58 protein-coding genes and 4 pseudogenes (1 of these 62 running past the window's edge) are annotated in these 57,671 nt (G+C 49.0%); 51 read left to right on the top strand and 11 right to left on the bottom strand.

Features of this window, described 5'->3' with window-relative positions; genetic code table 11:
- Nucleotides 1-28: 28 nt before the first annotated feature.
- The 10 genes from H7C19_RS01605 to sigJ all read left to right on the top strand — a co-directional run bounded on the left by H7C19_RS01605 (nt 29) and on the right by sigJ (nt 10,302).
- The gene (locus H7C19_RS01605) at nt 29-322 is read left to right on the top strand and encodes a hypothetical protein (protein WP_185140786.1); all 294 of its coding nucleotides are present in this window, start codon (nt 29-31) and stop codon (nt 320-322) included.
- A gap of 247 nt (nt 323-569) precedes the next feature.
- Nucleotides 570-992: a VOC family protein gene (locus tag H7C19_RS01600; protein ID WP_185140785.1), complete on the top strand. Its 423-nt coding sequence runs from the start codon at nt 570-572 to the stop codon at nt 990-992.
- A gap of 274 nt (nt 993-1,266) precedes the next feature.
- Nucleotides 1,267-3,876, top strand: coding sequence for a phosphoenolpyruvate synthase (gene ppsA / locus H7C19_RS01595; protein ID WP_185140784.1), 2,610 nt, complete (start codon nt 1,267-1,269; stop codon nt 3,874-3,876).
- 510 nt (nt 3,877-4,386) lie between these two features.
- Nucleotides 4,387-4,734: an ArsR/SmtB family transcription factor gene (locus H7C19_RS01590; protein ID WP_185140783.1), complete on the top strand. Its 348-nt coding sequence runs from the start codon at nt 4,387-4,389 to the stop codon at nt 4,732-4,734.
- A gap of 76 nt (nt 4,735-4,810) precedes the next feature.
- A complete protein-coding gene (locus H7C19_RS01585) occupies nt 4,811-5,161 on the top strand; it encodes an arsenic metallochaperone ArsD family protein (protein WP_185140782.1) in 351 nt (116 codons plus the stop codon).
- Between the two features lie 14 nt (nt 5,162-5,175).
- Complete coding sequence (arsA, locus tag H7C19_RS01580) at nt 5,176-6,939, top strand: arsenical pump-driving ATPase (protein ID WP_185140997.1); 1,764 nt, start codon at nt 5,176-5,178, stop codon at nt 6,937-6,939.
- A gap of 15 nt (nt 6,940-6,954) precedes the next feature.
- Nucleotides 6,955-7,230, top strand: coding sequence for a hypothetical protein (locus tag H7C19_RS01575; RefSeq protein ID WP_185140781.1), 276 nt, complete (start codon nt 6,955-6,957; stop codon nt 7,228-7,230).
- A gap of 225 nt (nt 7,231-7,455) precedes the next feature.
- Complete coding sequence (locus H7C19_RS01570; RefSeq protein ID WP_185140780.1) at nt 7,456-7,992, top strand: GNAT family N-acetyltransferase; 537 nt, start codon at nt 7,456-7,458, stop codon at nt 7,990-7,992.
- A 205-nt stretch (nt 7,993-8,197) separates the two neighbouring features.
- A complete protein-coding gene (locus tag H7C19_RS01565) occupies nt 8,198-9,394 on the top strand; it encodes an NAD(P)/FAD-dependent oxidoreductase (protein ID WP_185140779.1) in 1,197 nt (398 codons plus the stop codon).
- Nucleotides 9,395-9,438: 44 nt separating this feature from the next.
- On the top strand, nt 9,439-10,302 hold the full coding sequence (sigJ, locus tag H7C19_RS01560; protein WP_185140778.1) for an RNA polymerase sigma factor SigJ: 864 nt from the start codon (nt 9,439-9,441) through the stop codon (nt 10,300-10,302).
- A 160-nt stretch (nt 10,303-10,462) separates the two neighbouring features.
- Here sigJ and H7C19_RS01555 read toward each other — a convergent pair whose 3' ends face one another.
- Both H7C19_RS01555 and H7C19_RS01550 read right to left on the bottom strand, forming a co-directional pair.
- Entirely contained in the window at nt 10,463-11,443 is a 981-nt protein-coding gene (locus tag H7C19_RS01555) for a BtrH N-terminal domain-containing protein (protein ID WP_185140777.1), read from the bottom strand.
- A 4-nt stretch (nt 11,444-11,447) separates the two neighbouring features.
- Nucleotides 11,448-11,999, bottom strand: coding sequence for a PadR family transcriptional regulator (locus H7C19_RS01550; RefSeq protein ID WP_185140776.1), 552 nt, complete (start codon nt 11,997-11,999; stop codon nt 11,448-11,450).
- A 114-nt stretch (nt 12,000-12,113) separates the two neighbouring features.
- Here H7C19_RS01550 and H7C19_RS34565 point away from each other — a divergent pair.
- The 6 genes and pseudogenes from H7C19_RS34565 to H7C19_RS34115 form a co-directional block, all read left to right on the top strand.
- Nucleotides 12,114-12,200 (top strand): annotated as a pseudogene (locus H7C19_RS34565) (ABC transporter permease); the annotation flags it as partial.
- A gap of 237 nt (nt 12,201-12,437) precedes the next feature.
- Complete coding sequence (locus H7C19_RS01545; protein ID WP_185140775.1) at nt 12,438-12,803, top strand: YciI family protein; 366 nt, start codon at nt 12,438-12,440, stop codon at nt 12,801-12,803.
- Nucleotides 12,804-13,064: 261 nt separating this feature from the next.
- Nucleotides 13,065-13,181, top strand: a complete 117-nt coding sequence (gene yjcZ / locus H7C19_RS01540) for a sporulation protein YjcZ (RefSeq protein ID WP_185140774.1) — start codon at nt 13,065-13,067, stop codon at nt 13,179-13,181.
- A gap of 279 nt (nt 13,182-13,460) precedes the next feature.
- Entirely contained in the window at nt 13,461-14,312 is an 852-nt protein-coding gene (locus H7C19_RS01535) for a cation diffusion facilitator family transporter (RefSeq protein WP_185140773.1), read from the top strand.
- Nucleotides 14,313-15,005: 693 nt separating this feature from the next.
- A pseudogene (locus tag H7C19_RS01530) lies at nt 15,006-15,256 on the top strand (ISNCY family transposase); the annotation flags it as partial.
- A 159-nt stretch (nt 15,257-15,415) separates the two neighbouring features.
- On the top strand, nt 15,416-15,679 hold the full coding sequence (locus H7C19_RS34115) for a hypothetical protein (RefSeq protein WP_221468982.1): 264 nt from the start codon (nt 15,416-15,418) through the stop codon (nt 15,677-15,679).
- A 72-nt stretch (nt 15,680-15,751) separates the two neighbouring features.
- On the opposite strand, the gene H7C19_RS01525 is transcribed toward H7C19_RS34115, so the two are convergent.
- A complete protein-coding gene (locus H7C19_RS01525) occupies nt 15,752-16,384 on the bottom strand; it encodes an amidohydrolase family protein (protein ID WP_221468981.1) in 633 nt (210 codons plus the stop codon).
- A 191-nt stretch (nt 16,385-16,575) separates the two neighbouring features.
- On the bottom strand, nt 16,576-17,052 hold the full coding sequence (locus tag H7C19_RS01520) for a DeoR/GlpR family DNA-binding transcription regulator (RefSeq protein ID WP_221468980.1): 477 nt from the start codon (nt 17,050-17,052) through the stop codon (nt 16,576-16,578).
- Between the two features lie 91 nt (nt 17,053-17,143).
- Between H7C19_RS01520 and H7C19_RS01515 the strand changes: the two are divergent.
- The 19 genes and pseudogenes from H7C19_RS01515 to H7C19_RS01425 all read left to right on the top strand — a co-directional run.
- A pseudogene (locus tag H7C19_RS01515) lies at nt 17,144-17,362 on the top strand (sugar ABC transporter permease); the annotation flags it as partial.
- A 12-nt stretch (nt 17,363-17,374) separates the two neighbouring features.
- Complete coding sequence (locus tag H7C19_RS01510; RefSeq protein ID WP_185140770.1) at nt 17,375-18,256, top strand: carbohydrate ABC transporter permease; 882 nt, start codon at nt 17,375-17,377, stop codon at nt 18,254-18,256.
- A gap of 119 nt (nt 18,257-18,375) precedes the next feature.
- The gene (locus tag H7C19_RS01505; RefSeq protein ID WP_185140769.1) at nt 18,376-19,416 is read left to right on the top strand and encodes an extracellular solute-binding protein; all 1,041 of its coding nucleotides are present in this window, start codon (nt 18,376-18,378) and stop codon (nt 19,414-19,416) included.
- 14 nt (nt 19,417-19,430) lie between these two features.
- Nucleotides 19,431-19,781 carry a hypothetical protein gene (locus tag H7C19_RS01500; protein ID WP_221468978.1) on the top strand — a complete coding sequence of 117 codons (351 nt, stop codon included), beginning with the start codon at nt 19,431-19,433 and terminating at the stop codon, nt 19,779-19,781.
- A gap of 237 nt (nt 19,782-20,018) precedes the next feature.
- Nucleotides 20,019-20,615: a class I SAM-dependent methyltransferase gene (locus tag H7C19_RS01495; RefSeq protein ID WP_185140767.1), complete on the top strand. Its 597-nt coding sequence runs from the start codon at nt 20,019-20,021 to the stop codon at nt 20,613-20,615.
- Between the two features lie 278 nt (nt 20,616-20,893).
- A complete protein-coding gene (locus H7C19_RS01490) occupies nt 20,894-21,379 on the top strand; it encodes a DinB family protein (protein WP_185140766.1) in 486 nt (161 codons plus the stop codon).
- Nucleotides 21,380-22,286: 907 nt separating this feature from the next.
- Nucleotides 22,287-22,889 (top strand): TetR/AcrR family transcriptional regulator, encoded by a 603-nt coding sequence (locus H7C19_RS01485; RefSeq protein ID WP_185140765.1) that lies wholly within the window; start codon nt 22,287-22,289, stop codon nt 22,887-22,889.
- A gap of 5 nt (nt 22,890-22,894) precedes the next feature.
- Complete coding sequence (gene map, locus H7C19_RS01480; protein ID WP_185140764.1) at nt 22,895-23,641, top strand: type I methionyl aminopeptidase; 747 nt, start codon at nt 22,895-22,897, stop codon at nt 23,639-23,641.
- 289 nt (nt 23,642-23,930) lie between these two features.
- Nucleotides 23,931-24,665, top strand: coding sequence for a YheC/YheD family protein (locus H7C19_RS01475; protein ID WP_246469237.1), 735 nt, complete (start codon nt 23,931-23,933; stop codon nt 24,663-24,665).
- A gap of 274 nt (nt 24,666-24,939) precedes the next feature.
- Entirely contained in the window at nt 24,940-26,259 is a 1,320-nt protein-coding gene (locus tag H7C19_RS01470) for a phytoene desaturase family protein (protein WP_185140763.1), read from the top strand.
- Nucleotides 26,237-27,112, top strand: a complete 876-nt coding sequence (locus H7C19_RS01465) for an RNA polymerase sigma-70 factor (protein WP_246469236.1) — start codon at nt 26,237-26,239, stop codon at nt 27,110-27,112. Before H7C19_RS01470 ends, H7C19_RS01465 begins: the two co-directional genes overlap by 23 nt.
- 400 nt (nt 27,113-27,512) lie before the next feature.
- Nucleotides 27,513-29,774: a glycoside hydrolase family 3 N-terminal domain-containing protein gene (locus H7C19_RS01460; protein ID WP_185140762.1), complete on the top strand. Its 2,262-nt coding sequence runs from the start codon at nt 27,513-27,515 to the stop codon at nt 29,772-29,774.
- Between the two features lie 291 nt (nt 29,775-30,065).
- Entirely contained in the window at nt 30,066-30,662 is a 597-nt protein-coding gene (locus H7C19_RS01455; RefSeq protein ID WP_185140761.1) for a class I SAM-dependent methyltransferase, read from the top strand.
- A 108-nt stretch (nt 30,663-30,770) separates the two neighbouring features.
- The gene (locus H7C19_RS01450) at nt 30,771-30,929 is read left to right on the top strand and encodes a hypothetical protein (RefSeq protein WP_185140760.1); all 159 of its coding nucleotides are present in this window, start codon (nt 30,771-30,773) and stop codon (nt 30,927-30,929) included.
- Between the two features lie 96 nt (nt 30,930-31,025).
- The gene (locus tag H7C19_RS01445) at nt 31,026-31,820 is read left to right on the top strand and encodes an alpha/beta fold hydrolase (protein WP_185140759.1); all 795 of its coding nucleotides are present in this window, start codon (nt 31,026-31,028) and stop codon (nt 31,818-31,820) included.
- Between the two features lie 280 nt (nt 31,821-32,100).
- On the top strand, nt 32,101-32,763 hold the full coding sequence (locus H7C19_RS01440) for a GntR family transcriptional regulator (RefSeq protein WP_185140758.1): 663 nt from the start codon (nt 32,101-32,103) through the stop codon (nt 32,761-32,763).
- Nucleotides 32,764-32,870: 107 nt separating this feature from the next.
- Nucleotides 32,871-33,794 carry an ABC transporter permease gene (locus H7C19_RS01435; protein WP_185140757.1) on the top strand — a complete coding sequence of 308 codons (924 nt, stop codon included), beginning with the start codon at nt 32,871-32,873 and terminating at the stop codon, nt 33,792-33,794.
- A gap of 17 nt (nt 33,795-33,811) precedes the next feature.
- Complete coding sequence (locus H7C19_RS01430) at nt 33,812-34,714, top strand: carbohydrate ABC transporter permease (protein WP_185140756.1); 903 nt, start codon at nt 33,812-33,814, stop codon at nt 34,712-34,714.
- A gap of 83 nt (nt 34,715-34,797) precedes the next feature.
- Nucleotides 34,798-36,498, top strand: a complete 1,701-nt coding sequence (locus H7C19_RS01425; protein WP_185140755.1) for a type 2 periplasmic-binding domain-containing protein — start codon at nt 34,798-34,800, stop codon at nt 36,496-36,498.
- A gap of 288 nt (nt 36,499-36,786) precedes the next feature.
- On the opposite strand, the gene H7C19_RS01420 is transcribed toward H7C19_RS01425, so the two are convergent.
- On the bottom strand, nt 36,787-38,202 hold the full coding sequence (locus tag H7C19_RS01420) for an aminotransferase-like domain-containing protein (protein ID WP_185140754.1): 1,416 nt from the start codon (nt 38,200-38,202) through the stop codon (nt 36,787-36,789).
- Nucleotides 38,203-38,390: 188 nt separating this feature from the next.
- Here H7C19_RS01420 and H7C19_RS01415 point away from each other — a divergent pair, with 188 nt between their 5' ends.
- The 11 genes from H7C19_RS01415 to H7C19_RS01365 all read left to right on the top strand — a co-directional run bounded on the left by H7C19_RS01415 (nt 38,391) and on the right by H7C19_RS01365 (nt 47,313).
- Nucleotides 38,391-39,332: a DMT family transporter gene (locus tag H7C19_RS01415; protein WP_185140753.1), complete on the top strand. Its 942-nt coding sequence runs from the start codon at nt 38,391-38,393 to the stop codon at nt 39,330-39,332.
- Nucleotides 39,329-39,763: a PaaI family thioesterase gene (locus H7C19_RS01410; protein WP_185140752.1), complete on the top strand. Its 435-nt coding sequence runs from the start codon at nt 39,329-39,331 to the stop codon at nt 39,761-39,763. The genes H7C19_RS01415 and H7C19_RS01410 overlap by 4 nt, the downstream gene beginning before the upstream one ends.
- Nucleotides 39,764-39,904: 141 nt before the next feature.
- Nucleotides 39,905-40,402, top strand: coding sequence for a GNAT family N-acetyltransferase (locus tag H7C19_RS01405; protein ID WP_185140751.1), 498 nt, complete (start codon nt 39,905-39,907; stop codon nt 40,400-40,402).
- A 143-nt stretch (nt 40,403-40,545) separates the two neighbouring features.
- Nucleotides 40,546-40,626, top strand: coding sequence for a helix-turn-helix domain-containing protein (locus H7C19_RS35605; RefSeq protein WP_185140994.1), 81 nt, complete (start codon nt 40,546-40,548; stop codon nt 40,624-40,626).
- A 630-nt stretch (nt 40,627-41,256) separates the two neighbouring features.
- Complete coding sequence (locus H7C19_RS01395; protein ID WP_185140750.1) at nt 41,257-41,994, top strand: DedA family protein; 738 nt, start codon at nt 41,257-41,259, stop codon at nt 41,992-41,994.
- Between the two features lie 427 nt (nt 41,995-42,421).
- Nucleotides 42,422-42,871: a YybH family protein gene (locus H7C19_RS01390; RefSeq protein WP_221468977.1), complete on the top strand. Its 450-nt coding sequence runs from the start codon at nt 42,422-42,424 to the stop codon at nt 42,869-42,871.
- A gap of 549 nt (nt 42,872-43,420) precedes the next feature.
- The gene (locus H7C19_RS01385) at nt 43,421-43,990 is read left to right on the top strand and encodes a dihydrofolate reductase family protein (RefSeq protein ID WP_185140748.1); all 570 of its coding nucleotides are present in this window, start codon (nt 43,421-43,423) and stop codon (nt 43,988-43,990) included.
- A gap of 258 nt (nt 43,991-44,248) precedes the next feature.
- On the top strand, nt 44,249-44,701 hold the full coding sequence (locus tag H7C19_RS01380; RefSeq protein ID WP_185140747.1) for a VOC family protein: 453 nt from the start codon (nt 44,249-44,251) through the stop codon (nt 44,699-44,701).
- Between the two features lie 511 nt (nt 44,702-45,212).
- Entirely contained in the window at nt 45,213-46,013 is an 801-nt protein-coding gene (locus tag H7C19_RS01375) for a VOC family protein (RefSeq protein WP_185140746.1), read from the top strand.
- A gap of 18 nt (nt 46,014-46,031) precedes the next feature.
- Complete coding sequence (locus H7C19_RS01370) at nt 46,032-46,811, top strand: helix-turn-helix domain-containing protein (protein ID WP_185140745.1); 780 nt, start codon at nt 46,032-46,034, stop codon at nt 46,809-46,811.
- A 25-nt stretch (nt 46,812-46,836) separates the two neighbouring features.
- Nucleotides 46,837-47,313 carry a pentapeptide repeat-containing protein gene (locus H7C19_RS01365; RefSeq protein WP_221468976.1) on the top strand — a complete coding sequence of 159 codons (477 nt, stop codon included), beginning with the start codon at nt 46,837-46,839 and terminating at the stop codon, nt 47,311-47,313.
- Nucleotides 47,314-47,381: 68 nt separating this feature from the next.
- On the opposite strand, the gene H7C19_RS01360 is transcribed toward H7C19_RS01365, so the two are convergent.
- Nucleotides 47,382-48,392: an NADP-dependent oxidoreductase gene (locus tag H7C19_RS01360; protein WP_185140744.1), complete on the bottom strand. Its 1,011-nt coding sequence runs from the start codon at nt 48,390-48,392 to the stop codon at nt 47,382-47,384.
- A gap of 174 nt (nt 48,393-48,566) precedes the next feature.
- Between H7C19_RS01360 and H7C19_RS01355 the strand changes: the two genes are divergently transcribed.
- Nucleotides 48,567-49,145: a TetR/AcrR family transcriptional regulator gene (locus H7C19_RS01355; RefSeq protein WP_185140992.1), complete on the top strand. Its 579-nt coding sequence runs from the start codon at nt 48,567-48,569 to the stop codon at nt 49,143-49,145.
- A 538-nt stretch (nt 49,146-49,683) separates the two neighbouring features.
- Here H7C19_RS01355 and H7C19_RS01350 read toward each other — a convergent pair.
- From H7C19_RS01350 to H7C19_RS01340, 3 genes are all read right to left on the bottom strand, one after another.
- The gene (locus H7C19_RS01350) at nt 49,684-50,664 is read right to left on the bottom strand and encodes an NAD-dependent epimerase/dehydratase family protein (RefSeq protein ID WP_185140743.1); all 981 of its coding nucleotides are present in this window, start codon (nt 50,662-50,664) and stop codon (nt 49,684-49,686) included.
- Nucleotides 50,661-51,236 (bottom strand): TetR/AcrR family transcriptional regulator, encoded by a 576-nt coding sequence (locus H7C19_RS01345; protein ID WP_185140742.1) that lies wholly within the window; start codon nt 51,234-51,236, stop codon nt 50,661-50,663. Before H7C19_RS01345 ends, H7C19_RS01350 begins: the two co-directional genes overlap by 4 nt.
- A 273-nt stretch (nt 51,237-51,509) precedes the next feature.
- The gene (locus tag H7C19_RS01340) at nt 51,510-52,442 is read right to left on the bottom strand and encodes an alpha/beta hydrolase family protein (RefSeq protein WP_185140741.1); all 933 of its coding nucleotides are present in this window, start codon (nt 52,440-52,442) and stop codon (nt 51,510-51,512) included.
- A 303-nt stretch (nt 52,443-52,745) separates the two neighbouring features.
- On the opposite strand from H7C19_RS01340, the gene H7C19_RS01335 reads away from it, so the two are divergent.
- The gene (locus H7C19_RS01335; RefSeq protein ID WP_185140740.1) at nt 52,746-53,249 is read left to right on the top strand and encodes a MerR family transcriptional regulator; all 504 of its coding nucleotides are present in this window, start codon (nt 52,746-52,748) and stop codon (nt 53,247-53,249) included.
- Nucleotides 53,250-53,806: 557 nt separating this feature from the next.
- On the opposite strand, the gene H7C19_RS01330 is transcribed toward H7C19_RS01335, so the two are convergent.
- Nucleotides 53,807-54,214, bottom strand: coding sequence for an IS110 family transposase (locus tag H7C19_RS01330; RefSeq protein ID WP_376775292.1), 408 nt, complete (start codon nt 54,212-54,214; stop codon nt 53,807-53,809).
- Between the two features lie 27 nt (nt 54,215-54,241).
- On the opposite strand from H7C19_RS01330, the pseudogene H7C19_RS34110 reads away from it, so the two are divergent.
- A pseudogene (locus H7C19_RS34110) lies at nt 54,242-54,622 on the top strand (12-oxophytodienoate reductase); the annotation flags it as partial.
- A gap of 71 nt (nt 54,623-54,693) precedes the next feature.
- Here H7C19_RS34110 and H7C19_RS01325 read toward each other — a convergent pair.
- The gene (locus H7C19_RS01325; protein WP_185140739.1) at nt 54,694-55,935 is read right to left on the bottom strand and encodes a helix-turn-helix domain-containing protein; all 1,242 of its coding nucleotides are present in this window, start codon (nt 55,933-55,935) and stop codon (nt 54,694-54,696) included.
- Between the two features lie 114 nt (nt 55,936-56,049).
- On the opposite strand from H7C19_RS01325, the gene H7C19_RS01320 reads away from it, so the two are divergent.
- Nucleotides 56,050-57,474, top strand: coding sequence for an MFS transporter (locus H7C19_RS01320; protein ID WP_185140738.1), 1,425 nt, complete (start codon nt 56,050-56,052; stop codon nt 57,472-57,474).
- 1 nt (nt 57,475) lies between these two features.
- Nucleotides 57,476-57,671: the 5' portion of a PKD domain-containing protein gene (locus tag H7C19_RS01315; RefSeq protein ID WP_185140737.1), read on the top strand. Its footprint extends 1,859 nt past the window's final position; only the first 196 of its 2,055 coding nucleotides appear in the window; the start codon lies at nt 57,476-57,478; the stop codon falls past the right edge of the window.

Genomic DNA, 57,671 nt, shown 5'->3' with positions numbered 1-57,671 from the left:
TTCAAATCGTTTAAGGAGGTTTCTACGCATGAAACGAAAATATTCGATTTTACTTGCACTGGCGCTTAGCGTCGTACTGCTGCTCGCTGCCGGATGTTCCAGCAATAACGGAAATACGCCTGCAGGTGACGATACGAGCACGGATAACATACAAGGAGATGCGCCTGCGACGGGGACTTCGGCTGCGGACGGGAACGGTTCGGTCGATTCGGGCACATCGCAGGACGGCGCTGCGTCGGGAAGCGTGGACGAAGACGGAAGCGGCGCGGCCGACAGCCCGTCTCCGGAGGCCAGCGCGGAAGAGAGTCCTCAAAGCCCATAACGATATTTAAAAGTCTCTAATTTCGCCTGCTCCCGTTTCAAATTCGGCAATGGGTTTAAATGCCGATAAAGATTCAAAAGGAATCACAGAACAAAAGCTGATCCTGGTATTGGGGGTCAGCTTTTGTTCCGATTGCCGACGTCAAGAAATATCGTATTTTCTGCTCGAATCTATGACAGAATCTGTCACCATCAAAGGTTAGGATAGGAGGCGGGAACACAAAATAAAACTTATAGGAGGCATTTGTATGAGCGTGCAGTTAATTCCGTTCCTCATGTTTGACGGCAACGCCAAGGAAGCGATTTCGTTCTATGAGGAGGCTCTTGAAGCCAAGGTACTTTTTAAGGAAACGGTCGGGGAAGGCCCTTTAAATCCGGAAGCGTCATTAACGGAGGAGCAGAAGGCGCAAATTGCCCACTCCGTCCTCAAAATCGGGGCAACGGACATTTATGCGTCCGATCTTATCCCGGGCCAACGGCTGCAAAGAGGCAATCAGGTCACGATCTGTATCACGACCAACGATGCCGAGAAAGCTCGCCAATATTACGAAGCCCTGTTGCCGGGCGGGCGGGTGCTGCAGGAGCTCGGGGAAGTTTATTTCAGCCCGGCTTTCGGCATGCTGACGGATCGGTTCGGCGTAACCTTTCAAATCTTCACATCGAAACATTAAAATCGAACATATAGACCTCAATTGAAGTCGTGGAACCGATGGGATGGAGGTCTTTATTTGCGCGAGTACAAATCAGTGACAAAACAAAAAAAGAACCTGAGTAGTGTTCTCAGGTTCTTTTGTATTGCATACCAAGAGACGTGATGATATAATCAGACCACGACTCATTTGCTTATTTAGACATAAGTGTTCTACCTTACAATTTAAGTGTACCATGTCGGCAAAATCTTGTCAAATGTTTTTTCTCAATTTAAATGGCGAGGAGAGAGATGGCATGCGCGCTTTGGTTCTCGGTTTTCAGGAAATGGAACAAACGCAGATTTCGCTCGTTGGCGGAAAAGGGTTAAATCTAGGGAAATTATCAAAAATGGAAGGCGTACAAGTGCCCGAAGGATTTTGCGTTACCACCGTAGGGTTTCAAAAAGCCATCGAAAATAACGAAACGTATCATGCTTTGCTGGATCGGCTAACCATGCTCAAAGCAGACGAACGAGATCAAATTGGCGAAATCAGCAGGAAGATTCGACAAGTGCTTATGGAAACGGAAATCCCTTCCGATGTTGCGAAAGCAGTTACTCGCTATCTTTCCCAGTTTGGCGAGGAACATCCTTATGCAGTGCGTTCTAGCGCGACTGCCGAAGATTTGCCGCATGCCTCTTTTGCCGGACAACAAGACACCTATTTAAATATCATCGGCGTCGATGCCATCATGCAGCATATCCGCAGATGTTGGGCTTCTCTATTTACGGATCGCGCGGTAATTTACCGTATGCAAAACGGATTCGACCACAGTCAAGTTTATTTATCCGTCATCGTTCAAAAGATGGTTTTCCCGCAGGCTTCCGGGATTTTATTTACCGCCGATCCGATCACTTCCAACCGAAAGCTGTTATCCATCGATGCCGGTTTTGGACTTGGCGAAGCGCTGGTCTCCGGCTTGGCATCTGCCGATGGTTATCAAGTACAGGAAGGGAAAATCGTCGAGAAGAGGATCGCAACCAAGAAAATGGCTATCTATGGAAAGAAAAAAGGCGGAACAGAGACAAAGCAGATCGATCCTGATCGGCAGATGTCTCAAACCCTCACTGAGCAACAAATTTTACGGCTGGCACACATCGGAAGACAGATCGAAGCTTATTTTGGTTGCCCGCAAGATATCGAATGGTGTTTGGTCGATGACACATTCTATATTGTCCAGAGCCGGCCAATTACGACTTTATACCCGATCCCTGAGGCGAATGATCTAGAAAATCACGTTTACGTATCTGTCGGTCATCAACAAATGATGACTGACCCCATAAAACCATTGGGATTGTCTTTTTACCTGTTAATAACTCCTGCACCCATGCGTAAAGCCGGTGGGAGGTTGTTTGTTGATGTTTCACCTAGGCTGGCTACACCTGTCGGCCGGGAAATTTTATTAAATACCTTGGGATCCGATCCGCTCATAAAAGGCGCACTCATGACCATAATAGAGCGAGATTTTATAAAATTGTTACCAGATGATAGAAAAGAACTGAGTCCCGGTAATAGCAGTAAAGGTAGGTCGTCTGCAGGTTTTCAAGCACAAATCGAAAACGATCCGGTAATCGTTTCTGATTTGATTAAGAACAGTCAAACATCGATAGAAGAATTAAAACAAAACATCCAAACGAAATCAGGAGCAGATTTATTTGATTTTATTCTGGAAGATCTCCAGGAATTAAAGAAGATCTTATTTGACCCACAAAGTACAAAGGTTTTTATGACTGCTATGAATGCTTCGTCATGGATCAATGAAAAAATGTACGAGTGGTTAGGTGAAAAAAACGCAGCAGATACGCTTTCTCAATCTGTACCAAACAACATTACTTCGGAAATGGGTCTGGCGCTATTGGATGTCGCGGATGTGATTCGTCCTTATCCGGAAGTCATTGATTATTTACAACATGTAAATGATGATCATTTTTTGGATGAACTGGTTAAGTTTGATGGCGGACAGGAAACTCAAGACGCAATCTATGCTTATCTCAACAAATACGGAATGCGATGTGCCGGTGAAATCGATATTTCGAGAACGCGTTGGAGTGAAAAACCAATTACACTTGTCCCCATGATTCTCAGTAATATCAAAAACTTTGAGCCTAATGCTGGCAATCGGAAATTTGAGCAAGGGCGACAGGAAGCTTTAGAAAAAGAACAAGAGTTATTAGATCGATTGAAGCAATTACCGGATGGCGAACAAAAAGCTGAAGAGACAAAACGAGTGATCAGCTTAATCCGGAATTTCATCGGTTATCGTGAATATCCAAAATACGGCATGATTAATCGCTACTTCGTTTATAAGCAGGCTTTACTGAAAGAAGCCGAACAACTCGTACAAGCTAGCGTTATTCATGAAAAAGAAGATATATTCTATCTCACTTTTGAAGAACTTCACGAAGTCGTACGCACAAATAAACTGGATTATCAGATCATCAGTAAACGAAAAGACGATTACAATTTTTTTGAAGAACTAACTCCCCCACGTGTAATCACGTCTGATGGTGAAATCATTGCTGGTGAGTACAAACGAGAAAATCTGCCAGACAAAGCGATTGTAGGTCTACCTGTTTCTACCGGAGTTATAGAGGGACGAGCACGTGTCATCTTAAACATGGAAGATGCTGATCTGGAAGATGGAGATATATTAGTCACCGCCTTTACTGACCCTGGCTGGACATCATTGTTTGTATCCATTAAAGGCCTGGTCACCGAAGTTGGCGGACTGATGACCCATGGAGCCGTTATCGCTCGTGAATATGGCTTGCCAGCAGTTGTCGGAGTGGAAAATGCTACCAAGCTGATTAAAGACGGGCAACGAATTCGCGTGAATGGAACAGAAGGGTACATTGAAATATTGTAATGGTTGAAAACGTCAAAAAAGCTTCTGTCATCATGGACGGCATTAAAAAAGCAATCCTGACGCAAATCCCCCCAACTCAAATGATTTTGATTTGGGGGTGACTTTTGCGGGCAAATCCATCCATAAGAACAATCCCGCGAGCGTGCGGCGATCGAGCAGAAGTTTTCGATTCTGTTGTAATTGGGGAGAGCAGGCTTTGGATAGTCAATTAATCAAAATAATTTGATTTAACCTTGTGTTCCTTCATTCTCCATGGTAAGATCGATCCATAAAATCAAAATCATTTGATGAATGGAGCGTGCTGAATGAACCTATTCGCCTTGGAACAGCTTATGATGCATCGAAAGACCGAAGTGGAGAAGCAAGCCCGCCATGCCTGGAAATGGGCCAGCTTGAAAGGCACCGCTACTGCAGCTATCCAAAAACCGGTTCGCGTATATCAGCCAGTTGTCATCCAAATCAAACCAGCGGCTACCTGCTGCGCAGTTTGCTGCTAAAGGACGGATTGAAATGGTCAAAGAACTTCCAGTATTCGTACCCGCTTCCGGTTCTGTCGACTTCTCCAAGTATGAAGCCAAGTTCAAAGCCCTTGCCGATCAAAAAAGGCTGCAGATCATGTACGAACTCACGCAAAGAGGCAGCGTTTGCGTTTGCGATTTGACAGAAGTAGTCATGATGCCTCAGTCGAAGCTCTCCTATCACTTGAAGATCTTGCTTGAAGCAGGCTTGATCACTCGTGAAACACGCGGCACCTGGAGCTATTATGAACTAAACCACGAAGAAGTGAACGGTTTGCTGTCTCCAGAACTATGCTGCATTTTCCGCAAAGTTGATGAACGTCCAACAGATTGTTGCTAAGAACGAACCTTTCCCATTTCAAATGGGTAAAGGACTGAGCGATTAATCAAAAATAATTGATTAATGAGGTGGGGAAATGATCAAAATCGAGGTTTTTGAAGCCGGCTCCTGTTGTTCTGCAGGCGTAACCAATCCCGCGCAAAAAAGGGATTCCATTCGATTTGCCGCGGCGATCAATCAGCTTACCCTTCGGGGAATCGATATTTATCGTTACAACATTTTGAGCGATACCGCGAAGTTCGAGGCGGCGGATGCGGTGATGGCAGTCTTGACCAAGGATCCAAACAGCATGCCGATCACCGTTGTCGACGGAATCGTCGCCAAAACGCACCAATTACCCGGAAATGACGAGCTTTCGAAATGGACGAATCAACCGCTGGAACAAGGGGAAGGGAAACAAAAAATTCAGTTGCAAATCAAAAAATGAAAGGCGTGTTAGAGATGCTTGCCAAATTTGACGTCAATCGGATTCAGCTAACGCCTAACTTATTCTTTACGGGCAAAGGAGGGGTTGGCAAAACTTCAACCGCATGCGCCACTGCGATCGCGCTCGCTGATCAAGGAAAAAAGGTGTTGCTCGTCAGTACGGATCCTGCCTCCAATCTGCAAGATGTATTTGAAACCGAATTGGATATGAATTACAAACCGATTCCCGAAGTGCCCAACTTATTCGTTGCCAACTTAGATCCGGAGGAGGCGGCGGCGCGTTACCGCGAGGATGTTGTTGGACCTTATCGGGGGAAGCTGCCGCCCGTCGTCATTAACCAGATGGAAGAGCAATTATCCGGCTCCTGCACGGTTGAAATCGCCTCTTTCAACGAGTTCTCCCGTCTGTTAACCGATGAGAAGTTGACCCAAGCGTTTGATCACATCATCTTCGATACCGCACCTACGGGTCATACGTTACGCCTCCTGCAGCTCCCGAATGCCTGGAACGAATTTTTGCACAATAGCACGGAAGGAACGACGAGCGGAGGCCTGCTGGCCGGTTTGGACCGGCGCAAGGAGATCTACAAGCACACGGTTGAAGTCCTAAGCGATGCCGCACAAACATCATTAGTGCTTGTAACAAGACCCGACAAAGCGCCCATAAAGGAAGCGGCTCGAGCATCGAAGGAGTTGAGAGAAACCGGCATCCACAACCAGATGCTGGTGATCAATGGATGGTTGGAGAATCCCATGCCGGGAGATCCCGTGGCCGAAGCTTTTTCGCAACGTCAACAAGCGGCCCTAAAAAACAGCCCATTCGATCTGCAATCGCTACCGACCTTCACTGTGCCTTTAGCGCCATTCAATGTGACGGGAGTAGCTAATGTGCGTCGATTGTTTGCAGAGCGGCAAGCGGCAACTCCGACGCCACGGAAAGCCACCGTTCGGGCTTATGCCAAACTGAACAAGGTTCTCGACGACTTGGAAAGCCAAGGTCAACGCGTGATCTTCACCATGGGGAAAGGAGGTGTCGGCAAGACGACCATTGCAAGCGCGATTGCCGTAGGACTGGCTCAACGCGGTCACAAAGTACATCTCTCGACCACGGACCCCGCAGCGCACGTGGAACAGGTTCTGAATGATGGAAAGGACATCACGGTCAGTAAAATTGATCAGAAGGTGGAAGTAGAGAAATACCGTCATGAAATCCTGTCCAAGGCAAGGGAATCCATGGATAAAGATGGGGTGGCCTATGCAGAAGAGGAATTAAATTCGCCATGTACGGAAGAAATCGCTGTATTTAGAGCCTTTGCCGACATTGTCGAGCACGCCAACGAGGAGATTATCGTCATCGATACCGCTCCTTCAGGCCATACCCTTTTGCTGCTTGATGCTACCGAGTCATACCATAAAGAAATGGCGAACGCGTCCGGTGAAGTTCCCGAATCGGTTAAGAACCTGCTCCCGCGTTTGAGGAACCCTGAAGAAACTGCAGTCGTTATTGTGACCACGGCGGAAACAACCCCCGTATTCGAAGCTGAACGGCTAGCCGCGGATCTGAAACGGGCCAAAATCTCGCCGAATTGGTGGGTGATTAATCAATGCATCTCGATGACCTCCACCCAAGACCCCATCCTGCAAGTACGCGCAGCAGCCGAACAACCGTGGATCGAGCGGGTCGGAGAGATATCGGACCATCGGTATGCTGTAATGCCTTGGGTGCCGCAAGAAATATCCGGTTCCAAACAACTCCATCAATTCATAAATCATTCATAAGGAGCAAAGAATCAAATGAAAATTTCCGATGAAGCAAAAGTGATTCTTACAAGCGCGTTGGCTGAAAATGATTGCGACTGCCTTAGAGTGATTTCTGAAGCGTATTGCTGTGGCCCGGAATTGAGCTTCGAGCTCAACAAACGACAAGCCCATGATACGGCTACGACGATCAACGGCATCGTTGTCGTTATGGACGCTCAAACGACATCCAAGGCAGAGAACATCACGATCACCACGAATGACGTCGGCGAATTGGTTATGGAAGACGCCGGTCCGTCATGCTGTTCATAAAAACATGCAAGTTTGCTTAAATGCCGACTGAGGAACGAAGACAATACAAGACAAACAATGCCATCTCGCCTTGGAGCGGGATGGTCATTCTCGAGTCTCGATGCTCTGTCCAGCTCTCTTGCTTGATCCTCTTTATTTTACAAAACTACGAAACTCCCTCCACGTGCCATTTATAATTCTATGATAGATTGAGTCGTAGACTTATGCAGCTTGGGGGAGCGCTCAATGGAAATCAAAATCGAATCAGCCGACCGGGAAGATTTTCTTGAAATGATCGAGCTGGCGGATCTCACGATGCCCGACCGCATGAACTTGCATGAATTGAAGAAATATTTCGAGCTGTTTCCTGACCTCATCTTTAAAGCAACGCATAACAATCGACTAGTAGGCTTCAGCTGCGCGGGAATCGACATGTATCAAACGACGGGCTGGCTGCTGTTCAGCAATGTGATCGAGGAATACAGAGGTCGGGGGATTGGTAAAAAGCTGATCCAAGTCCGCTTGCAAGTCCTTCAGCAATTCCAAGCCCTAGAGCAGGTACTCGTTACGGTCAATGCAAGTAATACGGCATCCATTTGCGCCTTACAGTCGGCTGGATTCGAAATGAATCGAATGGAAAACGATTATTATGGTCCGGGCAAACACCGAAATATAATGCGCTTGGCCGTAGCGACTAGCGCTTCTCGAAATATAACGGAGCCTCCCGTTATAACGGCAGTCGGATTTCATTATTTCAGAATAATTCGAAAGGACCGTCCATGAAGAGGAGGGTCTAGGACCCGCGCTGTGCGCGGGTTTTTTGTTTAATTAGAGTAAGATTCCAAATGCCCAGACAAGAACTTACATCGTTACCCGGGTGAAAATAAGAAATTGAATCCATAACCGTCGTCTCATTCGTACGTTTCCGATGTCACAAATCAGAGCCTTACGTTGTTATATGTGCAAAACGTAGAGGAGCTGAGGAAAGATGAACGACTTGACATGCGTAATCATCGGAGGCGGCCACGTAGGGCTTCATTCACTCAAATCAATAAAGGAAGAAACCCAAGGCATGGCGAACGGACGACGGATTCGGTTTGTTCTGATCGACAAACAACCCGGTCATATGCGCAAAATGCTGTTGTTCCGGCCGGCCGTGGGCCAGGAAGAGATTATGATTCCCTGGACGCATTATTCGTTCTCGGAAGGTGTCGAATTCGTGCAAGGCAAGGTTACGTCCGTGGATAGCGGGGGAAAACAGGTTCGATATGAGGATGCGCAAGGTAATCATGCCCGCATGCAGTATGACCTTTTGGTCGTGGCGGTCGGCAGCATCGTTCGGCAACCGGAACCCGATCGGGGCGGCATCGCCTTGACCGACCCGCAAGCCGCAGCGGACATCCGGGAGCGCTGGCGCGCCAACCTGCGGAAAGCTGCCGGTGAGATAAACCCTGAGGAACGAAAGCGACTGATGTCGACCGCTGTTGCGGGAGCGGGTATCAGCGGCGTCGAGACATCCGCCGAGCTGGCGCTTGAGATGCGGAAGGAAGCATCGGCGCTAGGATTGAATCCGGCCGATGTCGCTGTCTATTTACTGAGCGGACAGAAACGTTTGTTCATGGAGGGGCCCGAAAAGGTCGGCAAAAAATTGGATCAAGTTCTCAACGAATGCGGCGTAAACGTACTTTACAACCGTAGGGTGATGCAGGCGGAAGCAGGAGCGGTGAAGCTCAGCAATGGCGATCGTCTGCCGGTTGGCCTATGTATCTGGACCATTGGTCTGATCCCGAATCCGGCCCTTCGAAGCATGGATTTGCCGCTTACTCCGGATGGTCAAGTGCTGGTGGATGAATGCTATCGCGTCAAAGGAGCGCCGGGCGTTTACAGCATCGGCGACTGTGCTAGAATCGTCGATCCGAGAAACGGCAAGGCGGATCTGATGAGGGCCGGAGAAGGTGCGCTGCAGGCAGACAAACTGGGGAAAATCGTGATGGCCGATCTGGAGGGCCGCCCCGCGCCGGTTCACAAATCCCCCAGCACGATGCTGGATTTCTTCTGCATCGGCTTGGGGGAGAATCGCGGATTCGTATGGGGACGCAAATGGGGACTTAATATGATCATAACGGGAAAGCTAGGGTGGAAAATCAGGAAACTGGCATGGGATAAAGGCAGTATGCTACGATAGCAACTAAATACCAATATCAACAGCCGGAAAAGGTGAGACGGCTAATGGAGGAACTGTACGGTCAATATCGAGCGCTGCTGTTCACGCTGGCCTATCAATTGACAGGCTCCGCTGCAGACGCGGAAGATGCGGTGCAGGACGTGTTTGTTAAAGCGTGCGACGTACATCCCGAACGTCTAGAGGAGCCGAAGGCGTATTTGTGCAAAATGGTAACCAATCACTGCCTCAATCTGCAGAAGTCGGCGCGGAAGAAGAGGGAGATGTACGTCGGTCCGTGGCTCCCCGAACCGGTTCGGACGCCGGAAACGGATCCGCTCGAGACGACGGTCGTCCGCCGCGATCTGCTGTCTTACGCCATGCTCGTGCTGCTCGAGCGGCTGACGCCGACAGAGCGGACGGTTTTCGTCCTACGTGAGGCGCTGGGCTTCGACTATCCCGAAATCGCGGAGCTGCTCGGCAAGCAAGAGGCGAACTGCCGCAAGCTGTTGAGCCGGGCAAGAAACAAAATGGGCATATCCGAGGATGAGCCGGTTGCGGCCGAAGCGGTCGAATTGGAATGGGTGAGCCGGTTCCTCACCTCCCTCGAGCAAGGAAACGTCGATCATGTGATGTCGTTGTTGACCGAAGACGTCATGTTCGTCGCCGACGGAGGCGGGAAAGCAAAAGCGTTCAGGCATCCGGTGCAAACGAGCGAGCACGTGGCCCGAGTCCTGCTCGACAGGCTCCAGAGCTTAAGGTCCTATTTCCAGGGGGATTTTCACTTCGAGTTTGCCCCTCTGAACGGGGAGACCAGTATCGTAATCCGTTCGGGGAACGAAACCGTGGCTGCTTTATTGATACAACTCCGACGCGGAAAGCTTACGAGAATGTATGCCATACGTAACCCGGATAAGCTTGCCCGGGTTTAGGTAGTCGAATGCAAATTTTCCATCATGATAAGGAACCGGGAAACGAAGTTAAAAGCGTTCCAAGATCATAGAAGGAAAAAAGTTAACAGGTCACTAATGGTATTTCACACCATTGAGTGACCTGTTTTTTTCTATAGTGGAAGGGTTTTATCATAGTTAACTACATTAATAATTCCATGGCTGCACGTTCTTTATCTGCGATCTCGAGCAACAGCTTGGAAACCTGGTTAAGCTCCTGGTGGTTTCCCGTTCTTCCCGCATGGTCGATCAAAGAAGAAACGCTGACCCACATCGGAGCGATTTCCGTAAACCGTAAGTAGGCCTGTTCTACGTTTGGATCTCCAAACAGCTCCACGCATTCTTTTAGAAAATCTCGATATAGATTTCGAAACAAAGCGCCGCCGGTTCCCGCTCTTTCCATTAGCAACGCAGTCAAGCATAGATCTTGCTCAAAATTTTTGCTGCGGGAAGGCCACTTCAGGACTTCGCTGCTCATCTTAATAATGCCTTTATTCCCTATATTTCGAATGGGCGGATTCAAGTAGTCATGTGCATTCTTGATTAAGGACGATCGTATAGCGGGCACAAGCGGCGGAAGGGTACCGATCGACTCGATCGTAAATGAACGGTTCCTGGAGCTCATGGGTCCTTTCGCGTTTCTAGCCATGGCCAAAGCAGGTAAACGCGTCGTTACAAGTCCACCCTGTTGTCTTGTATCCGCCATGTATGCGTATTCGTCATCCATGCCATAGATCACCGCATAGTGGGCGGCAAAGTGCACTTTGTTCGTGAAATAATCCAAATAATACGAGTCCAATTTAAGCCCAACCGGAACTCCGCGTTCTAGAAAGCTCCGTACGTTCTGCCACGCTTTTTCAACGGAAGAGGTTTCTTGCGCCTTGATGGTTAAGTTGAGCCGGAATGCTACGCAAGCAGCCAATTCATCGGGTTTCGCCCTCCCCCCGATAATAGGAAAGTCCATCGCCTTTGAATCCCAATAAATGAATCCCAACCCTTGCCCGAGTCCGAATAACATCGGCTCCGATAGTCGGACTCCCGCAAATTGAAGCAAGTTGCCCATCGTTGTCGTCTCGCAATGTTCTCCTTGAAAGGGAACGAAACCTTCAATGATTTTAGACATGTTTCTACATCTCCTCCAACATTTCGTTGATTAGATTGGCGACGTACGCTTGCTCGCTTTCGATAAGAGTCATCGGATGTAGGAAAAGCGCTCTTACGTACAGCGGCAATCGAATACCGCCCTGCGAGTCGTACTTCCGTCTTATATTCTTCAAAGCCTCCCCAAGAAAATCCAACCGTAGTCGCAAAGCTTCAATGGCTTCGCCCTTCTCGACAAAAGGCAATGCGGCAAGCCCGAGATCGAATCGGTAATTGCGCTCTCGCGAAGAAGATAGGTTGGCGATGATTTCATTTCTCAGCGTTGTCATACCGACTTCCGTCATGGTAAATCGGATCGGCATAGGTCCCTTGCCGGATTTCTCGCCGGAATCCTCGGACTTGATCAATCCTTTATCGTTCAATTTCTTCAGTCCCGTGTAAATCGAAGTGGTGCCAATATTCGCCCAATCCCGATAGCCGCGCTGATCGATTAATTTATGGATGTCGTAACCCGACGCTTGATTACATTCCGTAATCAATTGCAGCAGCATAAATTCAACATTCGAAAGTTGATTCATTGAGAGACCCCTTATACTTAATATTACATATACGTAATATAACAGTAGTGAAATACAAGATCAAGTTCATATTGGCAAGCCTCTCGCGACCGAATGGTTGTCCCCCTATATCGAACCGTCAAATCGGTGGACGGCGTCAGCGCTTTTTCCTATCCGATCATCTTCCTGCCGTTTATCAGTTCGGCGTTCGTGCCGACCGAGTTCGCCGTACTTCACGCCATCATCAAAGATCCTATCTTCTCGCATCGTAAGCAAACTGACTCTTACTTCAAAATCATTAATGACGAATGGGTTCTAGAAATAATATGGAAAAGATTATTTTAAGATTTTTTATTCATTCTGTCGATTTTGATATTTCTTGTTCGTTATATTTATACAGAGGCCGAGTATGAATGGTCTTCTAAAAGGAACTTGACTCAAAAATAAGGAGGAAGTTTTATGCTATTTATGATGATTGTCAAAGCCTCGAAGAATTCGGAAGCCGGAAATCTCCCGAGCCCAGAGCTCATTGAAGCCATGACGAAGTACAATGAGGAATTAGTTAAGGCAGGCGTGCGGGTTGCGGCTAAAGGACTTCATCCAAGTTCAAATGGGATTCGCCTTTCGTATCCGAAACCAGGGGAAAAGCCGGTGGTTACGGATGGCCCATTTACGGAATCGAAAGAATTGATTGCCGGGTTCATTCTGATTGATGTGAATTCGAGGGAAGAAGCCATCGAGTGGGTCATGCGGATGCCGGACCCGCAAGGACACGGGGAAGGTCAGATTGAATTGCGTCAAGTATTTGACCAGCACGATAGCTAGAATCAATCCTGTCGGCCACGTTCTAAAAATTGGGGGTTTCTCGGCACTCTGACCATTCGTTTTAACGAATGGTTTTTTTTGCGTCTGAGGAGGGAATGAGATAATGCTTTTTGCTTTTGAATGGAAAGTGGGAACGGTTTTATATGAGGCGGCAGATCATGTCCTCATTTTTGCCGGGGAAGGATGATTGTCCAGGAGCATCGGCGGCAAGACGCATACAATGCGACGTAACTAAAAAACCACATAAGGAGTGAGTAAACGATGGGATACGGTGTGGGAGGTAGCTGCTCAGGCTACGGCGGTGGCAGTTCCGCCGCATTTGTGCTGGTACTATTCATTTTGCTGGTTATCATCCTGGCTAGCACTGCCTTCATCTAATCGGGCGGCGCCGCATCCGTTTTTAGCAAGTTAAGAGTAAAGTGAAAATTGACCGCTTTCCTTCATGGAGAGCGGTTTTTATATTTTTGGTATCTTTTTTGAAGTGTCGGGATCCGTAATTTGCATTTATCAAACATAGTTTTAACTAACAAACTCTTTTGGACAGCTTGAATACTTCTTGCGACAGGCAATACTGTTTCTCTAGACCCACATGATTTTCGTTTTGTATAATGGCACGGAACCAAGTAGAAGATAGGGGATAATGATTTGGAGGTAGCCATGAAGGAGAACAAGGCTGAATTTGGAGCTTGGCTGAGCATTGGTGTGTATATTGCACTGTCCGTGATAAAACTTGTCGTAGGCTATTTTTCAAATTCAAAAGCATTAATGGCGGACGGGCTAAACAATACAACGGATATCATTGCCTCATTCGCAGTGCTCATAGGGCTCAAAATATCAAAGAAACCAGCCGATGCCGATCATAAATACGGGCACTCACGAGCAGAAACTGTTGCATCAATGGTTGCTTCCTTTATCATGGCAGCAGTGGGACTTGAGGTCCTGATAAGTTCAATCACAAAATTTATTGATGGCGATTTTCAGCCGCCAAATAGGATTGCCGCCTGGGTTGCCATTTTTTCCGCAGTCGTGATGTATTTTGTTTACCGATATAATATTCGCTTATCCCGCAAAACTGGAAGCCATGCACTTAAGGCTGCAGCGGCAGATAATCGGTCGGATGCGCTTGTAAGTTTGGGGACTGTAATCGGAATATTAGGAAGCTCATGGGGGCTTCCGTGGTTAGATGCATTAACGGCTATTATTGTGGGACTTATTATTTGCAAAACAGCCTGGGATATATTTAGAGAAGCCTCACACATGTTAACTGATGGATTTGATGTAAAGGAATTAGAAAAATATAAAGTTACATTATCTTATATCGATGGTGTAGAGAAAGTCTCGGAAATTAAAGGACGTATTCATGGCAATCAAGTATTTGTCGATCTAATTGTTGAAGTTAATCGGGATATGTCGGTTTTAGAAAGCCATGCAATAACAGAACGAATTGAGAATGAACTGATGGAGAAACACCAGATTCGGAACGTTCATGTGCATATCGAGCCACATTAATTGTGCCGGGTGACAAGAATGTGTTCCTATTACCGCGTGTAATCGAAATTGGCCAAGGCTGTCATATCCGATGATGTACGCAATCCCGAGCATCCAGGTGCAGTAAGACGGCGTACATAAGATGCGGATCCGCAAGGATTGGCTCGATATGCCCATTCGAACCCGCACAGCCGGCAGCTGAATTTCGTCTGGTATCAAAAATAAGCAAACAAAAGAAAAAAAGCAGTTCATTCCTAACGGAAAGGAGCTGCTTATTTGCATAGTTCCAAGAAAGCGAATTCGTATTTGGACGCAGCAGAAGAAGCCCGGAAGCTTGCTGCGTATTTATCGACTATTTCAGGAGCAACTAACTAGAATGTCCAAGCAGTTGTATTAAAGGTCCGTATAATAGTAGATAATCACACACAGATTTCATTAGGAGGTGATTGTTTTGGTTATGTATGCTACCGGTGGCGGATTTTCGGCTACTAATCTTGTCCTGTGCGTTTTGATGGCTATTGTATCGATGTATTATGGAGGATATGCTTTAGTCTGTAACAACCTTGTTCTATGCGCCTTGTTGGGTATCATAACGATGTCATCGAGACGACTGAAGCGGTCATCGACCAGGCGTAGAAGGCGATCGATAAGATCGTGAGTTTCTTGAACCGGAAGCCAGACCGATCAAGAAAGCCAAACTGGCCAAATGAACCGAACAAGAAGAACGAGACCGCCTTATCCGAATTGGATGTCGGCCGGTTCAGTCTGCCGCGGAAGGGCAAGAAGGGCCAGGCACGAACCAAACACGAAGAGCAGGAGTGGTTTAAAGACTTGCAGCGCTACCGTTTAGCTGGTGAGGCGAAGATCAGTCTCTTGAAGCGAAAGTACGGACTCGGCCGCAGCAGGTATCGGGCATTGCCGGTTCTAAAAGCTGGGTCAGATTCGGAATTCTGACTCATCATATGTCGGATGACAAGAATATGTACCTATTCAAACCCGCAAAAATCGCGGGTTTTGTAATTTATAGGAACACATTCTTACTGATTTCCAAAGTAGTTTGCAACTTGAAGGCCTGAGAGATCGAAAATAAATCGTGACTTTGCCTTTTAAGTTTGTTGAATTCATTGTACCTCGAACCTCCTGCATTTAATGTTATTATTATTGCCGCCGAACTGTCGGTCGGCCATTGCCGGGATGTCCTTGAACTTTGGTGCAACGGGGAGCCGGTCGGCACAAGCTTATGGAATCCGCATCGATTCGAGGTAAAAGGGAAACTGAAGCCGGGAGAGAATCATCTGGAACTGCGCGTATCGAATACGCTCGCCATCCTGATGGAGAAACCGGTGTCCAGCGGGTTGACGGGTCAAGTGAGGCTGTTGCTGCATTAATCGAATAAAAACAAATAGACCGTCAGGCTCTACCTACACCGCCTGACGGTCTATTTGTGCCTTGCAGCCGAATTAATGAATATTGGCAATCAAACGGCGCAAGTGGCCCCCTGCAATGGCCAGCTTGGTTTCCTCCGGGATAAAGGCATCCGTCACCATCATCATGGAGCTGTTGGGGTCGTTGCTCGGATAATAGGTGCCGAACAGCAGGCGGTCGGCACCTCTTTCGTTTACGATGTACTCAAGACCTTCGTGCTGGATCAGGCTGTGGGTCTCGATATAAAGATTGGCGTGACGCTCCAATAGCGGGACGAAGGCGCGGTTATGGTAAAGCAGCTTTTGATCGTTGCCCTCCACGATGACAGTCAGTCCGGGATATTCCTCGCATATGCTCTGGATCGTGTCCCAGTTCGTTTCGGTATGCCACAATAGCAGCGGCAATCCTCTCGATTCCATGACGGAGAGCAAATCGCCTACCTGCCATTTTTTCAGGCTGAAATTCAATTTCTTCGGGAAGAGGCGAACGGCAACGATGCGGTTTGCAATCATTCTCTCGAGATAATCCCCCGTTTCGGTTATCGAGCGCCCGAGCTCGGGGGACCAGCAGATTGCGCCGTAGAGAGAGGGGCGATCCCGAATCAGGCCCAACAGCTCCTCATTGCCTACAGCCGGATTATAGCGAAGACACTTGGCGTTCGTGATCACGGCGTCCGCAATGCGATGTCCGCTTAACTCGCGAACAAGCGCTTCGATCGTCAGTACCGGATTAAACTGCTCGTCTTGCCTATGAACCCAGCTGTTTAAGTCAAAAAAACGTATTTCACTTTTTTCTCCAAATACGATTGAACGATTTCGGCCAGCTCCATTGCCATTCCTCCTCCTGATAGGTACCCTCGTTACACCAAAACAACCTTGACGCCTCTCTTCTCGATAATCTTGATTTCGTCGGCGGGCGCTTTGTCATCGGTAATCAGCATGTCGATCTCGTCAAGCGAAGCGATCTGGATGAAGCGGGAGACGCCGACCTTGCTGAAGTCGGCCGTTACGATCACCTCTGCGGCGTTCTTGATCATCGCCCGGCAAATTTCGGTTTCGTACGGATGCTCCGAAGTCACGCCGTCGGAGGCGCTGATCCCATCGATGGAAAGAAACAGCTTGTCGAGCTTGTAGTCGTTCAACTGCTGAATGGCGTGGTGGCCGAAGACGGCGTTGGTGTCGGGATTGTAGTAGCCGCCGAGCAGAATGGTTTTGATGTAGGGATTTCGGCCGAGCTCGTAGGCGGTAATAATCGAGTTGGTGACGACGATCAAATTTTTGTGATGCTTCAAGCCCTTGGCGATTTGCAGGAGGCTGATCAAAAATACGATTGGCATCGGGCTTTATCAGTTGGTCGTGGCTTTTCCGATCCCGATCGTTCTGGCCCTCATGATCAACGAGGTTCGTTCCAGAGGTTTCAAACGATTTGTGCAGACGGTTAGATTCGAGAAGGTGTTCCTGATGCAAAACCAATTAAACCTGGAAGCATCGGACGTCATTGCCACGTTTGTATACCGCAGCGGAATTGTCGGATCGCAGTTCAGCTTCTCCGCTGCCGTCGGCTTGTTCAATTCCGTAATCAATTTTGTCATTCTTGTAGCGGTCAACGCAATCGCCAAAAAATCGGCGAGTATATCTCTTTGGTAAATGAGGGTGACTATGGCGACGAACCGGGGAGACCGACTATTCAACTTTGTGAATTCCTTCCTTCTGATTTTCATTCTGTTGATCGTGCTGTACCCGATGTACTTTGTCCTGATTGCCTCGATCAGCAATCCGGAGGCGGTTCTGAACGGAAAAGTATTTTTGATTCCGAAGCAATTGACCTTGCAGGGATATGACCTTGTGTTCAAAAACAAAGACATCTTGACCGGCTACGGCAATACGATCCTTTATACGGTTGTCGGAACCGCCTTGAACCTCGTCATGACCGTCTTGGCGGCGTACCCGCTATCGCGAAGAGACTTCAAAGGCCGCAACGCCATCATGGCCATGTTCATCTTCACTTTATTTTTCAGCGGGGGACTCATTCCCACTTATTTGTTAATTAAGCAGCTGAGCATGCTGAACACGTTTGCGGTCATGATCGTGCTTGGCGCCGTGGCGGTATGGAACATTATCATCATGCGTACGTTTTTCCAGCAGAACGTACCGGTCGAGGTACATGAGGCCGCGTCCATTGACGGCTGCTCCAATCTTGGCATACTGATCCGTGTCGTTATTCCTTTGTCGGCGCCGATACTTGCGGTCATGGTCCTGTTTTACAGCGTCGATCATTGGAATGCCTACTTTAATGCGTTAATCTTCCTGTCCCGCCGTAGCCAATTCCCGCTGCAGCTGATCCTGCGAGAAATCTTGATTCAGAGCCAAATGCAGAAGATGATGGAGAACAGTCAGGAATCGTTCGCCAAGCTGCTGATGAGCTCGGAAAGCATCAAATACGCGGTTATTATCATTGCCAATCTGCCCATTTTCCTGTTGTATCCGTTTTTGCAAAAATATTTTGTCAAAGGCATACTTATCGGGGCTATCAAAGGATAAGGGACGGAAGCCGGACCATTCGCGTCAATAAGGATCTCCAAAACAAGCTGACATGATCAATGGCTTTGCAAAAGCTATCTCGCTAAGGGAGGGCAGCAGCCTCCGATTGGAATAGCGTTATGCTATGGAAAGAATACGAGAAGATGACCAACGTACATATTCAATGGGAGCCGCAAATTCCATTCCAGAATTTATCCGAAAAGCTGAATATTACGTTGGCCGGAGGGGATTATCCCGATGCGTTTTACGGAGCCGGGAGCGCGATCACGCCTGCGGATATGCTGAAATACGGCGGCGAGGGCGTATTTCTTAAGCTGAACGATCTTATCGACAAATACGCGCCAAACGTCAAAAAACTGTTTGATGAGAACCCGGACATCAAGAAAGGATATACGATGGCGGACGGCAATATTTATTCGTTCCCGACGGTCGTTGAACCTGACTATATGTCCGTCCGCATGGGCAGAAGAATCTGGTTGAAAAAGCAGTGGCTGGACCAACTCGGCATTCCGGAACCTAAAACGGCGGATGATTTCTACAATATGCTGAAAACGATAAAGGAGAAGGACCCTGCCGGCGGCGGCAATACGATTGCTTTCTCCGGCTTCGGCGCTATCGATCCGCTAATCAGTTATTTGGCGGGGGCATGGGGGCTGTATAATCGAGGATTGAGCAACCCGAACATTGACATCGATCCCAAAACGAACGACATCCGGTTTATCCCGACGGCCCCGGAATACAAAGAAATCCTACAATACATCAATAAGCTGTACAATGAGAAACTGCTTTGGTCAAACCTTTTTGACGGCGATTTTGCCAAGCTGATTGCGGAAGGCTCCAAAGGAAACATGTTCGCCGTCTTCTCCCAGGACCCCAAAAAGGTATTCAACTTGGACGGCTATATCGGCGTCCCCGCCATCAAAGGAACTAGCGGCGACCCTTTGTACGTCTCGGTTGGCTCGCCGATTCTATGGTCGGGCGCGTTCATTCTGACCGACAAAGCCAAAAATCCGGAAACGCTCGTCCGCTGGATCGACCATCTGTACAGCGACGAAGGCAGAAAATGTTTTTCATGGGCTTCGAAGGCACGACCTATGAAAAGAAATCGGACGGAACGTTCGATTATATCGACAGCATCAAAAATCCGAAGGATGGCCTGAACTTCGACCAAGCGGTGAGCAAGTTTTTGACCTGGCCGGGAGGCGGCTACGCGGGAATCGTCCGCAAGCAGTTTTTTAAAGGCTCGGAGGGTACGCAAGCGTCGCTGGATGCGACGAAGAAGGTGGAACCGTTCGTGCCGAAAACGATCTGGTCGCCGTTCACCTTTAATGCGGCGGAGAACGATGTCCTGACCACATCCGGAGGCGACATCAACACGTACATGGAAGAAATGAAGACCAAATTCGTGACAGGCAAAGTACCCTTCTCCGAATGGGACAATTATGTGAGCAAACTGAAGAAAATGGGCCTGGACAAATATGTAGGCGTGTATAAGACGGCCTACGAACGGTATCAACAGAAGTAAATAGGTAACTTGGAGCTTGCCTTCGTCGCCATGGCACAGGTAAGCTCCTTTATTTTACAGGGGTTTATATATCTTTATCCATGTGTCTACAGGTCAGTCTAATGTCGAATAATTCCATAATGAGAGTGGAGAAACGGGCAGGAAAGTGCGAGTGGGCTGTGGAATACAGCAGGAGGATATGTGGAAGATGGGCAAGGAAATGTAAACGTCAAATTCTAACGAATGGAGGTTTACAGAATGAGAGAGTGGGATGAAGTGTATACCAGCGGAAACTTTCGAGACTACTGGGATCTCCCGTACCCGTCTCAAGAATTGGTCGCTTTCGTGGCTTCGATGGACCTTCCCCCTAACATTACCGCTTTGGATGTGGGCTGCGGCGCTGGCAGCGAAGCCATTTTTCTTGCCCAGCGGGGATATCGCGTAATCGGCGTCGATCTGAGTGCCGCTGCCTTGAACATCGCCAGGGAACGGGCAAACAAGGCGGAGGTTCGGGTGGATTGGCGTCAGGGCGATGCCTTGAATTTGCCGTTGGAAAACCGGTGCGTGGATATGGTCAATGATCGCGGATGTTTTCACGTTATCGCTGAAGAAAATCGAGGGCGATTTGCGGAGGAAGTCGCGCGGGTGCTCAAACCCGGCGGGGTGATGCTGCTCAGAGGCTGTCGCGAGAAGGCAGAAGAAGGACATTTTGTCTTAATGACCGAACAATCGGTGGACCGGCACTTCGGCAGGTATTTTAAACGTGGCCCGGTGCTGCCGATCCAGATGACGGTCGGAAAAGGCTATAGCGAAGAAGGAATGAAGGGCAACCTGGTCGTTTTGAAAAGGAAGTGAAAGTCGATGTCGGATGACAAGAATTTGTACGCATAACTTTCTGATATGGGAGCTCAACAGAGGCCTAAAGATATCCTAGCAGCGGGTCGTCGTCATACCGTTGGTCTTCAATCGGACGGAACGGTTAAACAAAGACCACGTGACGGCTAATCTCATTCGTCGGGGATTGTTTTAACCGAATGACACCGCAGTATTAAGCTGCGACGGATAACGATAGGCGCCCAGTATTAGGTGATCGTACCGTACGATCTGAAAAAATCGAAGAGGAGGGTGTGCTTATGGCTCATGCGAAGGAAGTGCTGGCGGACCAGCTGCTTGCCAATGCCGACGATCCGAGCTGGTATACGCCTTTCAGGCAGGCGACCGAAGGGCTGTCCGAGGAAGACGCCTTTCGGAAGCCGGATGCGAACGGCAACAGTATCGCGGAGATCGCGCAACATCTGCTTTACTGGAACGAGACCTGGCAGGAGCGCTGCCGGGCGTCCCGGCTCGATGCCGTGCCACCGATCGCGAGTAACGACGACAGCTTCGTCGTGCCGGAGGGCCGGGATTTCAAAACCTTGAGAGAAGCTCTACTAAGGGTGCTGCTGCGCTGGCAGGAGGAGCTTACCCCCGACAATCTGGAGCAGCGCGTGGACGGCTTCGACGAGCCGGTTCAGTGGTGGCAGGTCGTCGCCAACGTGGCCACCCATAACGCGTATCATATCGGCCAAGTCGTCTATATCCGCAAGCTACAGGACAATTGGACTGAATCGGCGCTTTAGAGTTGAGTAACAGAATGGCTGCCACACGGCAGCCATTCTTGTTTTTATCGGACAATTCGTCTTGCGATATTGGTAATCGGTACAAATTCTTGTCAACCGATGTACCTGTCGGATGACAAGAACATTATCTCATTCTTGTCAAATTTGAATAACGTGATACTTGTACACGCACTTGATCAATCTATTACATATGATACACCATAATTTTTTTGATTAAGAAGGTGTATCAGAATGTCATGTTCGTGTGGATGTGGAGGAAAGTGCCACGAAAAGAAACGGAATAAATTCGTAAAGACTAGAAACATGAATAGTACTCGAATTGGAAAATCAATGCTGTCTGTTCCATCATTTATATGTAAAGGTCGGAAACGTCGTAAACGTCGTCGCGGCACAGGAATCGATTCTGTTAATTTATTCCACGATCGCCATTTTAGGATCACTCAATTCTCAATCACAGGAAGTTCCGAACCATGCACTCCATTAATCGATGTAGGAAAAAGCTTTAACGACGCCAGAACATGTCTGTTGGCAAATGATTTTGTAATACAGGACAGAACAGAAATAAGAGTGAGATTTTTAAGATTCCGCTCCAATAGGGGTTGGAAACATTTATGATATGCATATGTTTATTGGAAGCATACGCTACTAATGATAGAGCGGTTTTATAGTGAGGTGAAGGGGGATACAATAAATCCGAGGAAATCTTCATTGGCGTGTCACAAATAACCCCTGCTTAAACGGAAAACGTGAGACATAAATTGTCTCGCGGTTTTTTCCGACTCTTTTCCTTTGCTGGAGAAAGCTTTATCCGAAAAAACAGGCGAATCGAAGTACTTGATCCTAACTTCCAAATGACGTATATTAATTTTACATTGACATTACCGCAGGTCTAAAAAAAGGAGGAGCCATGTCACCACGTACCAAAGAACAGAATGACGCGATCCGGGAGATGCGGATGAACCAAATTATGCAAGCGGCTGCGGAAGCCTATTTGGAGAAGGGCATTCAATTGGAAATACGCGATGTTGCGGTCAAGGCAGAGCTCGGCTACGGAACCGTGTATCATTACTACAAAAATAAGATCATGCTTTTGGAAGATTTACTGTGGGATGCCCTGAATCGAACGGAGTCGGCAGTACTGCCCGCTTTGACGGGGGACGGCGGCAGTTTGCTTCAAGCTGAGTCGTTCTCCAGGCTGCTCCTGCGGAAGTGCATCCAGGATCCTTCCGTATTTATTTTGCTTAAAACGGTTGCGGATAATTTTCATCACTTCCCGGGAAACCGGTTCATCAAGTTGTTTGCCGATTTTCAGGAACGGATCTATTTGCCGTTTGTGGAGATGATTCGTGAAGGGATCGGTTCCAAATCACCAGAGAAAACAGCTAATCTGATATTTGGCTCGCTTGTTGGCTACGCAGCATTGAACATCCACCACAATATGCGTAACGAGTTGGATGCGGATGGGATCGTCGATATGATTTTTTCAGGCATACGGTCAAAGGAGAAATGAATGGAATGGTCATCCTGAAATCGAGAGCAGAAATTGAAGAAATGAGAAAAGCCGGCCGAATTGTCGCTGCTTTTCATCAAGCAATCTCAGGTATGATCCGGCCGGGTGTCACGACGCTCGATATCGAGTCGTTCGCGGTGCGGTTCCTGAAGGAGAATGGCGCCAAGGCTTATACGATAGGCTACAACGGCTATCCGTTTGCGACATGTGCGTCTGTCAACGACGTCATTGCGCATGGATTTCCGAGCCGGAAGCCGCTCAAGGAAGGCGACATCGTCAAAATCGACATCGTCGCGGAAGCGGATGGCTGGATCGGCGATTCAGCTTGGTGTTACGCGGTCGGCGAGGTGTCGGAAGAAGCCCGTCATCTGATGCGGGTAACGAAGGAATGCTTATATCTTGGTATCGAAAAAGCTGTCGTCGGAAACCGGATCGGCGATGTGATGCACGCGGTTCAAACCCATGCCGAGCGTAACGGATTCTCGGTGGTGCTCGATCTGCTCGGTCATGGCGTAGGTAGGGAGATGCACGAGGAACCTAATTATCCCCACGTCGGGAATCCGGGCAAAGGGTTCCGCTTGAAGGAAGGGATGGTTTTTACGATCGAGCCGATGTTAAATGCCGGAAAAGCGTTAATGACGGTTGATGCCGACGGATGGACCGCCAGAACCGCTGACGGCTCGCTTTCCGCACAGTACGAGCATACGATCGCCATTACTGCGGATGGCCCGATTATATTGACCGCACAATAGAATTCAATCCTTTTATTGGTTCAAATTTGATTTTAAGCGGTGTTTTCCTCTTCCAGATTTCAAGTAAAAAATCGGCCACTGTTCGCATGTTGTGAATGGGCCGATTTTTGTTTTTTTCTTGAATGGCTTCGGATCTATCCCTGGTTATGCTCATCGAACTCGCGTAAATCGTACTATGCGGATACCTATATTGGGGATGACGTAGGTAAAGGCCGCTCCTTTTTCCTTCCGCCAATATAAAATAAACACGTGAGTTGCTACGTCTATAAATATGTAGGAGGTAGATACATTGAAAAAAGTAAAATACAAAATGGGAAAATTAGGTAAACATCATTTCATGCGAAAATATAGCCATATAAAAACATTATTACCTGACACAAAAGCAGCAACAAAATCAAATATCTATAAAATGATCATGAAGTATGACTCACTCTACTTAAAACCAGACGAGGGCACCGGAGGTCGCGGAATATATAAGATAACTAAAACCAAAAATGGATTCGTTTTAAGAAGCGGCACTACCTCAAGAAAATATCATACATTTGATGCATTATGCAGTTCTCTCGACAAGTTCCTATATAAAAACAAATATGTTGTTCAAAAAGGTATTCATCTGTTGAAGCATGATGGACGCTCATTTGATATAAGGGTTATGGTGCAAAAGAACAGAAAAGGACAACTCGAAACGACAGGTATCATTGGGCGGTTAGCTAAACCGGGCAAGATCGTGACTAATTTTCACAGTGGAGGCACACCATTGCCCATAGACATTTTACTCCAATCTCATCTCAGTAGAGCCGCGAGGGCAAACTTTATAAAGAGGATTAAAACATTAGGGAGAAAAGCGAGTATTGTTCTTCGAGAAAGTTATAGAAGAAAAAAAGCTTTTGGAGTCGATATTGCAATTGATTCAAATTGGAAGCCATGGATTCTAGAGATTAATACGGGTCCAGATAGGAGTATTTTTAACACGCTTAAAGACAAAACAATGTATAGAAAGATTTTGAGGTATTCAAAATTTTGAAGTTGTGTCGGAAGACAAGAACATACATTCATTAGGATCCGCGCGGTGCGCGGGTTTTTCATTTTAACGGTGCAAGTTCTAGTCCAAATGTCCAGACAAAAACTTGCACTCTTATCCGGCGCGACCATCGTTAGGCGACAATCCTTCCTTCATATGGTTTGACTGTCAGGATGCTATCATAACCTAGATCCGAAGTTTGATGATTTTTTCTTTTGAAAGTGTCACGTTTTACTCCCTGGAAACGTCTTGTTCGTAAAAAAGTGAGGTGGCCAACATGGAACTGTATGATGCCGTGATTATTGGCGGCGGTCTTGCCGGATTAACCGCATCGATTTATTTGGCAAGGGCTGATCTATCCGTATTGGTATTGGAAAAAGCTAATCATCTTGGCGGTCGTGCGCTTACCGTCCAAAAAAGCGGAGCATCGCTTAATTTGGGCGTGCATGCGTTATATCGGGACGGGGCAGGGGAGGCGATTTTGCGCGAATTAGGCGTGAAGCTGAAAGGCGCCTACCCGCCAGCCTCGGCGGGGGCTATGTGGAATAACCGGGTCTATACGTTGCCATCAAAACCATTGGAACTGATCGCATCCAAGCTGTTTTCATTCTCGGAAAAGATGGAGCTTACCCGTCTATTGCTCAAGTTGGGCAAGATGGATCCGAAGCAGATCGGGCAGATCAGTTTGAAGGAGTGGGCGGAACGGGAAATTCGGCATCCGATGCTAAGGCACGTTGTTTATTCGGTGAGTCGGGCAAACTCTTTCGTTCCTCACCCTGAACTTCATCTCGCAGGTCCGGCCGTGCGGCAGCTCCAACAAACGTTTGGCGGAAAAGCTTTCTATATCGACGGGGGATGGGGAGCGCTAGTCGACGATTTAAGAGAGCGGGCCATCCGCGCAGGCGTCACGATTATTCGGCAGAAAAAAGCGGTGGAAGTTGAACATGACGGGACCGTTCGACGTATCCGGTGTACAGACGGCGATGTGTTCGAAACTCCTCATGTCGTGATCGCTACTGGCCCGAAGGAGGCGTACGATTTGGTCAAAAACGCGAATAGCACATCAATTGCCAAGTGGAAAGTCGCCGCAAAACCGATCCGCGCTGCATGTCTCGATCTCGTTTTGCATCATCTGCCTGATAGAGGTTCCAACTTTATAGCAGGATTTTGGCTGGATCAACCGCTCTTCTATAACTTCCCGTCTACTGTTGCGAAGTTTAGCGGTGACGGCTCAGTCGTCATCCACCTGATCAAGCATCTTGGAACGAATGAAAGCCAACCTGAATCGGACCTGTTGCAGTTGGAAAAAGCAATGGATCTCGTTCAACCAGGATGGCGAAAAGAGGAAAAAACCAGGCAGTTTTTGCCGAATTTAACGGTCGCCCATGATTTCAACAGGGTGGATAAAAGCGGTGTTAATCACGGTCCGGCGATTCCGGAAATACACGGACTGTATGTAGCAGGAGATTGGACGGGGCATGGAGAACTATTGGCAGATGCGTCGTTTGCCAGTGCCAAACGAGCGGCTCAAGCGATTATTGCCGACAATCGTTCGAGAGGGGGAGAACTGCGCGTTGGAGAGGGGAAAACTATATAGCGATTTAAAACCATTGCTCTTGTCGTTAGCGTATCATACTTTGGGAAGCATCACTGATGCGGAAGATATTGTTCACGAAGTGTTCCTGTCGTGGGAAGAGAAACCGCCGCAGCAAGTGCGTGATGTCAAATCCTATTTGTGCAAGTCTATTCACAATCGTTGTGTAGATTTCATTCGATCATCGAGCCGAAACCGAGAAGCATATGTCGGTTCATGGTTGCCGGAGCCTGTTGATACCGGGGAGCTTCAGAAGAACGATCCGCTTGCGGGAATGGTTTGGAAAGAATCCATTTCTACTGCCGGGTTATTATTGTTGCAGCAGCTTTCCGCGACGGAACGGATTGTATTCCTGCTGCATGAAGTGTTTCATTATCGTTTTGATGAAATTGCCGAGATCGTCGACAAAAGCACGGCAAATTGCCGGCAAATTTTCCATCGGGCGAAGAAAGGTATCGGTCAATTGCCTGATCGGAGCCCGGAAGTCATGGAGAAAAAAACTGCATTAGCTGAACGATTTGCCGAAGCGTTGGTGACCGGGAATATCGGATTGCTCATTGAACTTTTATCTTCGGATACCGTACTTTACACGGATGGAGGCGGCAAGGTAAAAGCGGCACTCCGCCCAATAATGGGTTCGGACAGAATTATTCGTTACTTCGTCGGTATTACGCATGAGATTCCGGCAGAAACTCGATATGAAACTTGTGAAATCAACGGCATGCCGGGAATACGGTTAGTCGTCGGAGAGATGATTTACGCAGTGATTACGTTTCAATATTTGCAGGATCAGCTAACTAACATTTATACCGTGATGAATCCGGAGAAACTGTCCCATTTTAATCGTATGAAGTAAGGCTGTGGGTAAAAAAGGGAATTTAATGAAGGATGTAGCCCAAGCGAAGGCGTGGGAGCGTCCTTTTTTATTGCACTACTGAGTAGGAATTGTGAGAAGGCAGTGGAAATGTGTATAAGTAAAGCATGATTGGCCCAGAGCTGTCAGCGCGGCCGTTCATATTATGTTGAGCATCCGGTTGGTTACCGAACAGGACTGGAATTCAATCAAGCCATCCTAGAACCGCTTGGTTCAGATATGTATTTTTTACCGCCTGTCATGACGTTCTCATGGGTTTATAATGGCATAGGGTGATAGCAGCAGCGACCAGGGGTGGTCTTTTTTTGCTGTGCCACGCAACAATTGAGTACCAGAAGAGCGTCTATTCATCATACATAGAAAAGCAACAGGAGTGAAACAGATGATTGTAAAACAGATGACCATATTCGGGGCCGTTCTCGGTTCTTTGCTCGTATGGGCAGGAAGTGCGGCTGCGGAAGAACGGTTTACCGATCTGCAGCATTCAAAGTGGGCAGAAGACGGCATCACCTATATGGCGAAGCGCGGAACGGTAGCCGGATACGGCAATGGGATGTTTATGCCCGAGAGGCATGTAACAAGGGCGCAAGCCGTCACTTTCATGGTGCGGGAGCTCTACTCGCAGGAGCTGCAGCAGAAAGTGGAAGGCATGCCCTATTCGGATGTGCCGTCAACCCATCCTTTTTATCGTGAAATCGCGATAGCGGCAAAACATGGGCTGACCGGCGGATTTCCAGACGGCACCTTCCATCCGGATGCACCGATGAGCCGTGCCGAAACTGCGGCTTTCCTTACACGCGCCTATTCACTCGTGAAAGGGCAGCAAACCGTAAGATTGACGGATACAGCTAAGCATTGGGCGGCAGCGCCTATTCTCATTATGAGCTCCAACGGATTGATCGGCGGATATTCGGATGGCACCTATCGTCCGGATCGATCTGTCACGCGTGCGGAATTTGCCGTATTTATGGCGCGAGTCATTCGCTTCGAACGCGAGGTCGCCATTCAAGCACACGATTGGGATAAGTTGATGTCATATATGACCGTCAGCGAACAAGTCGGCCAAATGCTAATGCCTGACATTAGGCAATGGAACGGTCATGTGACAACGACCGTCAATGAAGGAATCAAACGCAGCATCCATGATCAAGATTTAGGCGGACTTATTCTTTTTGACAAAAATATTGTAAACGCGAGGCAGGTCACAACGTTAACGCATGATCTGCAAGCGGAAGCAGGCGACATTCCGCTGTTTCTTGGCATCGACCAAGAGGGAGGCGTTATTAAGCGAATTCCCGGCGGGACGAATCTGCCCGGTCAAATGGCGCTTGGCGCAACCGGTGACGCAGCGCTAGCCGAAGCGGCCGGACAGCTGACAGGGGAGGAGCTGAAGGCGCTCGGACTTCAGGTCAATTTTGCGCCGGTGCTCGACATTAACAGCAATCCGGACAACCCGATCATCGGAATACGTTCGTTTGGCTCGAATGCGGATTTGGTAACGCGGCTTGGTCTCGCATCCATAAAAGGACTGCGGCAATCGGGAGTCATCGCGGCAGTGAAGCATTTTCCAGGGCATGGCGACACGACGACAGACTCCCATCTGGGAATGCCGGTGCTGACGCATAATCGCGACCGGCTCGATGCGGTCGAACTAAAACCGTTCCGGGCCGCAATCGATAACGGGATAGAGATGATCATGACCGCACATATTGCTTTTCCTGCGGTAGATAACGAACATGTCACTTCGCTCAAGGACGGTAGCAGCGTGCCGATTCCTGCTACGTTGTCCAAGAAGGTGCTGACGGGACTGCTTCGGGGAGAGTTGGGATATAAAGGCGTCATCATATCCGATGCCTTCACCATGAATGCGATCGCGGAGCATTTTGGGGAAAATAAAGCGGTGGAACGTGCAGTCTCCGCAGGCGTCGATATCATTCTCATGCCGAAAGATCCGGCAGCCGCACATCAAACGCTGGTGAACGCGGTTAAGAGCGGGACTATCCCGATCGAAACCGTTCATGCGTCGGTGAAACGCATATTGGAGCTCAAATCGAAATATGGTTTGTTTGACCGCGGCGAAAGCCTCGCGCATAAGCTGGCCGCGCTTAACGATGTTATCGGATCCGAGAAGCATCGCATGGTAGAGAGGGAAATCGCAGAGCGAGCTGCCACCTTATTGGCCGGCCGTGACGGCGCGCATCCGGATCAAATTCATCAAGGCGACCGGGTCGTTATTGCCGCAGCCGAGGAGGAGCAGGTGAAGCAGCTTGAGAAGCAGTTAACTCAAGCCGCAAAGAGCCTATCGCTGAAGACGGAAATCGCCCTAATCGGTAAAGGAAAAACGAATGAGGCGCTTCAGGCGATTGATAAGGCGGATTACGTCATCCTGGCCTCTTACCAATTCCGGAACGCGGCCAGTCAGTTCGGCTGGGCCGATTTTCAAACCTTGATCGAAGAGATGAACAGGCGTAGTAAGCGATACGTGCTGCTATCGCTCGGCAACCCGTACGAGACGATCTATTTGCAGAACGTGCGCTCGGGGCTAGCGGTTTACGGAAAGCAGGAGCCTAATACGGCAGCCGGAATCAATGTGTTGCTCGGCCGATTAGAGGCCGGCGGCGTATTGCCTGTGATAACGGAGTAGAGTACGGTTATGTTTAGTTGGGCAAAGCCATCGCAGACGTTGTGTGTAAATGTTCCTATTGCCGATTGAGGAGAACAAAGATGAAAGAACTCCATTTACTAACGGGTAACAAGCGCGGAATCAATCAATTCATCTTAACTCACACTTAAATCCGTCCGTCGAATAATTCCATAATGAGAGTGGAGAAACGGGCAGGAAAGTGCGAGTAGGTTGTGGAATAAAGCAGGAGGATATGCGGAAGATGGGCAAGGAAATGTAAACGTCAAATTCTAACGAACGGAGGTTTACAGAATGAGAGAGTGGGATGAAGTGTATACCAGCGGAAACTTTCGAGACTACTGGGATCTCCCGTACCCGTCTCAAGAATTGGTCGCGTTCGTGGCTTCCATGGACTTCCCCCCTAACATTACCGCTTTGGATGTGGGCTGCGGCGCTGGCAGCGAAGCCATTTTTCTTGCCCAGCGGGGATATCGCGTAATCGGCGTCGATCTGAGTGCCGCTGCCTTGAACATCGCCAGAGAACGGGCAAACAAGGCGGAGGTTCAGGTGGATTGGCGTCAGGGCGATGCCTTGAATTTGCCGTTGGAAAACCGGTGCGTGGATATGGTCAATGATCGCGGATGTTTTCACATTATCGCTGAAGAAAATCGGGGGCGATTTGCGGAGGAAGTCGCGCGGGTGCTCAAACCCGGCGGGGTGATGCTGCTCAGAGGCTGTCGCGAGAAGGCAGAAGAAGGACATTTTGTCTTAATGACCGAACAATCGGTGGACCTGCACTTCGGCCGGTATTTTAAACGTGGCCCGGTGCTGCCGATCCAGATGACGGTCGGCAAAGGCTATAGCGAAGAAGGAATGAAGGGCAACCTTGTCGTTTTGAAAAGAAAGTGAAAGTCGACGCAGCAGGTGTCTAAGGACACAAAAGTGCCTACATAAGTATATTTAGAAAAGCTTGATATATCAGGCTTTTTATTTTTTTTGTAGGGAGATTTGTATCACATGGAAATGCACAAACGTGCCTACATTGTCGTCAAAAGACACAAAAGCACCAACATAGTCGAAGGCGGTAATTCCTTCGAACCTCCGAATACCATCGGACGTATTGATTATAATCAACAGCATTTTTTGGAAGAAAGGCTTGATCCTTACGTAACGTAATGCTGTATAGTGAGGGTACCGGTAAAAAGCTAGCAACCAAGAAAGGCGGATAATGGTCGTCCAGTAGTAATTCCCAAATCTTTGGAGGCAAATACAATGAAAAAAGTAATTTCGAAAGACGGAACCGCCATTGCTTTTGATAAATCCGGGAATGGACCGGCGGTCATTCTGGTATGCGCTGCATTTCAAACTCGTTCGGATCCGATGATGTCGCAGCTTGCTTCGCTTCTGTCACCCCACTTTAGCGTGTTCAACTACGATCGTCGGGGTCGAGGGGATAGCGGCGATACGGCGCCGTACGCGGTTGAGCGCGAAGTCGAAGATATCGAAGCTCTCATCAACGAAGCTGGCGGATCGGCATTCGTATTCGGCATGTCTTCCGGTGGAGTCCTTGCCCTCGAAGTGGCTCGCAAGCTTGCTATCGCGAAGCTGGCATTGTACGAGCCACCGTTCATCGTTGACAATACGCGTCCTCCGCTGCCGAAGGGTTACTTAAAGCAGCTCAAAGAGCTGCTAACGTCCGGCAGCAGAGGCGACGCAGTCGAGTATTTCTTGACAAAGGCAGCAGGCGTTCCTGCCGATTTCGTTTCTCCGATGCGAAGCGCGCCATTCTGGCCGGCGATGGAATATGTAGCGCACACATTGGTCTATGATGGCACCATCATGGGTGACACCATGTCGGGCAACCCATTGCCAGCCGAGCGGTGGTCTTCCGTCTCGATCCCTACGCTCGTGGTGGGTGGAGGAACAAGTCCTGTGTACCAGCAAAATGCGGTGAAAGCGCTCGTGGACAGTCTCCCTAATGCAAATTCCCACATCCTGGGTGGCCAGGATCATAACGTGGCTCCGGATTACCTCGCTCCCGTTTTGACTGATTTTTTCTCCATGTAAATTAATGGAGGGCCAGAAAACAAACAAAGTCAGGAATTTAATCCTGGCTTTTTTTCTGCGTTACTCTGTTGATGAAGGGAACGATTGTATATGATACATTTTATTGTCGGGGACGGACATTGCGAACTCGGGCAAGGATACCTACGCAAAGAAGATTCCGCCGGTTTGCCGCAGCAAGAGATACCAAGCTTCCAGTGCTATTTATTTTTTACATAACAAGTTAATCATGCATGATATACTTTGGTCATAACGTAACTACACGAGGATAGGATGATCAGAGATGTCAAAGAAGCAACTAAACCGCTATGTGTTGACCGACGAGCTGTATGCCCTGTTGAAGCAGCAAATCTTATCCCATGTCATGCCGGCCGGCGAGAAGATCAATATCGACAAGCTGGCCAGAGAGCTAGGAGTCAGCAACATTCCGATCCGGGAGTCTTTATTTCGCTTGGCCTCCGAAGGCTTCGTGACGATTATTCCATTTAAGGGCATGTTTGTTGCCGAGATGAGCTTGAAAGACATTAACGAAATATTCGAGATTCGCACGCAGCTGGAGGAACTTGCGATTCGTAAAGCGGCGCCTCGTATTACGAAGGAACGACTTCAGCAGATTTTGCAAGAGCTTGAGCGCGCCAATGAGGCCGCGGCTGAGGAGAATAGCGAGGAAAAAGAGAACGAAATCCGGCAAATGAACGAGGGACTTCACGGCACGCTTTTGCTCTATGCGGATAATTTCAATCTTCAGCAGATGGTGAGTTCGTTGATCGAACGGATCCACCGTTATTTGAATTTGCATCATTACAAGATCGATCTGGAAGCGGAGAAGGCGGAACATCGAAGCATCGTCAATCATTTGCTTGCGTACAATACGGAAGGAGCGGTGACGGCGATGCGGCAGCATCTGCATAACTCCTATGAAAGACTTGTTGCCAATTTCAACTAAAGTTGGGCCGGTTTTTTTTATAAATTCCTGTGTATATTATATATCGTGTATGATATTTGATTTCAAAAAAATAATAGCGCTTACATACAAGAGGAGGGACTACCTGAATGGTGAAACCGGGTACCGCTACTTTGAAACGAAGAGTGCTCAGGCACTGGCAGCTGTATCTCATCGTGCTGCTGCCGACTATCTTCCTGCTTACGTTCAACTATGTTCCGATGCTTGGCGTTCAAATCGCGTTTAAGGAATTTAGTCCCGTTAAAGGCATCTGGGGGAGCCCCTGGGTAGGCGGCAAGCAATTCAACATGTTCTTCACCTCGCCGTTCTTCTGGCCGGTGATCCGCAACACCCTGATTCTCAGCGTCTATGCGCTGCTGATCGGGACGCCTTCTGCCATATTCCTGGCGCTCGCTCTGAATGAAGTGCCCAGCCGGCGGTTTAAGAAAGTCGTTCAAATGACGACCTATGCGCCATATTTTATCTCCATGGTCGTACTCGTCGGTATCCTCAACATCGTCCTCTCTCCAAGCACCGGCATTTACGGGCAATTCGCCCATCTTCTCGGCATGAATCAAATCTACGATATTTTGGGACAGGAGAAAGCGTTCTCCTCCTTGTATGCATGGTCAGGCGTCTGGCAGGAAACGGGATACGGCGCCGTCATCTATCTGGCTTCGCTCGCAAACATCAACCCCGAGTTGCACGAAGCCTCCAAGATCGACGGAGCATCACGGCTGCAGCGAATCATCTATATCGATTTGCCGTCCATCCGCCCGACCATTATCATCCTTCTCATTCTCTCCGTAGGCGGTCTGCTCAGCGTCGGCTTCGAGAAAGTGTTTCTGCTGCAAAACACGCTCAATTTGAACGCTTCCGAGGTCATCTCCACTTACGTGTATAAGATCGGCCTCGTGAATACGAACTTCAGCTTTGCGGTGGCAGTCGGTTTATTCAACTCCGTTGTCGGGTTCGTCCTTGTCTTCGCCACCAACCTGTTAGCCAGAAAATATTCCGACGCCAGCTTGTTCTGATAGAAGGGGGAACAGAAGTGAACCAAGCCATTCGCATTCGAGAATCCTGGGGAGATCGGCTGCTCCTTACGTTCGTCTACGCGGCACTGGGTTTTATTACGATAGCCGTCGCTTACCCGATTATTTATATCATCAGTTCGTCGTTCAGTTCGTCTGCCGCCGTCATGGGCGGTAAAGTGTGGTTTCTGCCTGTCGACCCGACGCTTTACGGTTATGCGGCGGTGTTCAAGTATCACCAAATTTGGACCGGTTACTTGAACTCCATTATCTACACCGGGGCAGGTTCGACGCTCAGCGTCGCGCTTACCATTATGATGGCGTACCCGATCTCGAGGAAGACGTTTGCCGGAAGAAACATTTTTGTCTGGCTGCTGCTGTTCGCGATGCTGTTCAGCGGCGGACTCATTCCGTATTACTTGGTCGTACGCAATTTGCATTTGCTCGGTACGGTCTGGGCGATGATACTTCCGGGAGCGCTGAGCATCTACTCGGTCATCGTGGCCAAATCGTTTTTCCAATCTTCGATACCGAACGATCTCTATGAAGCGGCGCAAATCGATGGCTGCTCGGACGCCGGCTTTCTGGTGAAAGTGGTGCTGGCGCTGTCGAAGCCGGTGATCGCGGTGCTGTTCCTGTGGTCCGCCGTCGGCAACTGGAACTCTTACTTCAACGCGTTAATCTTTCTGAACGACGCAGGCATGTATCCGCTGCAGCTCGTGCTCCGCGAGATTCTAGTCAATAACAACGTGGATACGAACTCGATGACGCTCAGCGCGGAACAACTGAAGCATTTCGAAGACATGCGAACGCTGCTGAAATACTCGATCATCGTCATTTCGAGCATTCCCGTACTCATACTGTATCCGTTTATTCAAAAGTATTTCGTGCAGGGGGTGATGGTCGGGGCGATCAAAGAATAGCGCCACCGTCAGGAGCTTCATCGTTTCAAGCGGCGTCATCCAATGATACATGTTGTGCCCAAGACTATTCAGGAGGGGTGTTTATGCTTCGTATCAGCAAGCTCGTGGTTGCGGCATTTCTTATCAGCGTCCTATTGATGGTTTCCGCATGTTCATCGAATAACGGCGGCGATAACAGCGGAGGCCAAGCGTCGAACGGCACATCCGAGACGAATTCGAATGCCGGAAAACCCGCCGCAGTCGATCAGGAAAAAGTCGTGAAGGTATCCTTCTTCGCTGTGCCGAGCGGCGATGTTATCGATTTGAAGACGAACTGGTTCACGAAATACGTCAAAGATACGTACAAGCTGGATGTTACGTTCAACATTGCGCCTTCGAGCGACGCGGCGACGAAGCAATCCTTGCAGCTCTCGAGCGGCGACTACCCGGATGTGTTCTGGAGCGGAAACTTCACGCCGTCCGATATTCTGAAATACTCCAAGCAAGGCATTATCGTGCCGCTGAACAAATACATCGACGAATATGCGCCCAACCTGACAAAGGCCATCGAATCCGCTCCCGGGTTGAAGGCAGCTATTACGGCGCCGGACGGCAATATCTACGGATTGCCAAGCTATAACACCTGCTGGCACTGCTTCTGGGGGAACAAGGCATGGATCGACAAGAGCCTGTTGGACAAATTCAATTTGCAAATGCCGACGACGACGGATGAGTTCGAGCATGTGCTGCAGGTGTTTAAGGACAATGGCATAACGCCGTACACCGGCTCGTCCGACGGCTTCGACCCCATTCCTTACCTCATGAACGCATTCACGTATGACAGCGCTTCCGACTACTTCGACGTTCAGGACGGCAAGGTGCAGTATGCGCCGACGCTCGACGGCTGGAAGAAGGGGCTTGCCTATCTAAACGAATTGTACAGCAAGGGGCTGCTTGATAAACAGGCGCTCAGCCAGAAGAGCGATATCGTGAAGCAATTGGCGGCTCAAGGCAAAGCCGGCGTCATTCCTTCGCTCTACAGCGGCGCTTTCCTCGATATGAACAGTCCGAATTACAAGAACTGGGTCACCGTTCCGCCGCTTAAAGGTCCGGACGGCGTGCAATATGCGGCGTTCAGCGGCAACAGCCCAAGATCGCTGACCTTTGCCGTCACGAACAAGGCTTCGGAAGAACAAATCGTCAGGCTGATCAAGCTCGTTGACTTTATCTATACGCCGGAAGGTACGCAAATGATGAATTTCGGACCGGAAGGCAAGTATTGGACGAAAGCGGAAAACGGCGTGAAAGGCCTTAGCGGCGAACAGGCGCTGTTCATTACACAGTCCGATAAGTTCTATTCCTCCGGCGCGAAGCAGAATGAGGGCTGGAACCAAATGGGCCCGATCTTCCAAGACATCGTATGGCGAAACGGCTTTGTCAAAGCGGCATCTCCGTTTACGTCGGAAGGCCTGGAATCGCTGCTGCTGCTCGAAACGATGAAGAACTACGCGGGACATCAGCCGCAGCAGGTTTACCCTGGCGCGATCTACATGGACGATGCGCAGAACCAGAAATTCGCGCTGCTCAAAACAAACATCGAACAGTACATGAAGCAGTGGACGGCGCAGTTCATTCTCGGCAACAAGTCGGTGGATAAAAACTGGCAGGAGTACCTAGACGGCTTCAAGAAGCTGGATTTGGACAGCTATCTGAAAATCGCGCAGGACGCGATGACGGCGCCTTTCGATACTTCCGCGTACCGGTCCGACGCGAAAACCGTTGAATTCTTGTCCTCGTTGAAATAAGCAACTCGGTCCGCTGACTGAACATTAGGCGTTCTACGGCCTTTGCTCTGTCAGCGGTCCTTCTAACCAGAACCGATCGCGAAGGGACCGGCGGACGAGCTGGGGCTCCTAAAGTATTTGGATAAAAAAATGATAGAAGTGCATGAGACCATCGACTGCGGTCATAGTTACAAAATAGCCATCGATATAGCAAAAGAAAAGAGCGAGGTTCGCGGTCATTTTTCCACGAGCGCTCGCTCTTTTTGCTTTGGGCAAACGCGAGGCCGGAAGTGGTATTTTTTCATCCTTTCAAACCCCGTCTGCCAATTCGACAAGCTTCTGGATGCCTTCTCTCAATAGCTGCTCATTCAGATAGGAATAGCTGAGGCGTATCCATGATTTGTACTCCTTGAGCGGATCGCAAATCGCTCCGGGCACAAAGGTAATTGATTGCTTGATGCATGTACTGAGTAAACGTTCAATCTCCACCGTTTCCGGAAGCTTCACCCATAAGTTGAATCCGCCTGCAGGGGAGTTCCATTTCCAGTCGGTAGCGGACAATTCCTGTTCTACGATATCCTTGCGGACCGCAAGCGCAATGCGAAGCTTCTCTATATGCTGCTGCAGCCGCTCGGTAAAAAAATAATGCAGAAAAATTTTCTGATTCACCAAAGGCGTCCCGCTGTCCGACAACAATTTGGCTTTTATCAGGTAGTTCATGATGGCAGGGCGGCACGCAACGATGGCGATGCCGAGGCCGGGAGCGATATATTTGCTGAAGCTGCGAAGATAAATGACCCATCCTACCGTATCGTAAGCAAAAAGAGGCAGTGGCGGCTCTTCGCCAAAATAAATGTCGCGGTAAGGATCGTCCTCTAATAGCAGACATTGATACCTCTCGGCAAGCTCAACGAGCCTTTTCCTTTGTTCAGCGGGTACGATATAGCCTGTTGGACTTTGAAAGGTGGGATTTAGATAAAACAGCCGCGGCTTGTAGGCTTGCATCAGCTTCTCCACCTGCTCCAGATCGTAGCCGTACGGGTGGATCTCGACCGGAACGATAGCTGCGCCTTGTCTTCTGAAAATATCAATCGCCGTGCTGTAAGTAGGACGCTCCAACATAACGACATCTCTAGGCTTGACCAGTGCTCTGGCAACCAAATCCATGGCCTCCTGCGATCCGCAAGTGATCAATAATTCGTCTGAAGACAAGTGAAACCGGTGGCAATCGGTAAAGTAACGGCACAACGCATCCCGCAGCTCCTGGTCTCCTTGCACGGTAAAGTAAGTGCCGAGCATTTTGGGATATAAATCGAACACTTGCTTCACATATTCCGAAAAATAAAGATTAGGGAGCAGGTTCGGGTCGAGCAGCGATTTTGACAGTACATATTCGGCTTGCACCTGATGGATTTCAGAAAGATGGCTTTCATGCACGTAAGCAGAAATGATCGGATCATGCAGCAAATCCGCAGGAAGACTGCCGTTCGGTCTCACATAATAGCCGGATTTGTCCTTCGCTTCTACGATCCGATTTTCCTTCAGTAGCTGATAGGCTTTATAGACCGTTAGTCGATGCACATTGAATTCCATCGCAAGCGAGCGGATGGAGGGAAGCTTCTCATGCGGCTTCCATTCTCCGCGACGGATTCGATCCAGAATATAGTCATAGATTTGTTCATACAGTTTGCTTGCATATCTGCTTGAAATAACTGTTTTTTTCATATGTTTTACCCCCAGACCCATTCACCCGAAATACGCACTTGTGTGTGTGTCTCTATTATATAGGAAGTTCCATCCTTCTGTTCTGGTCCGATCGATCTGTTCTATTCACCTTCGTTTATGATGGAGAAAAGGGGGGCTGATCAATTCTCTCGGAAAATCCACATAGCTCATGAAAGAAGGTTTTAAGAATGAACAGAAACACTTTATTAACGGGTATTACCTATTGTTTGATTCCTGTGCTGGCGTGGGGAGGCATGTTTCCCGTCATGCAAGTTGCCTTGAAGGTTCTCGATCCGTTCTATTTCACGACGATTCGCTACATATGGGCTGGCCTCATACTTTTGGGAATGCTGATCGTTTTCGAAGGGAAGAACGTTCTCCGATTGGAGGGGGAATCATGGAAGTTATTATTTTTTGGCGCTGTAGGGTTTTCGGGATTCGGCTTTCTTACCTTTGTCGGACAAAAGCTCAGCGGACCGTCAGGCGCAATCATTGCCTCCGTTATCATGGCATTAATGCCACTAATGACGACATGCGTAAATTGGGCTGTGCATAAAAGTAAACCCAATCTATCTACATTTATTTCAATTTTCATTGCGCTTTCAGGCGCACTGCTGGTCATAACGAATGGAGATCCCTCCCTAATCGTTCAAATCAAAGAGCACATTGGCGCCAGTCTGCTGATTATGCTCGGCGCTCTATGCTGGGTCATTTATACGATGGGTGGCAGTCAATTTGTAGGCTGGTCGCCGCTTCGCTACACCGCTCTGACAACATGCTTCGGATCCTTGATGAATATTTTAATAGTGCTGTCGGCAACGGTTTTCGGAGCCTTGACGATGCCAAGCGCGGAGAGGATCGGAAGAGTAGGGTCGGAACTGCTGTATATGATCCTGATTGCAGGCGTACTTGCCGTGTTCACATGGAACGTCGGCAATAAAATGTTGAAGCCGGAGAACGGCATGCTATTTATGAACATCGTCCCTGTTACGACAGTCACGATCAGTGCTCTCCAGGGTGTTGATGTCGGAAGGTTACAGTTGGCAGGGACCTTCATCGTGATCATCTCGCTGGCGATTAATAATTTGATTCAGAGACAGAGGAAAGATGCAGGTGAATATGCAAAATGACCATTCTTGATCATTATCGGAAAGTGCTGAACGGAGAATTGAAGCAGTCTCCCGTTGAGCGCCTTATGGGACTGAAGCTAATTAGCGTAGAAGAGGGCGAGGCCACGTATGAAATGCAGGCTTCGGAACAACATGCGAATCCGCAAGGTACATGCAACGGCGGTATCATCGGCATTCTTGCCGACATGGCCATGGGAATTGCCTACGGATCTACCTTGCAAAAAAACGAAACCTTCACTACGATCGAGATGAAAGTAAACTTTTTTAGACCTGTGTGGAACGCCAAAATAAAGGCCCATGCTACGCTGTATAAGCGAGGACAAACAATCGGGTTCATCCAATGCAATATTACTGACGAGAACGGTAAACTCATCGCGCATGCCTCAAGCACTTGTATGACATTAAGGGGTGATAAGGCGCAAGGCAGGTAGGTCCGCAGGACATACCCATGAAACGAGCGGCGATGACTTCAATGACTCGTTGTATATTTGATGACAGGACGGGTGCAGCAGGCGACGATGTAATGGAATACTAACAAATAACGGCAGGTTAAAATGAGGAGGAAACATAGCATGCATGAAACAGTGCTCACGATCACTTCGATGCAGACGCACGAAGAAGCTCTGGCCTTCAAAACACTTAACGAGGAATGGATCGCCCGAATCTTCACCATCGAAGAGGCGGACCGGGTCATCCTAGATAACCCGGTGGAGAACATCATGAACAGAGGAGGAGACGTACTCATCGCGCGCGATGGCGATTCGATCGTCGGATGCGTTGCACTCGTTCCGACTGGGGCTGGCGTGTTCGAGCTCTCAAAGATGAGCGTTACACCCGAGTTGCGGGGACGCGGATACGGACGGAAGATCATTCATGCCGCCATTAACCACGCACGTGGGCTTGGCGCAACTTCGCTGTTCTTGGGCAGCAGCACCAAGCTGCCGAACGCCGTTCATCTTTATGAATCGGTTGGATTCAAGCACGTTCCTGTCGAGCAGATCGGCCCCATGCCCTATGTAAGAGCGGATGTGTTTATGGATTTGGAACTAGTGAATACGAAGACAATATGATCGACGTAGGCGTTCTAGTTTTAACGGGAGAAGAATCTAGCTGTCGGAGGACAAGAATGTGTACCTATTGCCAGTATTTCCCGAGTAACTCTGCCTGTTGGAATGTCACTACAGCCAATCAGTCTTGGTAGCTTGTCTCCGAGATCGGCACCGCCCGTGAAGTCGTGAGCCGCACGCTGCAGCGTTTTCAGCGGCAGGGGTGGGTGGAGACAGGAAGCTGGTGAGTCATCGGCGGATACCTCCTCTACTTGGGAAAAAGATTTACTGACCCAATATACCAGAAAGAGCAGCACCGCTTCTGTGACCTAGAATAGCTCCTCCAATTCAGTGCGGCGGGTGATTCGTACCCAACCTCTTTTGATTGATGAGAGCGGTATCGTACGGCTGGCGCATTATAGCCGCATTGTAATTGTAACCGACCATCTCCCGCTCGCGGCGATCGACAGCTTCGCTGCAGGCGAATAACGACGCATGGCAGAAAGGCATGAGACTTGCCCTTCGGGGTTCTCATGCCTTTCAGTTCGTTCAGCCCCCTCGGTAAAATGTAGTTTTCTCAAGAATACTCGCTTATTCGCAGGATCTCACCATGAAAGCCGCGATAATTGCGGCTTTTTTTAATTGCGGGATCAAGTTCTTGTCATTGGGCGATGTCAAGAACTTGATCCCATTCCCGAGGGATGTTAAGAACTTGAACTCATTCCTCAATTTCGGTGTTTCATTTGTGCCAAAATCGACCTCGACTAAAGTCCGAGAAATAACTGTTCCCGGGTCTGTTCATCGACTTCAAGACGGTGGGTTATACTGACGAAGACTTAAGACAAGGTCGTAAATCGCCTGCCAAGGAGCTAGAATATATGGAATGGATGAATGCGCTGTTCGAGCAGTACGGATACGGTTTGCTGTTTTTCGGATTGTTTACGGAATCCCTGGCGCTGCCATTCCCCGGCGAACTGGCCATGGCGATCGCCGGCCATTTGGCGTATTTCGGCAAATCGAACTATTGGCTAGATGTGATGTACGCTTTTCTTGGCGCGACGATCGGCACGACCATTACGTATGCGTTGGGCCGCAAACTCGGTACGCCGTTTATTGAGAAATACGGCAAATATATATTTCTGAACAAGCAGCGTTTCGCCAAGCTGGTCGATTGGTTCGGCAAATACGGAAGCAAAATTTTGCTGATCAGCTATTTCATTCCGGGCTTCCGTCATTTTACGGGATATATGTCGGGCGTGCTGCGCGTTCGATTTCGCACATTCTTGTTGTTCAACCATTTCGGCGCGCTTATGTGGGTCATCGCTTACGTATCGATCGGACGGCTGTTCGGAGCGCAGTTTGAGAAGCTGCTTCACCTGATCTCGGCTTATTCGCGGATTGCCGTGGCGATCCTGGTCGTTGTTTTGACTCTGGTCCTGTTCTTCAAAATGCGCCGGGCTCGGCTGGCGAAAAAAGACGGGCTGGCGGAAGCGCCGGAAGCGGCATTCACGGAAACGGAATTGGTGGAGCCGGAACGGATGACGGGCCAGAAACAATCGGTTCAACCCCAATCCGCGCTGAAATCTCGCGATAAGCAGCTGGTCGTGCCCCGTTAGGCGGCTTCCAAAAGCCGGATACGATGAGCTGGCCTGAGGGGGCGGCAGTGGCCACCCGGTACTGGTAGTGGTCGAAGGTCGAGCTAAATGATACTTCACATCTATTTGAATTAAAGTAAGGACAGCTTGTCCGAGGTTCAATTATTAGTGTCGTCGGGTGTCAAGAATTTGTACCGATTGCCGCTTGATGCCAAGAATATGTACCGATTCTGTCCGGATTGTGCACATTAGCAATCCATGAGAAACTGGGCCTGCTGTTGTATGATTAAATGTAGACAGAAAGGAGGCTGCACATGGGACGTGTAATCCTGATGATGAATGTGACACTGGACGGTTGCTGTGACCACACGCAGATGATTGCGTCGAATGAGGAGCTATACCAGTATACGGTGGACCTGATGGACTATATCGAAAGTAAGTAAAGGGGATGAGTTTGATGAAGGTTAATTTTATAAAAGTTCAGGACGTGCTTGAAAATTACAAGTCTTCAGTTTACGAAAAAAATGTTGAAAGATTCTTATCGACCTATTCCCCCGAAATACATATTTATGATTGCTGGGGCAACTGGGAGAGCAAGGGCATCTCTCCTTGGAAGGCAAATGTTGAAGAGTGGTTTAACGGTTTAAGGGCGGATGGTGTTTCACTTCATGTTGATTTCAATGACTTAGTAGTAGAAGAAAACTTGAATCTTGCATTTGTTCATTGTGCCGTTACCTTTGCTGCACACGATATAGAATCAGGAGAAAAACTTCGTCAAATGACAAATCGTTTCACATTTGGTTTAAGAAATGAAAATGATTCCTGGCTTATAACTCATGAACATTCATCTTTACCAATAAATATGGAGACTGGAAAGGGTCTTTTTAATTTAAGGTAAGAAAGATAAATTAAATTCTTTAAGGATGAGGGCTGCTGCTGAAGCACTTTTTTTCATATTGGGCTAAGGGGTTAGCTAATTACCTGGATTTTGACGTAATGTACTTAAGCTCTAACGGAGAACTCTAGTTGAATAGACCTAGTCTAAAACCTCTTATTAGAAGCAAACTAGAATTAATTGCTCTAATAGGAGGTTTTATTTTTGATATTAAGTGAACTATGGTGTTAGTACGAATCGGACAAGCGAATCCAAGGATTCAGTCCCAATACATTGAGAGCCTATGCCCTGCAGCTAAAGATGCTAGTTATGGATATCGGGGACATCGATATTTCCGAGGTCGAGAAACTCAATATCGAGGATTTTAATTGGGAAAACTGCTCTGCGAACGTAGATGGGAAGGGTTCAAAGCAAAGGGAAGTGTATTTCACCACGGCGCAAAAAAATTCAGATTCCCCCTTGAGCCTTACGTGACGTAATGATTTATAGTGAACGTAACAGCAGGACAAAAAATCGAACAAGATAAATTTCTAAGTCGGAGGGGAAACGAACATGAGAAAACTCGTATTGTTCATGCATGTATCGCTAGATGGGTATGCGTCAGATTCGAACGGAGGACTGGATTGGATTCCATACAACGAGGAATTAGAGAAATACGCCGAGGAGGTCGTAGCCGAAGTCGGCTCTCCCGTTTACGGACGTACGACGTATCGGATGATGGAGAACTACTGGCCCACGGTGCTGGATGATCCGAATGCGTCGAGGCACGGTATGGAGCATGCTAAATGGCTGCAGGATGTTAAGAAGATCGTCATTTCCGACACGATGGACAAGGCGGAATGGAACAATACGATGCTGATCAAGGACAATATCGCAGAGGAAATCAAGGTACTCAAGGAGCAGCCCGGCAAAAATCTCGTTATCTTCGGCAGCCCGGGAGCGGCGAAGACGCTGCTTAAGCTCGGCCTGATCGACGAATTCCTGCTTACAATTTGTCCGGTCGTCCTGGGCGGCGGAAAATCGGTATTCGACGGCGACGGCGAGAAAATCAGGCTCAAGCTGCTGTCCAGCCGAACGCTCAAGTCGGGCATTATCGCGACCCGCTATGAGTTGGAGAAATAGTCGCGCCGTACAAGTTGTTTCGCTCTAACGGGAAACTATAGCTCCAGAAACACGACGGTAGCCGGCCAAGAATGCGCGGCTGCCGTTTTCATTCAACAAAAGGGCAGGATAGTTTAATGATCAAAAATAAGAAGCAGGAGATAATATCGTAACTCCGAATTGTTAAAATATATCGTTTGGAAGGATTTAGTAATTCTTGAATAGAATAAATATGAAGATGATCAGGTAATAAATTTGTACACATAAGGAGATAAAACTATGGCAAATAACAAATTACTAAGAATGGACAATGTTGGCATCGTTGTAGAATCCCTTGATGACGCAATCTCTTTTTTCGAGGAGATTGGCTTGAGGCTCGAAGGGCGAGCTACTGTCGAAGGTGAATGGGCCGGTCGCGTAACCGGGCTGGGTTCACAGTGTGTAGAGATTGCTATGATGGTTACCCCAGATGGCCACAGCCGACTTGAACTTTCGCGATTTCTCACCCCACCAACTATATCAGATCACCGAACTGCTCCTGTAAATGCCCTCGGTTATCTACGCGTCATGTTCACCGTTGAAGACATTGACGAAATGGTATCCAGACTCACTAAGCATGGTGCTCAGCTCGTTGGCGAAGTGGTTCAGTACGAGGATTCGTATCGGCTCTGCTACATTCGTGGAAATGAAGGACTTCTAATCGGTTTGGCGGAACAACTCGGCAATAAATAAGTGACGTTTAAAAGAAGACTTAACTGAAATATACATTACTAGAGCAAAAATAGTTACAGTAAGGCAGTGTGAAAGTATCTCGAAATCAATGCAAAACCAAATTAAAGGCACTCAACTAACGGGTACTATAGCTCCAAAACCAACGGCAGCCGGCCATGAAACGAGGCTGCCGTTTTTATTCAACTAAAGGGCAGGATAGTTCCAATTTGTGGTACATTTAGGTTAATGACATTTTCAAAGCGGAGGTAATTATGAATCCTGATTTTGACACCTATATCCAATCGCTGGCCGGTAGGGAAGTGATGGGTATGAGTGGAATAACACCGATCAGAATTCGTGCCACTTTACCCAAAGCTTGAAGACAGACTGTTGCCGTTTTCTCAATTAATAGTTGTATCCCTACTAACTTTGCACACTATAACAGTATCTATAAAAAATGCTGTTGACCTTAAAGTAGCTTCAAGGTGTATGCTGTTTCCATCCAGATAAATACTGACAGGGAGGTCTATCATTGGAAACACCTGGTTTCAAATTTGACGGCGGTTTTATTATGGTTCCGTGGGAGCAATTCGACGAAGCGGTCGAGTGGTACCGCGAGAAGATGGGATGGCGGCTGAAAGGAACGGGAACGGGTCCCGTAGGCAGAAAGGCGTTCTTCAAATTGCCGGGACCCGGACAAGCCAATCTCAAATCATTCGAAAGCGACATCGACCATTTTACTATTGACGGATATTTGGAGGGAAACTGCAGGTTTTGCTTCCGGACCGCGAACCACGAGCAGTCGCTGCAGTACTTCAAACAGCAGGGCGTTGAGCACTCGGACTCGATCGAAATGCCTGACGGTACATGGTCTGCCGACCTTCACGCATTTGGGGGAATCCGACTTACGCTGAGTGAAGATAAGAAACTGGAGGGCAAATTTCCGGATTCCCGAGTCATCCAGTATGCGGCCAAGCCGTTATGGCTGGGCGTCAGCAATCTGGCGTCCTCGATTCAATGGTACGAGCGTACGATGGGCTTCGTTCGTTCCAAGAAGGACTTTTCCAAGCTAGGCTTTGCCTTGCTGCGAGACGTTCGGCAGAAATGGGATTTCATATGGCTGCAGGAAGGTCCACAGGCATCGGACCGTGCAAAAGCAAATCCCGGAGCAAGGCCGTATTTTCACATTAAAAAGCAAGAGGATTTTTTCAATGCGCATCAGTGGTTGAAAGATCAAAGTATCGAGGTGTCGGACGTCGTCGGGGAGCGTTGGCAAGGTTTTCACTTCTACGATCCCGACGGCAACCGGTTGAACGTGTGGACCTACTATTGACGATAAGGAGATACAACGTTGGACAGCACAATGACGATACAGACGTTCTCCTATCGTACCGGTCTTCCGGCCAGCACCCTTCGTTATTATGAGAAAGAAGGCTTGCTGCTTCCCGAGATCCGGGCGGAAAACGGTTATCGTCTCTACAGCGAGAAACAAATCCCCCGGGCGATCAATATCCATTCATTGCGCCAAGCAGGCATTAGCCTTACTGATATTCGGTCGTATCTTGCGGCGGGCGACGAAGAGAAAGAAGAATGGCTTCGCAAATGGCGACAGGATATCGATGCTAAGCTCTCGATTCTGAACGTAGCCAAACAATTTCTATACGGCATCGAACCTCGGGTCGATCACATCCGATTGGTCCGATGGGACGATCCTGTCCTGTTTCTTTGGTTCCGCCACCGCGTTAAACGACAGCTCAATCCATTCGCGCGTGCGATAGAAGAGAGTGCGGCCATATTGAGCGAACAGGGACTCTTATTTTCGCAGGAAGCTTTTGTTCAGCACGAAAAAATCGTCGGCGACGAAATGATCGGCAAAGTCGGATTCCGCCTTCGAGGCAAGCTGCCTCTTCAGGGACGGTTAAAGCAGTATGATTCCGAGATCGAAACGTTGGAGCCAACTTTATTCGTTGCCTTGGACTGTTTATCGAACGACCCCTATGCTTGCTTTAGCCATATGCTGCTCTTGCAGTCTTTCGGCTTCGAACCGACAGGACCAAACCTGGAGCGCTACCAACTGCATGAGAAATCGCATTACGAAATGATGATCCCGGTCGTTCACGAAACGAACTAATTTTCTCCAAAGGAGATGGATAGCAATGAACAAAGAAGTCATGAAAATTCAGATGGCCGACATTTCCGAATCGAGCTTCCAGGAAGTGAAGGCAGAGGAACTTTTATTCGACAATGTCAGTCTGGCCCGGACCCGCAATAACAATGCCTATATGGGCGGGATGGAATTGAATGATGTGAATCTCGCCGAATCCAAAATCACGAACGCCAATTTATCGAACGTAGGCATTCAACATGCGAATTTCAGCCATTCAACCATCGACCATGTCCATTTATTCGGCACGGAATTCCGCAATGTAGTCCTTCCGCAAGAAACCGACGGTAACTATGATCCGGAAGGAAACTATAAACCGGTTTCGTTCCACAATTGTGACCTGAATAAAACGCGTATCTCGCACTGCAATTTATCGCACATAGAGATTACCGACTGCGATATAACGGGATTAAAGATCAACGGAATCTTGATCGAAGATCTGCTTAAGAGCATCGGCGTTCGTAAATGAATTAGTTCGCGATCTTATCTCCAACTAAGACTAGGCTGCCGATCAATGTCGGCAGCCTAAGCTCTGTCTTATCCATCTACTTTGCCCCTGGTATCAGCTACGCTGGTACTACCCCTTGAAATGACGATTTTTCCCCGTTTCGACTGCCCTTCGCTTTTGCGGTACGCTTGGTACAGACCTTGAGCGCTGAAGGAATAGACCTCTTCGACATGGATATTCAACTTGTTCTCTCGCATGTGGCGAACAATGGCTTCGAAATCGGCCCGATTCGGTTGTGCCTCGAAGAAGTGCGCTTCAATGTCGCGAACCTGCGGAAATTGACTCGCGAAGGCCACCACTGAAACGTAGGTCCCGGCATCCTTGATGACCGAGTAGTTTTTCTCGCCGATAGGTCCCAATCCTGCTGTTCCGAATGTGGACGGGTTCATGGCGGTATCTAGCACGATATCGACGGGCTTGGCTATTTGAGCGGCGAAATCGGCTTTCGTGTAGTCGATCACTTCGTCCGCGCCGAGTCCTTTAACGAAATCGTGATTATCATCCCTCGCGGTTGCAATTACATACGCTCCATGCTGCTTGGCCAATTGGACCGCCGCATGTCCCACACCCCCGGCGCCGGCTTGAATGAGAATGCGTTGTCCCGGTTGAAGGTTGCCATGCTCGAACAACGCTTGCCAAGCCGTGAGAGCCACTGCGGGCGCGGCGCCTGCTTCTTCAAAGGAAAGGCTTTCCGGAATGACCGCAAGATGATCTTCTTCCACCGCCACATAGTCCTTATAGGACCCCATCGGAACTATGCCCATGACGCGATCTCCTGGCTTGAAATGGCGCACTTTGGCGCCAACCTGTTTAACGACGCCAGCCACATCGAAGCCAAGAACGATCGGCAGCTGCACCTGATATTTCTCGGCCATCGGGCCTTGAAGTATGGCTCCGCTGCGCATTAGACTGTCAGCGGGATTGATGGAAGAAGCGCGCATCTCGACGAGCGCCTGGGTGTCGGTGAGCGCGGGAATGGGCATTTCCAACTCCTCCAGCGTTTCCGGTTTGCCATAACGGGTCAAAGCGATAGCTTTCATGATGTTTCCTCCTAAAATTTGATCACATGTTGAATTTTCGACATATGTTTTATAAAATAAATATACTCGGGCAACGGCACGTGTTCAATCGCTAAAACAAACGCATTAGTTGATAAATCAACAAATGGTGTCGAAGTGTCTATTTACATGGAGGCAAAGCGGGGGATGAGCAAGATGGACAGGCGTATTCAAAAATCCCGGCAAGCGATCATGGACGCGTTCATGAAGCTGATGTCTGAACAGGATTTCGAAAACATCACGATCAACCAAATCGCGGAGGAAGCGAACGTCAATCGCGGAACTGTGTATTTGCATTTTGCAGACAAGTACGATTTGCGCGATCAGTGCACGGACGCTCATATGAACGAATTGATCCGCAACTGCATGCCCGAGGAGAAAGGCCAGTTGACTTCGAAAGCCGCGCTGCTGCGCACGTTTGAATATTTACAGCGGCATGCTTCCTTCTATTCGATCATGTTGACAAGCCGGGGGAACCCCATTTTTCGAAATCGAATGGAGGCGGTGCTTCAACAAAGTGTGAGCGAACATCTGGATTCGATCGGTCTCGATCGAACGCTCTACAAAGACATTACAGTACAATTTCTCGTCTCGGCGGGGGTTGGCCTGCTGGAATGGTGGATCACCCGTTCGATGCCTTACCCGGCTTCGGTCATGGTCGAGCAATTTTGGCGGCTATTGGAACGAGTACAATTGCAAGTCCCGGACGAAGGACACAAGAAAGTTTGGGAATAATCGCCAGCCTGCAAACCAAGGCAAATGAAGATACAACAAAGGAGTTACCTTGCCGTGAAAACATCGGTGTTAATTGCGTAAGACCTCGGATAAAGGGTTCAGGTGTTTACCGGGAAAGGACAAGAACATGCATTGTTTTCCGCGAGGCTCAGAACATGGAATAGAGGGAGGGTCCTGTGCTTGTCGCGCAGGATGACTTAGAAGTCAAATGGGCAGGACAACCAAAAACTGAGGAGCACTCTCCATTCGAAACGGTGTAATGATATATGTTCTGACCATAATTTGATGCGATGAGGTGGTTCAGATCAGATCCAGACTTCGTAAATCGCGCTTTGATCGGCAAGCGTTGCAGTAATCGACATTTTTAGTGCCAAGAGTTAATGCAACTGTGAAGCCGCCTTTTACAATTTAAAAGTAATGTGAGCCTTCACACTATAGAGATAGCTTGGAAAGGCGGACAGATGCCTGCCACATTGGCTAAAAGAGCTAGTCCAGAGAACGACTTACCACCGATTGCCGTCGTTTGCCCTCCAAAGCCCTATCGTCGAGCAGATGGTTCCTCATAGCTTTGCAAGCCGGCGTCGCGCAAAGTTCTTCCGACATAGCCCAACTCTCGACGTGCAGCGGCATCGTTGACGGTGAACTCACGACCGATCATGCGTATCATCGAGCGTGAGATCGGCGGATCGCCGTCTTTCCGCGTGACGGCCCAGATAGTGTCGAGCAGCCGGCCAATGGCAGAGGCGAGCCAGTAGGGCATCGAACGCAGCTTATCGATGGACAGGCCCTGCAAGTTCGCGAGCGAGGCGACGAACTCACGGAAAGTCTGCCCTTCCTGGTCTTTGATGAAGAAGGCATGACCGCCTTCTCCGCGTTCAAGAGCGCATTGTATGGCTTCGACCACATTGTCCACGTGGCAGGTTGCAAAAGCGTAGTCGCCGCGGTCGATGAAGGCGAACTGTCCAGATCTGATTGCTTGGGGAAGCGCTCGGCTAAACGGATCACCAGGCCCCCAGATAGCCGGTGGGCGAAGCGCGATCGTGCGAAAGCCGGGTTTGTTGGCTGCCAGAACCAATGGCTCGGCCCGTGCCTTGCTCGCCAGATAGGCGGAGAAGTGGTTCGGGAAAGTCGGCGCGCTTTCATCGGCGTCGCGGATGGGCGTACCGCCGTTATCCATGATGATCCCCGCCGCGCTGATGTAGACGAATGTCTTCGCACAGGCGGACTCGGCTGCCTTCAACAAAGCTCCGGTGCCATCGACGTTGGTACGGAAGAAGGGTTCGCGAGGCCCTGAAAAGCGGAACAGGGCGGCCGCATGCACAACCGCATCGATCACCGGCAACACGAATGGCGTGCTGCTTTCGAGATCGGCATCGACCGGCGTCGCACCCATGGCTTTCAGTTTGGCGTGAGATGATGCGGAGCGTGTGAGGGCGAAAATCTGGTGACCATCCTCCACGAGCTTCGGGATCAGGCGGCCGCCGAGTAGGCCGGTGCCTCCCGTGACGAGAATTTTCATTGTGATCGTCCTTTCGGTTCGGAATTCAGGATGGACCGCACGGCACCCTCGCGGATTTGCTCAAGGATCGCAGAAGTGGGTGGCGCCACCTTGCGCAGCCGAGCTGTGACGTGAAGCAGGGATGCAGCATTCGCAGACGCCCATATGAGATCGGCAGCCACCTCGATCGTCGGCGCGAGCCGTCCCTCGGCGGCGATGGCCGCGATGCGTTCGATCAGGAGCGCAAAGGCCTGCTCGGCGGCGGGAATTTCAGCGCCGTCGAGAACGCGGCTCATCATCGCCGCGTAGAGCCGTGGACGAGCCGCCGCGAAGCGCACGTAATCGTCCCAGCCCTCGCGCAGCGCCATTACCGGATCGGAGGATTGGACCGCAGTCCTTTTGCTTTCGAGAAACTGCGCGAAGGCTTCCGCAATGGCGGCGCTCAGAAGCCCGTCGGCGCTGCCAAAGTGATGGTACAGCGTCGGTGCGGTCACCTTCGCGATCGCGCAGACGGAGCGCGTCGAGAACTGTGCCTCGCCCTCTTCCTCGAGAACTTTTAAAGCAGCATTGAGCAGAGTGTCACGTGTATTCATGGGACCAGTATAGCACAGCTATACAGGCGAGTCTATAGCGATGCTATATTAGTGCCGATACCCCTCCAAACATCCGATAAAGCCCCCGATCCCTATGCGACTGCCGCCGCTTCCCGCACGGACGCTGAGAGTTCCTCTAGTTTCAGGTCGTAGATGAGTTGCGCTACCGCGCAAACCGCTAACGCCTCGTCAAGTGCTCGGAGTTTGTCTACGACGAATCGATCAGAAATGCACAGTGCGCTCCCNNGGAGCGCACTGTGCATTTCTAGAGCTTCATTTGGATTCAATTCGACCAATTGAATTGGCCCTCTCTAACAAAGTCTTTTTCACTGCAGACCAGTTGGATTGCTCAATATCGAGTGCATGGCGAAGGTAAGCCCATGTGACCCGCTGGATCAGGGCGACTCGTTCTGGGTTTTCGTCCGTTGTTTCCTTAACCTCGTAACCAGCGATTCCGCCAAGTGAGTGTTCTGCGCCGAAGAGGGTGAGCAGGCTCTCGGCTCCCGGGCTGAGGAAGTAGGGGTCGGTCATCCAGTCCGGTCCGCGGACGGTCAGCTGATACTTGTGCGGGACGTCGTCCTTCTCCCCGGCGATCACGAGGGTGGGCGTGGTCATGTGCGCGAAGCTCACGTTCAGGTGCGGCATGTTCTTGGCAGCGAACGGTGTCAGGCTGTCCCCACCTTGCCCAGCGGTTGCGAACAGCACGCCCGCTTTGATGCGCGAGTCAGACAGGTCCTCTTCCTTCTTGGTCTCTGGGTTGAGGACCCGCAAGCCCATAAGATTACCCGCCGTTTGGCCACCGAAGGAGTGTCCGGCTGTAGCGATGCGGCTTCGGTCAAGGTGCCCGCTGAGGCCGGGAACGGCAGATTCTAGGAGATCAAGCTGATCGAGGATTCGCTTCATGTCTTCGACTCGGAAACGCCAGATCCGTGGTGTGCGGGGATCGTCCTGAGGGAGACCCACTGTCCTCGAGTCGAGATGGGTGGGTTGAATGACCACGAAGCCGTGTGCAGCCCAGAAGTCAACCAAGGGGCCGTAACCCTCCAACGACGAGCCAGAGCCGTGTGAGAAAACAATGATAGGTAAGTTACGACCGGTCGTCGGCGCGGATACTCTCACTCGCAGATCCTCACCACGGCCCGGGGCTGAAAGCACTACCGGCTTCACCGAGACGACTGGAGAGGGTGCGGTAATCTTTATTTCCATAATAAATGTTCCTTCCTTTCTTTAAGAGATAGCGTTCCCTTTACTTCTTCAATCACTATACATACTTAGCATCAGTTAATCAGTGCGAAATATCGCGTTGACTCAAGCTCAATGTACATCTCCTCCTTCTTATGGCCGGGATTTTGTCCCTGTCAGATCTCATAATAATAGTTAGCGTCGAATCCAAGTCAAGGTGCGAAACCAAAGGAGTTGCCCAAGGATAAGTGATGGGGAAATAAATTTGACTTGGAGTCGGCTCCAAGATGTATAATGCTCAAAACGGCAATTTCGGGAGGGGACGTAATGGCAGAACAAACCTTTACGATCAAGCAAGCCGCTGAGCAAACCGGTATTTCCGAGGACACGATCCGTTTTTACGAAAAGATCATGCTGCTGCCTCGGGCAGAGCGGAAGGAAAACGGGCATCGCGTCTATCGAAAAGAGGACATTTATAGGATCAAGCTGATATCCTGCCTCAAAAAAACGGGAATGCCACTCGAGGCTATGCAGCCATTTTTGGCGGCCTCAGCCGACACCGATTCCGTGAAATATCCCGCACTGGTAGATCAATTAAGAAGTCAACGTGAATATATTGTGAATCAAATTTCCTCACTTCAGCAGATCGTTGATTTTATTGACATAAAGCTGCAAGAAGGTAGACCCCGCCAGGAATGCTCAGATCAAAGTCAAGACGACGATTTAGAAGAACACAAGGAGAAAGCAAAAACAAATCCCATTTCCGTCGTTGAGATGAGTTATTTTTCAACATCTGCGAAGAGGGATAAGTTACCAAATTCGATTAGATAAGCATGCTCCTGCACTGTTTGGCTGAGCATTCTCAAGTCACAGGTCTGAACGCTTTTTGTGAATCGCATAGTCTCGTGAACTAGACACATTCAGTCAAAGACTTTATCCAGAACTCTCTGCATTTAATCATGATTAAACTCCCTCGAAATGATCCAGTTTCCTCACTCAGACTCATGAATTCGCAGGATTTCACCCTAGGAAGAGTGTGAAAGAAGATGAGCTATGGGGGAGATCGGGTTGTGGACCAGCGAAAGGGCGTGCAGGAATAAAGGAGATGCATGTTGCCCCCCATTTTGTTCCATATCCTGCACGTCTCCACATCGCCTCAGCGATTCACACTCCCATGTCTCAACGGGTCAGAGCCCTTTCATTCCTTCGTCACATCTAACTAAGAGGTGGAGGTCGGTCTTTCTAACGGAATGGGTCCGAGCCCTTTTGTTTAACGGTTCCCGATACTCCGTGCTTCTTATCCATCCTGCGAATGCATGAGCTGGTGAGAAAACGCTCTTGAACGCCTCATTCTTCGCCACCATCGGCATCACCGCGCGAAGCAGCAGCTACCGCAGCCGTGATCGGCCTCGTTTCGTGATGCCCGTCTTGCCTTTGCGCTTGCCCGAGCTGTTCTCTTTCATATTCAGTCCGGCCAGTCGAATAATTTGCTGCCCATGGTCATAACAGGTTAGATCCCCGACCTCCGCGGTCGGCGAATTGTCTTCGAGCTCTTTCGTCTTGTTCACATGATGCGGATTGACGACAACGACCGCAATTCCTTGCTCTTGCAAGAATGCTGCGATCGGAAACCAGTAGTGTCCGGTAGGCTCGATGCCGAACACAATCTCGGTCTTGCCGTGTGCTTGCCCAAGCTCCTTCATCCACGAGGATAGTCTCGTCAACCCTTCCACGTCATTGTGGAAGACACAGTCTTTCCCAAGCTCGATCCCGCGAAAATCGACTGCACGAGCCACATGAACCTTCTTGGCAATATCGGCCCCGAACAATTGTTGAGTCCATTGGTCAAAGCTGGAGTGGACATCTTCCACTGCTCGACGCGCCGCTTCTGGGAGCCTGCTTTTGAAGGTTCTAATCTGAACTTGGCCGGATGGGTGGAAGAAACTCACGGGTAAAACTACGATTACAGTTGGTTCCGTGGGTCTGGATAATGAATTTACTAGTATGTATACAGAAGGCAAAGATGCTGACCATAAAGACCTAAAGATCTTCTGGAATGGCTGAACAACCATGAGTTTGATCTGGTAGCCGCAGGATGGGCGCTCTTGGTAGATCCTGCATGGGCTAAAAAAATACGTGAAGGCCGAATAAATGAACTTCAATCTTTTACAACTGAAGCAATTGCCACTCTGTACCAAGATTAATCACCATTGCAAATACCAAAACACTATAGATTAATCACCATTGCAAATACCAAAACACTAAAACCCATCATTTATGCACGATTTCGGTTTCTGTATTGTCTAGGCGTTAGGCCAGTGTGCTTCTTGAATGCTTTAACGAAATGGGATTGGTCATAGAAGGTGAGCCGATCGCCGATTTGCGAGATCGAATCTTTGGATTGATCAAGCTGTCGTTTGGCTTCCTCGATTCTTTCACTTTGGATATAGTTCATTACGGACATCCCGGTTTCTTTCTTGAAGCATTGAGACAAATAGTGCGGGTTAAGCCCGGATACCTCCGATAGCTGCTCTAAAGTAATTTCTTCGAACAAATGTAGGAAAATGTATTCCATGCCCGCTCGAACGGACTTGGAGACGCTGCTATTGCGGAATTGGCGAACGCGGTCGGCGAAATCCACGATGGCCGAGATAACGGCCGACTCCACCAACGCCAATTCGCTCAACTCTTCGATGTGTTGAATATGCAAGTCGCAAAGCGCCATGGCTATTTCTTCATACAATCCGCCTTGCATTGCATCATTGCTGCTTAATGCGACTGCGCATATCGACATGTTCTTTACTTTGCGAAGCCGGTGTTGTTTAGACAGATCCCTCACTTGACTGTCATCTTTGGTAGCTATCATCAGTTGCTTCATCAATTGCTCTGGTTCCCCGCGCCGAATGAGCTCGCGCATATGGTGATATTCCGCAATCCCCTCATGGAAGATGGAGAATTCTCGGCGTTCGGCGAGTTCTATTTCCTTGTCCTTATGTTGATTAGGCAGCTTGTACCGGATGCTGGATTGAAGAACGTCCGTAATATCCAGCGCTTCTCCGTTCAGCATCCAATTCGCCGACACGCAAATATGAAGAATTCTTATCCGGTCCGCGTATGGAATGCAGTTCCAGTAATCACGCCAATTCGGCCTTTGTGGGCAGGGGATTCGGTGATCGATCAAGAGTTCGTCGAATAACTTGTCGTTCGGCATTCGATGGGTGGAGGGGCCGATAATGACAACGCCTCGGGCCAGACCTTCTTGGCGTTTAACGGGCACGACGGCAAATTGCTCCAAGTCATTCGATTCGTAGAGGACCGGGCCGGTAAGGTCAGCTCCATGTTTGGCCACCGCGCGGAACAAATCGGCTGGATTGCTAAAGAGAGGATGCGTAGCCGAGTTCCCGTTCAAGAACAATATCTCTTGATAATCCGTTAAGCAGAAGACGGAGAGCTGCAATGTTTCATGAAGCAATTTGCCCAAATAACTAAGATCGATATCCTCAGTCGCGGTGAACATTTTGAATACCTCTACTTCTCGTACAAAATATCTTCTAATTATACCATATAGATAGTGTATTTTATGTCATAATGTCCGTGTAAATGCTTTCATACCTACAGCGGAGGGACGATTATGGCAGCAGGAAAGTCCATTTCACAGTCAGTAATCGGAGAAGGGGAAGAACCACGGCTTAAATTAGGCGAAAAGATCGCCCTCGTCATCGGAAGCGCGCCGAATACGTTTCATTATCAAATCATCCAAATGTATTTGCTGTTCTTCTATACGGACTTTATGAAGATTAATCCAGCCTTTATTGCCGTTCTATTCCTGGTCGTTCGATTTATCGATGCGTTCATTGCCCCATTCTTCGGAGCCTTTGTGGATAAGGTGAAGACGCCATGGGGGAAGTACACGCCATGGTTTGTCCTGTTGGGTGTTCCTTTCGGAATTGCGGGATGGTTAACGTTCACGGTTCCGGATTTGGGAGAGACGGGAAGGGTGATCTATGCCGTTGCGACATATACGGTTTATAGCGTTTTTTGCTCCATCATCACGATCCCGAGCAATGCCGTCGTTCCCGTCGTTACCCGAAGACTCGAAGAACGAATAACGGTCGGTCAATTGAATTTCCTCTTTATTATGCTAGGCGCTCTGCTTGTCCAAGTAGGTACCGTTCCTTTATATAAAGCGCTAGGCGGCGGGGATGACGCCCGTGGGTTCTCTCTTTTAATGGCGGCTGTTGCGGTATTGACCGTCTTTCTATCGATCTATCAGTCGGCAAAAGTCAAGGAACGATATGTCATAGATACAAATAGCGACGAGAAATCGCCATCGCTCAAACAGATGTTGGCGGCCACGTTTACGAACAAATATGCCGTGATCCTCTATGTTTATATGTTTGCAAGCGCGATCTCTTCCGGCATACGGTCCGGCGTCCAAATTCATTTCTATAAGTATTTCTTTGATAACGAAAGCTTAATGGCCCTTATGGGAATCGTCGCCCTTGTTCCGACCTTGTTCGGGGTCGCCTTCAGCCAGAGGATTATCCGGCGATTCGGGTTGAAACAGACGGTACTGGCCGGCGTCGTCGCTAACTTAGTGACTTGTCCGATCATTCTCTTCATACCGGCCAACAATACTGGTCTTATTATTCATATCGCGGTAACCTGTTTGACCAGTTTGATTGGCGGATTCGGCACGCCTGCCCAAGGGGCCATGATGCCGGCGGCTATCGATTATACCGAGTGGAAGAGCGGGCTGAAGTTGAACGGGTTCATGAGTTCGTTCAACGGATTTATTCAAACCTTTGCAACCGCTTTATCTGGTGCGATTGCCGCCGGTTCGCTAACGCTTATCGGGTATGTGCCAGGTGTGGAGCAGGGCGGCTCGACACTGTTTGGTCTTCGAGTTCTTGTGGGTGTCCTGCCCGCCGTCTTCGGCGCGTTCGCCATATGCATGCTCTGGTTTGATCTGAATGAAGAGAAGCAGAGACAAATATTCCGGGACTTATCCGAGAGACGCAAACAACAAACCTACACCGAATCAGGAGGAATGTAACATGTCCAATCACGAAACTGTTAATGCAAGTCAAGCAAAATCTCTCTATGACGGGCTTCAAGACCCTCAATTTCAAACTCCTTATGTGGACGTCGATGAATGGAGAGAGGTGCCGGTTCGACATCGTTACATTCATGGCGGATTCGAGGGGACCGAGACACGATTTTCCTTCTACTTCCCAACCAAGGAGGAGTACA

It is taken from the genome of Cohnella nanjingensis (genome assembly GCF_014212125.1).
In the GTDB taxonomy this organism is placed as follows: domain Bacteria; phylum Bacillota; class Bacilli; order Paenibacillales; family Paenibacillaceae; genus Cohnella; species Cohnella nanjingensis.
Note: the sequence above shows the minus strand (reverse complement) of the source record. Positions and strands in the feature narration are given on the sequence as shown.

Excerpts from the sequence above, each read along its gene's own strand:
- H7C19_RS01605 (WP_185140786.1), top strand. The coding sequence starts at position 29 with ATGAAACGAAAATATTCGATTTTACTTGCACTGGCGCTTAGCGTCGTA.
- H7C19_RS01600 (WP_185140785.1), top strand. The coding sequence starts at position 570 with ATGAGCGTGCAGTTAATTCCGTTCCTCATGTTTGACGGCAACGCCAAG.
- ppsA (WP_185140784.1), top strand. The coding sequence starts at position 1,267 with ATGCGCGCTTTGGTTCTCGGTTTTCAGGAAATGGAACAAACGCAGATT.
- H7C19_RS01590 (WP_185140783.1), top strand. The coding sequence starts at position 4,387 with ATGGTCAAAGAACTTCCAGTATTCGTACCCGCTTCCGGTTCTGTCGAC.
- H7C19_RS01585 (WP_185140782.1), top strand. The coding sequence starts at position 4,811 with ATGATCAAAATCGAGGTTTTTGAAGCCGGCTCCTGTTGTTCTGCAGGC.
- arsA (WP_185140997.1), top strand. The coding sequence starts at position 5,176 with ATGCTTGCCAAATTTGACGTCAATCGGATTCAGCTAACGCCTAACTTA.
- H7C19_RS01575 (WP_185140781.1), top strand. The coding sequence starts at position 6,955 with ATGAAAATTTCCGATGAAGCAAAAGTGATTCTTACAAGCGCGTTGGCT.
- H7C19_RS01570 (WP_185140780.1), top strand. The coding sequence starts at position 7,456 with ATGGAAATCAAAATCGAATCAGCCGACCGGGAAGATTTTCTTGAAATG.
- H7C19_RS01565 (WP_185140779.1), top strand. The coding sequence starts at position 8,198 with ATGAACGACTTGACATGCGTAATCATCGGAGGCGGCCACGTAGGGCTT.
- sigJ (WP_185140778.1), top strand. The coding sequence starts at position 9,439 with ATGGAGGAACTGTACGGTCAATATCGAGCGCTGCTGTTCACGCTGGCC.
- H7C19_RS01555 (WP_185140777.1), bottom strand. The coding sequence starts at position 11,443 with ATGTCTAAAATCATTGAAGGTTTCGTTCCCTTTCAAGGAGAACATTGC.
- H7C19_RS01550 (WP_185140776.1), bottom strand. The coding sequence starts at position 11,999 with ATGAATCAACTTTCGAATGTTGAATTTATGCTGCTGCAATTGATTACG.
- H7C19_RS01545 (WP_185140775.1), top strand. The coding sequence starts at position 12,438 with ATGCTATTTATGATGATTGTCAAAGCCTCGAAGAATTCGGAAGCCGGA.
- yjcZ (WP_185140774.1), top strand. The coding sequence starts at position 13,065 with ATGGGATACGGTGTGGGAGGTAGCTGCTCAGGCTACGGCGGTGGCAGT.
- H7C19_RS01535 (WP_185140773.1), top strand. The coding sequence starts at position 13,461 with ATGAAGGAGAACAAGGCTGAATTTGGAGCTTGGCTGAGCATTGGTGTG.
- H7C19_RS01520 (WP_221468980.1), bottom strand. The coding sequence starts at position 17,052 with ATGCCAATCGTATTTTTGATCAGCCTCCTGCAAATCGCCAAGGGCTTG.
- H7C19_RS01510 (WP_185140770.1), top strand. The coding sequence starts at position 17,375 with ATGGCGACGAACCGGGGAGACCGACTATTCAACTTTGTGAATTCCTTC.
- H7C19_RS01505 (WP_185140769.1), top strand. The coding sequence starts at position 18,376 with ATGCTATGGAAAGAATACGAGAAGATGACCAACGTACATATTCAATGG.
- H7C19_RS01495 (WP_185140767.1), top strand. The coding sequence starts at position 20,019 with ATGAGAGAGTGGGATGAAGTGTATACCAGCGGAAACTTTCGAGACTAC.
- H7C19_RS01490 (WP_185140766.1), top strand. The coding sequence starts at position 20,894 with ATGGCTCATGCGAAGGAAGTGCTGGCGGACCAGCTGCTTGCCAATGCC.
- H7C19_RS01485 (WP_185140765.1), top strand. The coding sequence starts at position 22,287 with ATGTCACCACGTACCAAAGAACAGAATGACGCGATCCGGGAGATGCGG.
- map (WP_185140764.1), top strand. The coding sequence starts at position 22,895 with ATGGTCATCCTGAAATCGAGAGCAGAAATTGAAGAAATGAGAAAAGCC.
- H7C19_RS01470 (WP_185140763.1), top strand. The coding sequence starts at position 24,940 with ATGGAACTGTATGATGCCGTGATTATTGGCGGCGGTCTTGCCGGATTA.
- H7C19_RS01460 (WP_185140762.1), top strand. The coding sequence starts at position 27,513 with ATGATTGTAAAACAGATGACCATATTCGGGGCCGTTCTCGGTTCTTTG.
- H7C19_RS01455 (WP_185140761.1), top strand. The coding sequence starts at position 30,066 with ATGAGAGAGTGGGATGAAGTGTATACCAGCGGAAACTTTCGAGACTAC.
- H7C19_RS01450 (WP_185140760.1), top strand. The coding sequence starts at position 30,771 with ATGGAAATGCACAAACGTGCCTACATTGTCGTCAAAAGACACAAAAGC.
- H7C19_RS01445 (WP_185140759.1), top strand. The coding sequence starts at position 31,026 with ATGAAAAAAGTAATTTCGAAAGACGGAACCGCCATTGCTTTTGATAAA.
- H7C19_RS01440 (WP_185140758.1), top strand. The coding sequence starts at position 32,101 with ATGTCAAAGAAGCAACTAAACCGCTATGTGTTGACCGACGAGCTGTAT.
- H7C19_RS01435 (WP_185140757.1), top strand. The coding sequence starts at position 32,871 with ATGGTGAAACCGGGTACCGCTACTTTGAAACGAAGAGTGCTCAGGCAC.
- H7C19_RS01425 (WP_185140755.1), top strand. The coding sequence starts at position 34,798 with ATGCTTCGTATCAGCAAGCTCGTGGTTGCGGCATTTCTTATCAGCGTC.
- H7C19_RS01420 (WP_185140754.1), bottom strand. The coding sequence starts at position 38,202 with ATGAAAAAAACAGTTATTTCAAGCAGATATGCAAGCAAACTGTATGAA.
- H7C19_RS01415 (WP_185140753.1), top strand. The coding sequence starts at position 38,391 with ATGAACAGAAACACTTTATTAACGGGTATTACCTATTGTTTGATTCCT.
- H7C19_RS01410 (WP_185140752.1), top strand. The coding sequence starts at position 39,329 with ATGACCATTCTTGATCATTATCGGAAAGTGCTGAACGGAGAATTGAAG.
- H7C19_RS01405 (WP_185140751.1), top strand. The coding sequence starts at position 39,905 with ATGCATGAAACAGTGCTCACGATCACTTCGATGCAGACGCACGAAGAA.
- H7C19_RS01395 (WP_185140750.1), top strand. The coding sequence starts at position 41,257 with ATGGAATGGATGAATGCGCTGTTCGAGCAGTACGGATACGGTTTGCTG.
- H7C19_RS01390 (WP_221468977.1), top strand. The coding sequence starts at position 42,422 with ATGAGTTTGATGAAGGTTAATTTTATAAAAGTTCAGGACGTGCTTGAA.
- H7C19_RS01385 (WP_185140748.1), top strand. The coding sequence starts at position 43,421 with ATGAGAAAACTCGTATTGTTCATGCATGTATCGCTAGATGGGTATGCG.
- H7C19_RS01380 (WP_185140747.1), top strand. The coding sequence starts at position 44,249 with ATGGCAAATAACAAATTACTAAGAATGGACAATGTTGGCATCGTTGTA.
- H7C19_RS01365 (WP_221468976.1), top strand. The coding sequence starts at position 46,837 with ATGAACAAAGAAGTCATGAAAATTCAGATGGCCGACATTTCCGAATCG.
- H7C19_RS01360 (WP_185140744.1), bottom strand. The coding sequence starts at position 48,392 with ATGAAAGCTATCGCTTTGACCCGTTATGGCAAACCGGAAACGCTGGAG.
- H7C19_RS01355 (WP_185140992.1), top strand. The coding sequence starts at position 48,567 with ATGGACAGGCGTATTCAAAAATCCCGGCAAGCGATCATGGACGCGTTC.
- H7C19_RS01350 (WP_185140743.1), bottom strand. The coding sequence starts at position 50,664 with ATGAAAATTCTCGTCACGGGAGGCACCGGCCTACTCGGCGGCCGCCTG.
- H7C19_RS01345 (WP_185140742.1), bottom strand. The coding sequence starts at position 51,236 with ATGAATACACGTGACACTCTGCTCAATGCTGCTTTAAAAGTTCTCGAG.
- H7C19_RS01340 (WP_185140741.1), bottom strand. The coding sequence starts at position 52,442 with ATGGAAATAAAGATTACCGCACCCTCTCCAGTCGTCTCGGTGAAGCCG.
- H7C19_RS01335 (WP_185140740.1), top strand. The coding sequence starts at position 52,746 with ATGGCAGAACAAACCTTTACGATCAAGCAAGCCGCTGAGCAAACCGGT.
- H7C19_RS01325 (WP_185140739.1), bottom strand. The coding sequence starts at position 55,935 with ATGTTCACCGCGACTGAGGATATCGATCTTAGTTATTTGGGCAAATTG.
- H7C19_RS01320 (WP_185140738.1), top strand. The coding sequence starts at position 56,050 with ATGGCAGCAGGAAAGTCCATTTCACAGTCAGTAATCGGAGAAGGGGAA.